Below are 57,671 nucleotides of genomic sequence, written 5' to 3' on the forward strand. Positions count from 1 at the left end.
CCCTGGCGGTGCTTGTGGGCGTAGTAGGTGGAGGGGGCGATGCTGCAGTCGTGCTCGGTGAGCGTTCTGCAGATCGGCTCGACACCGCCGAAGCGGGCCCGGTGCTCGTCGATGAACGCTACGAGCGCAGATGTGGCCGGTCGAGCTCGGCCGCGAAGAAACTCGCCGCGGCTTTGAGGATCTCGTTCGCCCGCTTCAGCTCCGCGTTTTCCTTCTTCAACGCCTTGACCTGCGCGGATTCCTCGGTTGTCGTTCCGGGCCGTGCCCCGTTGTCGATCTGGTCCTGGCGGACCCACGCGCGCAGCGTCTCGGTCGTCCCGATCCCCAGCTTGCCGGCGACCGCCGTCATCGCGGCCCACTCGGAGTCGTAGTCGGGTCGCACCTCGGCGACCATGCGGACCGCGCGATTACGCAGTTCAGCGGGATAACGGGAAGGACGTGCCATGACTCAATCCTCTCAGAGAATCGAGCCTCCATTCGACCCGGGGCGCTTCACTTGGCGCCGCACTGGCCAGGATGGAGGCCGAAGCCGCGCTGACCGCGATCGCCACACGGCTGAGCAACCCGCGCCTCGTCGCCGACCCGCCCCCCTACCGGCCGAATATGCTGCTGCGCGGACCTGAGGAACTCCGGGTCGCCTACGACCGCATCACCGGCCGGCCGCACCGTACTGGGAACTCGGGGGGCCAGTGAGGACCAGGCGATTCCCCCGAGGACGCCATCCGAAAACTCCCGTGCCCTGGCAATCAAATAGTCAATCGGGAGATCGAGGAAAAGTGCCGACTCTACTGGCCGGTGACCGCGGCGTTGCCGACGCCATCGACGTCCTGCGGTCGGGCGCTCCGGTCGTGCTGCCGCTCCCTTCGCCGCTGGCCTATGTGATCACGGGAACGGACGCCGCCGCGGTCAACACCGCGAAGCAACGTCCGGCGAGCCAGCCGGTGGGAGTCAGCGTGGCCGACTTCGATGTGCTCGCCGCGTATCTCGAGGTCGATGAGGATGTGTTGCCGCTGGCACGATGGCTGTGCGAATCCGAACTGGTCAGTCTGCTGGCTCCGATCCGGAGGAGCGCACCCGACTGGCTGGGGCCGGCGGCCTCGGACGGGATGGTGTTCTTCACGGCGGCGCCGTGGCTGCCCGAACTTCGCTCGATCTCCATCAACCAACCACCCTGTCCGTCATCGACCCGGTGTGATACCGCATGGGCCAGCCACCCGTGCTGAGCTACCTCAGTAGGTCGGCTGCACCCACAGTTCGAACTGCCCGTCGCCGAGCGGTTGGCAGTTCCACCCCACCCAGCGTCCCTCCGGGAAGCCCGCATTACCCGCATCGGCGCAGGCAGACAGTGACGGGTACACCCCGCCCGGAACGAAGTCCGCAGCGGACGCCGTGCCCGAGGCGAGAAGAACGGTACCCAGCATGCCTGCACCGACGACGGCCGATGCCACAACCCGACGTATCATCAACGACTCCTCTGCAGCTGCGCTGACAGGCCATTTCCTGCGAACGATGATTGTTCGCCAAGCGGAAACTATCACCTTCCCACTCGGCAATCGCTCACTGTGAACAGATAGGCAGACATGAGTGCCTCTGCGTTCAAAGCTGTTTCAAAGTTGGGTTGATCAAGCAGAATTACTGGCCACGGCGTGGCGACGCTCCTCGTAGCGGCCGCTACGAATGCAACGAGCCCTTTGCTGTGGACGGATGGCCTTGACCAGTCGCCGTTCAGAACCGGAGCCTGGATCCGCCGTCATCCAGCCATTACCTGCCTCTTCAAGTCGACTCCGCTGCCAGGGAATTGGGGGCTGAAACCGATAGAGGGGCTGGTTAGGCGCTCGACCGCCGTTCTCGCGGCGGCGGGTGGCCAGCAGCCCGAGCGCAAAGAAGACTGTGGGTGCCGATTAATCACCTGGCCTGGTCAAGCGGCACGTTGGTACTCGTGCTGAAGTTCCCCCTTGATCTTGGACAGCGTGTGCTTACGCTGCGGGGTGAAGTCGTGCTGCAGTCCGGCTCGGGATTCGAGTGGGGTGAGGTAGCCGAACTCGGGGTGCTTGCGGAGCCTGGTGCGGTTGTATTCGACCTCGATGAAGCGGAAGACGTCGGCTCGGGCGGCCTCGCGGCTCTCCCAGATAGTCGTGCCGATCTCCCTGCGCTTCTTGCTGCGTGACCGTGATGGCAAGTACGGCGAGATGTTCGACAGTGTCTTCCAGGCCGAGGACATGGAGATCCTCAAGAGTGCGCCGCGAGCTCCTCGGATGAACGCCCACTGCGAACGGATCATCGGCAGCATCCGGCGTGAGGTCCTCGACCACGTCCTCATCGCGAACGAGGCCCATGCTCGGAAGGTCCTTGCCGCCTACGATCGGCACCACAACGAGCACCGCCCCCACCAGGCCCGGCGCCAGCCACCACGCGCCAGCCACGACCTGAGGCTTACGAACAGCCCGCCACGGTGCATGACCTCGACACCCGCGAGGCGCTACGCACCCGGATCCTCGGTGGCCTGATCAACGAGTACCGATATGCGGCGTGACGTGCAGCGACGACTTTTCGAGCGGCACACGTTCCATGATCTTGACGACGCTCATGGCGTCATCCTGCCGTATCAGTCTTCGGCGGAGCGCCCGGGGCGGGCCGTGGCGTCGTCGAATGCCTGCCGGGCCAGCCGGACGGCGAACGGCAGGGCGAGCTGCACCAGCACCCCCGCGCCCACGGCGCTGGCCGCGCTGCCCACCACGGGCTGGGCGTAGGTGCTGACCCGCCGCGCCGCGGCGGGGGTCCACGCCCGCCGTACGTGGTGCAGCACGGGGCGGACCAGGCTGGCCACCGGGACGTCGGGTACGGGGACGGTCAGGGTGCGGTCGGCGGCGTCGGAACGCGGCCAGGTCAGTTCGATGCGCATGGCTGGTCTCCCTCGCGAGACGGGCCGGATCGCGTGCGGTGGCGCGCGCCGCCGCCGACGCACACGTCACGTTCGCCGCCACGGCGAGCGGGCAGGACGATGCGTGCGGTGCGGTTCAACGGGCGCGGAAGCCGCGATCGGACGGGAATGGGGGGTGCTGCCCCGGATCGGGCTCTGGACTGGGCCTGGGACTCATTTCCCCTCACCTCCTCACGGCCAGGACACGCGTGGGTGTCATCGAACGGGCCGAGGAGCCCCCCGTACAACGCGAGGGCACCTCTCTCGTCGGAGCTTCAGCACTGCGCGGCGTATTCCCGGCCCGTAGGCCCGGTAGCCACTTGGGCCCACCCCTTGTGCCGAGGCGGGCTGTCCTGACCTGGGGCGTCTCTCGACGTTCGAGGTCAGTGGCCTGTGTCCGCGCAGACGCCTCGCCTAACGAGGTGCTGTCATATGACGAGATTTGCGGTTATTGCCGTAAGTTGTCAAGGAGAGTTCTGGCAAACAAAAGGGGAGGGTCAGATGAACGCAGGTGGGCCGTCGGCCTAAGTACGGCGTGTCCTGCCCCGTAGCCGCGATCGGAGACACCATGAGTGAGCGCCCCGATACAACCTCGACGGTCATGTCGAAATTGTCACATCCGGTCCAAACGATGACGGAGGCGGTGAACCATGTGCCCGGCGCCCCCGCCGTCAAGGGCGCCGTGGACGGCGTGCTGGACACTGTCGGCGCCGTGTCTCCCCACGCCCGCAGGGTCGCCGCCTATGCCGGTGTCGGCCTGCTGGGCGTCGCGGGCCTGGTCGAGTGGCCGGTGGCAGCCGCTGGCGCCGCGGTCGTATGGCTGACCCAGTCGCGCCCCCAGCACAACGGCCATACCGCGGCGCAGCAGGCCGGTCAGCGGCCGAAGGCCCGGAAGGCTCAGGCGGACCGGCCCAGGACGAAGACGGCGGCCGAGCGGCCCACGGCCAAGAAGACCGCGTCGAAGAAGACGGCTTCCAAGCGGACGACCGCCCGGAAGCCGGCCAGGACGGCCGCGGCGGCGCGCTCCCGTACGTCCGCCCAGTCCGGCGCACCGCAACGCGCCCAAACCTCGCCATCCGCCACTAGCGGGCAAAAAACCTGACGCCGCGCGTCACAGCCCGTGCGATCGCTGGCTCTCCGCGAAGGTAAGGCATGGTTCTGCGTCTGCTGACCCGTCTGCCACTGATCGGGCTCGGCCTTGCCATGGCCGCTCCTGCCCAGGTCACACGACGTGTCGTAGCGCCCGCAGAGGCCGCCGCCCGGATCGCGGCCGATATCGCGGACGCCGGCGTGCACGCCACGACGAGCGGTGCGGCGGCGGTGTCGAGCACCGCCGTCCGCCTCGCACGGGTCGCGCGGCACGCCCTGACGCCGGGCACCGGGTACTGGTGTGCCGGATCCCGGCTGCACCTGGTCCTGCGACCGTCGCCGGAGGCCGGCATGCGCGGCGTGCACGACCTCGAAGCGGCGGCGAGGAAGGTCGCGGTGGCGCTGGCCGAGCACCCCGATGTGCTGGTCGCCTACTGGGACGGCGGACTGGCCCGGCTGGTGGTCCAGATGACCGAGGACGCGCCCGCCGACCGGATCGCCGAGAAGGTGTACCAACTGGCCGACAGGGAGGGACTCGCGCACCCCGGGGAGCGGGTGCTGGAGCGTGTTCACCCGGGCGACGTGGGGAGCGTGCGCACCGGGGCACTCGCGCTCGCCTGCGACCTGGCGGGCATCACCACCGCGGTCACCGCGCGGACCGTGGGCCTGAAGAGCTCCCCGCAGATGGTCACCGCGGTGGTAACGCTGCTGCGGGAGGACTCCCGGGTACGCCGCGCCCTGCGCCGCCGACTGGGCACCGCCCCGGCCGACCTCGCGCTGGCGGCGGCAAACGCCGCCGCCCACGGCTTCGGCCAGTCGCCGACCGCCCTGGTGCTGGACGCGGCACTGCGCGCCGCGCAGCTGGTGGAGTCGTTCGCCCGCGCCGCCGCGTTCGACGCCGCTCATGACAAGGTCTGCGCTCCCGGACGGCTGAGCCTGGCCGGGCTGGTGGAACGGCCCGCGATCCGGCCGTACCCGGGCGAGGAGTACGCGGACCAGGCGGTCACCGGAAGCGTGGTCGGCGCGGCCGCGACACTGTTGTTCACCCGCGACGTCCGGGAGGCGGCCGAAGCCGTGCTGGCCGGCTCGCCGAAGGCCGCCCGCTACGGACCGGCGGCCTTCTCCGCGGTGCTGGGCAGTGCCCTGGCGCGCGAGGACGTGCTGGTGCGCGACACCGAGCGGTTGCGGCAGCTGGAGATCGTGGACACCGTGGTCCTGCACCCCGAGGCGCTGCACGGCGACCGCCGCACGGTGCTCGAAGTGAACCCCAGCGCGCCCGGCTGGGACCATGACCGGCTGTGGCGTGCCGCGACCGTGGCGCTGCGCCCGCCCGACGAATGGGCGCCGCCGTCCGCCGAGTTGGGACTCCGCCTGCGTCCGGTGCCCGGCCAGGAGGCGGCTCGGACGGGGCTGATGATCGCTTCGGCGCGCGGCAAGGAGGTGGGCACCGTACTGGTCGGCTGGGAGGTCGACCCGCTTGCCGAGGCCGGGTTGGACGCGGCGCGCCGGGCCGGTCTGCGCGTCGTGGTGGTGGACGATGCGTCGCTCGGCGACTTCGCCGCCCTGGTCGACGAACTCGTCTCCGCTGACCGGCCGTTGGCCGATGTCGTACGCGGGCTGCAGGAGGACGGCCGGGTGGTGCTCACGGTGGCGCGCGTTCCGGCCGAAGGCGCCACCATGGAACGGGACTTGACGGAGGAGAGCCGCGAGGTACTCGCCGGACTGCTGCAGAGCGACCTGGCCGTCTCGGTCACCGACGAGCGCAGCGCGGTGGTCTGGGGCGCGGATGTCCTTCCGCTGCGGGGACTTGAGGGAGTGTGGCGGCTGCTGGCCGCGGTCCCCGCCGCGCGCACCGTCGGCCGGCACTCCAAGATCCTCGCCGAGGCGGGCGCGGCACTGTCCGGGCTGCTGGTGCTCACCCGGGGCAGACGGACCCAACGCGCCCCGTTCAGCCTGGGGTTCCGGCTCAGCCCGGTCAACGTCGCCGCCGCCTCGGCCCTGGTGTCGGGCTGGCGCGCCGCCGTCAGGGTCAGCGCCCGCTCGACGCCCCACCCCCGGCCACGGGTGCCCTGGCATGCCCTGCAGCCCGAGGAGGCGCTCGCCCGGCTGGCCAGCATGCCGCGTCCGAGGCCGTCCGCGCTGCATCTGCTGCGCACCCGGCTCGGCGCTGTGGCGCAGCTGCCGGTGTTCACCCCGGCCCGTCTGACGGTGCGTCTGGTGACTGCGGTACGGGCCGAACTGGATGATCCGCTCACTCCCGTGCTCGTGGTCGGCGCCGCCGCGTCGGCGCTGCTCGGGTCCACCGTGGACGCGCTGCTGGTCGCCTGCGCGATGGGGATGAACGCCCTGGTCGGCGGGGTGCAGCGACTACGCGCCGAGCGTGCGCTTTCGGCGCTCGCGGCGGGACAGCGGCGAACGGCCCGGCGGGTGGCCGACAAGGGCGGTGGTGCGACCACCACCGTCGAGGCCGGGCGACTGGCGCCGGGGGAGGTGATCGAGCTGCAGACCGGCGACGTGGTCCCCGCGGACGCTCGGCTGCTGGAGGCCGACGATCTGGAGGTGGACGAGTCCTCGCTCACCGGCGAGTCGCTGCCGACCCGCAAGGAGTTGACCGCCACACCGCAGGCGGCGGTCGCGGAGCGCAAGTCCATGCTGTTCGAAGGCACCACCGTGGTGGCCGGGCGGGCGCGGGCCGTGGTGGTCGGCACCGGCGACCAGACAGAGGCGGGCCGGGCGGAGCATCTCGCGTCGCATGTGGCGCCCGCGGCCGGGGTGCAGGCCCGGCTACACGAACTGACCAGCCGGGTACTGCCGCTCACGCTCGCCGGCGGTGCCGTCGTCACCGGACTGTCGCTGATCCGCGGGCGACCGGTCCGGGAGGCGGTCAGGGGCGGACTCGCGGTCGCCGTGGCCGCGGTACCGGAGGGGCTGCCGCTGGTGGCGACGGTCGCGCAGATGTCCGCCGCGCGCAGACTCAGCAGACACGGCGTACTGGTGCGCACCCCGCGCGCCCTGGAAGCACTGGGCCGGGTGGACACGGTCTGCTTCGACAAGACCGGCACCCTGACCGAGAACCGGCTGCATGTCGTCCGTACCGTCACCGTCGATGGCGCCACGCACCCGGCCGACGCTCCCGAGGCGGCGCCCGTGCTGCGGATCGCGGCCCGGGCCTGCCCGCGGGGCGCCGAGGACACCGGCGTGCACGCGCACGCCACCGACGAGGCGGTCCTCGTCGCGGCTCCGCCGGATCCGCAGTGGTCGCCCCTTGAAGTGCAGCCGTTCGAAGCCAGCCGTGGGTACGCGTCCGCCGTGGGCACCGACGCCGATGGAACGGACGTGCTGGTGGTCAAGGGCGCACCGGAAGTGGTGCTGCCGTGTTGCGTGGACGTCGGCGCCGATGCCGCCGCGAGGGCCCAGTCCCTCGCCGCCGAAGGACTGCGCGTACTGGCCGTCGCCCAGCGCCGGTTGGTCCCTGGCGAGGAGAGTGAGGCGCTCGGCAAGCCGCTTGAGTCGCTGGAAGTCGTCGGGTTCGTGGCCCTCGCCGACGCACCGCGCGCGAGTTCCGCCCCGCTGGTGGCCGGGCTCGGCCGGGCCGGCGTCCGCCCGGTCATGCTCACCGGCGACCATCCGCAGACCGCGCGTGCCGTGGCGATCGCACTGGGCTGGCCGAAGGACGTCACCGTGGTCACCGGTGGCGAACTCGCCGACCTGGACCGGGCCGGCCGGGCCCGGCTGCTGCGCGACTGCGGGGTGGTGGCCCGGGTGGCGCCGGAACAGAAGCTGCAGGTCGTCGAGGCGCTCCAGGAGGCCGGACGGGTGGTGGCAATGGTCGGGGACGGCGCGAACGACGCCGCCGCCATCCGCGCCGCCGACGCCGGCATCGGCATCGCCGTACGGGGCTCGGCGGCCGCCCGCAATGCCGCGGACCTGGTGATCACCACTGACGAACTGTCGGTCCTCATCGACATCATCGCCGAAGGCCGGGCGATGTGGAGCAGCGTGGCGGACGCTATCAGCATCCTGATCGGCGGCAACGCCGGAGAGGTCGGCTTCACCGTGCTCGGTACGCTGGTCTCGGGGACCTCGCCGTTGTCCACGCGTCAGCTTCTGCTGGTCAACCTGCTCACCGACATGTTCCCGGCGATGGCGGTCGCGGTCACTCCGCAGGACCCCCAGCGATCCCCGGACACCGCGAACGGGGAAACCGGCGAGGAGTCCGCCCCCGCTGGCACCGCCCCGGTGGGCATGGCCGTCCTCCGGGAGCCGCTCACCCGCCAGATCCGGCAACGCGGTGTGATCACCGGGCTTGGCGCGGGCACGGCGTGGCTGATCGGCACCCTCACCCCCGGATCCGCCCGACGCACCAGCACGATGGCCCTTTGCGGGGTGGTGGGCGCCCAGCTCACCCAGACGGTCATCGGCCGCCGCCACAGCCCGCTGGTACTGCTGACCGTGCTCGGCTCGGCCGCGGCACTGGTCGGCCTGGTACAGACGCCCGTGGTCAGCCACTTCTTCGACTGCACTCCGCTGGGGCCGGTGGCCTGGGCGGGCGTCACCACCGCCATCGGCGTCGCCGCGCTGGGCCCGCTGGTGCTGCCGACCGCCGAGCGGGCCCTGTCGCAGATCGAGTCGCGGCTGCGCCCGATGGTACGGGTGGTCCGCTGAACGCTGCGCGGCCCGCCGCCGCACGCCGAGCGCGGCACCGGGACGGGCGAGCGGCCGTGGCGGCGGCAGGAGTTCACCGCCGCCACGGCCACCGGGTCAGTTGCCCCGCAGCCCGGCGATCAACCACTCGACGGCAGGAGTGACGCTGGGCGCGGGCGGCCAGCCGTTGATCACCGCGAGCAGTTCCCAGTACCGGGTGTAACCCGAGTCATGACCGGTCTCCATGCGTGCCAACAGCCAGGTGCGGAACTCCGCTCCGTCCTCGCGCCCGCACAACCGCGCGCACTCGGCGGCGAGTTCGTCCAGCACCGGTCGGGCCGCCTGGGAAGTCGGCTCGATTCCGGCTTCACGTGCCGAGGCGGTGCGCGCCTGGATCAGCTCCGCGAGCCGACGGGCGGCGGCCTCGTCGGGCTGCCCGGCTTCCGCTCGGGCCCGGACCTGATCGGCGGCCGCCCGACGCATGCGAGCCCGGAAGCCGTCGTCCTGCACCAGCTCCGCCAGCTCCACCCAGGCGTTGAGCTGCTCCGCCGTCGGGTTGTCCGGCAGCTCCGGCATCGCGCCGTGCATCAAGGTGAGGAACGTGGCGTCGACGTCGAGGCCGCCGAAGGCCTGGTCGACGAAGTCGTGGATCATACGGCGGCGTTCCTGGTCGGAGAGTGTGGCGAGTTTGTGCATGAGTTGCATCTCCTCTGGTGTGGACCCGCGGTTGGCCACCGCGCGCAGCACGGCCCGGCGCAGCCGCAAGGTGCGGATCTGCACATCCAGGGCCTCGGCGTGCGCTGACGCGACGTCGGCGACGCTGACCTCGCGTTCCAGCACCCGCTGGATGGTGGCGAGGTCGATGCCGAGGTCGCGCAGCGTACGGACGAGACCGAGACGGGCCAGCGCGTCCCGGCCGTAGAGCCGGTAGCCGACGGGTGTGCGGTCGGTCGGCGGCACCACTCCCGCATCGGACCAGAACCGGATGGTCTTGACCGTGAGACCGGTCAGCCGGGCCAGTTCCCCGATGGTCCAGAGGGCGTCGTCGTCCATGTCCACCACCTTGGAGTCTCCCGTCGAGGGAGACTCAACCCTGGGAGCTCACCCTGGTGCCGGGAGGGCGGCCTCGCCGCGTAGCCGACGCAGGGCCGTGGCCGTGGGCTCGGCTCGGCGCCGGAAGCGGACGTTGTTTCGCTGCCAGTCCAGCATCAGCACCAGCTTGTCGGTCAGTGTGCCGACCAGCCGCGCGTACGCGGTCTGTTCGGCGGGGCCGGAGCTGAGGGTGCGGAACGGCGCTGGAGCGTAGGAGCGCGTCGCCGCGTCCTGGTCGAGTGATGCGAGGTCGTCGTGGGCGAGTGCCGCCAAGGCGGCGAGTTGCCAGATGCGGCGTACGAAGGGGTGGTCACGGACCGAGGCCGGAATGTCGTCGTCGAGCGTGAGCTCCAGCGTGTCCACGGCGAAGGGAACTGGCAACGGCCGCCGGTGTCACAGGCAAACTCCTTACAGCGCACGCGGGTTCGAAGGTGGACTGGCATTGCCGCCGGTGCGGCAGAATCAGATGGGCGGAGCTGACTGAGGTCGGCGAATGCGCGGGATGGGCAGTGTGCTCTCGGGGGCACCTGAAATACCCATGCTTATATGATGAGTCACGGGGTTGGGTAATCGACTGCCACCCTGGGTAGTGCTGATGCGACCGGGTCGCACGGCATGAGGAGGGGCGGTCCGCGGAAAGCCTTACGAATTCGGCACGCTCCGAAAAGCTCGTCCCCGGGTTCCTCTTTCCGGCGAATCGAACCGGCCTGGCAGGCAGTTGGCCTCCGGCCGCTCAATCCCATGTCCGTGGCGATAAAGTCAAGAGAGGCCGCCACCAGTGACGCAGACACAGCCTTTTGAACTGCCCGACTTTTACATGCCCTATCCGGCGCGGCTGAATCCCCACCTGGAGGAGGCGCGTTCGCACTGCAAGAAGTGGGCCCGTGACATGGGGATGCTGGAGGGTTCCGGCATCTGGGACGAGCATGACCTCGACGCGCATGACTATGCGCTGTTGTGCGCCTACACCCACCCGGACGCCTCCGGTCCCGAGCTCTCGCTGGTGACCGACTGGTATGTGTGGGTGTTCTTCTTCGACGACCATTTCCTGGAGGTCTTCAAGCGATCCGGGGACCGGGAGGGCGGCAAGGAGTACCTGGACCGGCTTTCGGCTTTCATGCCGATGGATCTGGCCACCGGAGTCCCCGAACCGACAAATCCGGTGGAGGCGGGCCTGATCGATCTCTGGGAACGCAGTGTCCCCGCCATGTCCCTGGACTGGCGAGCCCGGTTCGCCGAAAGCACCGAGAACCTGCTCAACGAGTCGCTCTGGGAACTCTCCAACATCAACGCAGGCCGGATCCCCAACCCCGTCGAGTACATCGAGATGCGCCGCAAGGTCGGCGGAGCGCCATGGTCGGCCGGTCTGATCGAACACGCGGTGGGTGCTGAGGTCCCCGCGGTGATCGCCGGCAGCCGGCCGATGCGGGTTCTCAAGGAAACCTTTTCGGACGGTGTTCACCTGCGTAACGACCTGTTCTCCTACCAGCGGGAGACCGAAGAGGAGGGCGAACTCAGCAACGGTGTCCTGGTGCTGGAGAAGTTCCTCGACTGCACCACCCAGCAGGCCGCGGACGCCGTCAACGACCTTCTCACCTCACGGCTGCAGCAGTTCGAGAACACCGCCCTGACGGAACTCGGCCCGCTCCTCGTGGAGAAGGGCGTGGGCGCACGGTCCGCCGCCGATGTCCTGGCATACGTCAAGGGCCTGCAGGACTGGCAGTCCGGCGGCCATGAATGGCATATGCGCTCCAGCCGGTACATGAACAATGCCACGCGGTCCGCCCCGTCCGTCGGCTGGTCCCCGTTCATCCCCAGCGGACTGGGCACCTCGGCGGCGGATCTGAAGCTGACCGGCGGACGGATCGGGGCCGACCGGGGACGACGCTTCACCCACGTTCCCCACCAGAGGGTCGGCCCGTCCCAACTGCCCGACTTCTACATGCCGTTCACCACCACCCTCAGCCCGCACCTGCACTCGGCGCGCCAGAACACGGTCGAGTGGGCGCACCGGATGGGGATGCTCAAGGCGCAGCCGGGCCTTCCCGGCTCCCACATCTGGGACGAGCACAAGCTCGTCGCCTTCGACTTCCCGCTGTGCGCGGCGGGGATCCACCCGGACGCCTCACCCGACGAACTCGACCTGTCGTCACAGTGGTTGACCTGGGGCACCTACGCGGACGACTACTACCCCGTGGTCTTCGGGCGAGCCCGGAACCTGGCCGGCGCGAAGGCATGCAACGAGCGACTCGCTGCCCTCATGCCGATCGACGCCGACACCGCTTCGGCCCCGGCGAACGCGCTGGAGCGGGGCTTGGCCGACCTGTGGACCCGCACCGCGGAGCCGATGACCGTGAGCGCACGCCGCAGGTTCCGCACGGCCATCGAGGACATGATCTCCAGCTGGCTGTGGGAGCTGGCCAACCAGGCGCAGAACCGCATCCCTGACCCGGTGGACTACATCGAGATGCGCCGGGCCACCTTCGGCTCCGAGCTCACGATGAGCCTGTGCCGACTGGCTCATGGCGAGGAGATCCCACCGGAGATCTACCGGACCGGGCCGCTGAGGTCCCTGGAGAACTCCGCGACCGACTACGCATGTTTGATCAACGATGTCTTCTCGTACCAGAAGGAGATCGAGTTCGAAGGAGAGGTCCACAACGGCATCCTCGTCGTCCAGAACTTCTTCGACTGCGACTATCCGACCGGGCTCGCCATCGTCCATGACCTGATGACCTCCCGGATGCGCGAGTTCGAGCATGTCGCCGCGCATGAACTGCCCGTGCTGTATGACGACTTCAAGCTGGGGGAGACCGCCCGCCGGATGCTGGACGGCTATGTGCGCGAACTGCAGAACTGGATGGCCGGAATCCTGACCTGGCATCGGGGCTGCCACCGCTACCAGGAGGCCGAACTGCGACGCCGCACCGGAGCTCAGTGGCCGCTCGGTGGACCCACGGGGCTGGGGACCTCAGCCGCGCGGAGCCCGGTGTCCACCCGTTTGGCGCAGCTCGCGCAGTAGCCCTGGGCCGAGGGGGTGATGGCGCGAGGCCTCAGGCCCTGCTGGTGGGGTGGGTGCTGGACGCGGTGTCGATGAACAGCCCGCCGAACGCGGCGAGGGCGGCGACCATCGCCGGTAGGGCGTCCACGTGTGTCGGGCGCAGCAGGGCCATGACCGCGGCCAGGACGCTGACCGCCAGGGACGTCGCCGCCATCACCGCCCACACCCACGTACGCCACAGGGCCTGCGGGTTGGTCACCAGGCCGAGCAGCCCGGAGACCAGGAACGACACCACCGGGGCCATGTTCGGCAGCCTGCGGTCGCTGTCCAGCGCCGCGATCGACAAGAACACCATCAGACCGAAGAAGGCCGTTGCCAGCAGCACGGGGGCCGCTCGCCTCGCGGGTTCCGACTCGTTCGCCGCCATCACTTCCTCGCCGTCTGGTGCCCGAGGAGCCGGATCACCCGTCCGTCTCGTTGCCTTCCCATGTGCCCGCCGCGGCTGGCGCCCCTCGAATGGACCGGACGGGGTGCGCGGGGTCGCCAGCGGCATGCATCGTGATCATGGCACGTGTCCGGTCGGGTGCAGCGCCTTGACGATCGCCCGGGACGTGTCCCCACGCGATCGCGCGTGTCCACGGCCACGCACCCGGCCGTGGCGGACCAGTCGAAGCGGTGAGGACCGCCGCGGACGCGGTGGCAGGCAGCACCCGGCGGGAGGAGGAATCGTGGCAGTCGTCGACCATGTGATCGTGCTGGCGCTGGAGAATCGTTCGTTCGACCATATGCTCGGTTTTGTCGAGCATCCGAACCCGAAGTTCGACGGACTCACCCGGGGCGGGCCACACACGAACCCCGGCTGGGACTCCGCCGCACCGGTGACGGCCGAGCCGCGCGCCAAGACCGCCTTGCCGATCGACCCCGACCATTCGCATGACGCGGTCATGGAGCAACTCGCGCTCAGGGGGACGGCAGGTGCCGCGTCCCCCACCAATCAGGGATTCGTCATGAGTCTCGAACGCAAAGGCCGCGGTCTGTCACCACCGACGTACGGTGGTGCACTCGGTCCGCTGCTCAACTGGTGGCACGCGCGCGGCGGACCAACACGCCCGGCGGCCGCCGGGCTGGGGCCGCTGGCCATGCTCTGCCAACCCCCCGCCCATGTCCCGGTGCTCAGCCGACTGGCACTCGAATTCGCCGTATGTACACGGTGGTTCTGCTCGCTGCCGGGTGAAACCTGGCCCAACCGCAACTTCCTGCATGCCGCGACATCCGACGGCGAGGTCGACATCGATCTGCGCGCGTACACCAACCGCACGATCTTCGAGCTACTGGAGGAAGAAGGGACCACCGACCACGCGAGGACCTGGCACATCTATCACGACGACACCCCGCAGGTATGGGCCTTCCGACGACTGTGGGACACCCCTGAGCGGCACGCCAACTGGTTTCCGGCCAGCGCCTTCGCGGACCATGTCGCGGCCGGGAAACTGCCTGCCTACTCCTTCATCGAGCCCAATCACCGGCCGCCGCTGCACACCCTGGACCACGACCCGATCATCGGCGCGCCCGATGTCAGCAACAACCAGCACCCGGGCAACAACCAGGTGGACGCAGGCGGATACCCGGCGTTCGCCGACGCCTCGCCCGACAGCGACTTCAGCCGCGGCGAGGCGCTCATCGCCGGCGTCTACCAGGCGCTACGCGCCAACCCGGCGCTCTTCGCGCGATCCGTACTGCTGATCACCTACGACGAACACGGCGGTCTGTACGACCATGTCCCTCCGCCCGTCGGCGTTCCCAGCCCCGCGGACGCCGGTACCCAAGGGCCTGGCTGGGCCGCCCGGCTACAGCACAGCCTGTGCCATCGCAAGGCCGAGACCTTCGACTTCACCCTGCTCGGCCCGAGAGTTCCGGCCGTCATCGTCTCGCCGCTGGTGGCCGCGGGCACCGTGGACGCGCGGGTGCGCGATCACGCAGCCGTCCCCGCCACCCTGCGCGCCCTCTTCGCCCCGCACGCCCGACCCCTCACCCGCCGAGACGAGTGGGCCACGCCGTTCCACTCGGTGCTGACCCTCGCCGAGCCCCGGACGGACCTGCCTGACCTCTCCGGGTACGTCGGCGCCACGCCCGGCGCGACCGGGCTGAACGTCACCGCACCTGACGCCCCCTACCCGGCCGAAGCGCCATCCCACTACCGGGATTTCGCACGTCAGGCGGAACTCGTGTGGCGACACCTCGCCCATGTCGGCGAACCAGAGGTGTCCCAGCCGCCGGCGTCCACCCAACCCCAACGAGCGGTGCAGATCACCGAGGCGTTCGCGGCCGCCGCCCACCGCCACCGCTCCGTCGCGGCCGGCGACCAGCCGTAGTGCCCCGCAGGGGCGTGGGCTCGGCGCTGCCTCGTCACGGCGTTGCCGCCGCTCGCCGGGTGGCGGGACGGTCCGCCTCCCCTTCGGTACGTTCCGTGGCAGAACATGCGATCCATCAGGCAATGGGTCGTAGTGTGACCGGGACACCGGCGTCGGCTGCCGCGCTGTGAGGCCCTTCCCCTTCCCCCTCCCGCAGTCTGTTGGAGGTGCGTGATGCCGGATGCCACTCGATTGAGCTTGATCGACCACATCGTGGTCCTGATGCTGGAAAACCGCTCCTTCGACCACATGCTCGGCTTCCTCTACACCCATCAGGGCAATCGCTCCGCGTCCGGGCAGCCCTTCGAAGGACCGACCTGGTGGCCCACAGACTCATCCCGGCCACATGACGATCCGGCTGATGGCAGCCGCCACACCAGTGGCCCAGTCCGTTCATTCACTCGACGCAATCTCGGCAACCCCAGGTAGCAGAGGCGCAAGGGCATTGCCAGCGTCGGGAGTGTGGCGAACCCGCACACCCACCCCACCAGACACGGCCGATGACACCGGCGGAACAAGGGAGTAACCGTGGCTATGGCCAACCAGAACGGCAACGGAATGCGCATCGGCAGGCTCGGCAAAATGCCGCCCAAGGTGGACGACCGCACTTTGAACCTCGCCGACTATCTGACGCCCGCGCTGCCACCCGCTCCGCCGATGAAGACCTGGACCGAAAAGGTTCAGGACTGGACCATGCTCGGGAACGACCGGTACGGCGACTGCGTGATCGCCGCCTCGCTGCACATGGAGCAGAACTGGACCGCCTATGAGGGTCCGCAGGAGATGGAGCCGACCGAGCAGCAGGCGTTGAACGTCTACTCCACGATTACCGGCTTCAACCCGAACGACCCCTCAACGGACCGTGGCACCAATATGCTTGATGCGCTCAACTACTGGCGCAAAACAGGCATCGGCAACGGCACGATCCTCGCCTACGCGGCGAGCGAGCCCGGAAACGTCGAGCACATCAAGGACATCGTCGAGTTGTTCGGGGCCGCCTATGTGGGTCTGCAACTGCCGGTCAGTGCTCAGAAGCAGAAGGTGTGGGCGGTGCCGCCCGGCGGGCCGGTGGGATCCGGTCAGCCGAGCAGCTGGGGCGGTCACTGCGTCCCGATGATCGGGTACACGCCCACCCAGGTCATGTGTGTCACGTGGGGCCAGCTCAAGTCCATGACCTGGGGATTCTTCGAGACGTACTGCGACGAGGCGTACGCGGTGCTCAGCTCGCAGTGGGCGGACGGCAACCGGCCGGACCCTGACGGCTTCAGTCTCGACGATCTGAAGCAGGACCTCAACGCGGTGGTCAGCCACTGATACGCGCACCGGACAGGGCGGGCGGCGCCGCGCAGGCGCCGCCCGGCTCGCGGTCGGGGCTGCGGCCGTGTTCAGCGGGCACGTGCCGGGGCGCGCTGGGTGCCGCCCGGCGGACCCCGTACGGGGGTATTGATCTTGCCGGGGGCTCTGGTCACCCCCGGCCGGGGCCTGCTCCACGAGCTGGCGACACCGGGGGGACGGCCACGAGGTGGCGGCCTTGCGCCTGGGTGAGTCCGGAGACGGCAACCGGTGGTCGAGGCCGACGAGTTGGGCGTGGCTGAGGCGTGCCACTGCTGCCGCCCTCGGTGGGCCGGGTGGCCTCGACTGTCTGCGGCCGTCTGATGCGGCGACCCGGCCAGGGCCGCGGCGGCGCCCCGCGCCGCGCCCACGCCGGGGGCCGCGGCCGGTGCGTCGGCGCTGGTCAGGCCGCCGCGCACGGCCGTCGAGGGGCCGGATACCGTCGCGCGGCCGGTCCCGGCAGGTCGCGGAGCGGCTTGCTGACCGGCCGGTAGCGGTGTGCGCTCGCCGTCCGGCAGGCGGCGTAGCACTCTGGAGGTGCGGCGGCGGGTATGTGAGCGTGCTGGACCGGGACGATGACGTCTGGTGGTTTCTTGGTCATGCACCGATACGAGCTGGATCCCGCGCGAGGAGCCCCCCAGGGCTCGGCGGGCGGCGCAGGGGCGCGGCTGGAGGGCCATCGGCTGATTCCCTTGGCGACCGCGCTGCTCGACGGCGACGGACGGATCCTGCACTGGAGCGAGGACGCCGAGGCGCTGCTGGGCTACTCGGCGAGCGAGGCCGTGGGCCAGTTCGCCGCTCAGCTGCTGCTGGCCGAGGACCAGTGGACGGAGGTGCTGTCCCTGTTCGACAGCATCGCCTCCGGCCGCGGCTGGTCCGGTGTGTTCCCGGTCAGGCACCAGGACGGCCACTACGTTGACCTGGAGTTCCGCACCTACCCGATCGTCGGCCCCGAGGGGCGGCGCTTCGTCCTCGCGACGGCCTCCGAGGTGCAGGCACTGCGCCGGGTCGAGCAGGACCTCGCCGTCCTGGACGGATTCTTCAACCAGTCCCCGATCGGCCTGGCCCTCTACGACACCGACCTGCGGTTCATCCGTATCAACGAGGCACTGGCTCGGATGAACGGCCTGACAGCGGAGCAGCACATCGGCGGACGGCTCAGCGAGGTGCTGCCGGACATCAACGCCAAGGAGATCGAGGAGGTGATGCGCCGGGTGCTCGCCACCGGCGAGCCGGTCGTCGATGCGCGGTCGCACGGCCGCACGCCAGGCGATCCCGACCACGACAGGGCCTGGTCGGCCGCGTACTTCCGGTTGGAGGCGCCGTCCGGCCAGATCCTCGGAGTCAGCTCCTCGATCATCGATGTGACCGAGCGGTTCCAGGCCGAGGCCCAGGCGGAGCAGGCCCAGCAGCGGCTCTCCCTGCTGGCCGAGGCCAGTGCCCGGATAGGCGCCACGCTGGATCTGCGCCGGGCCGCCCGAGAACTGTCCGAGGCGATGGTCCCCCAGCTCGCCGATGTGTGCTCGGTCCATGTACTTGAGCGGCTGGTCGGCGGTATGGACCCGGAACCGGCGGACGCGGCCGAGTCGCCCCTGGTCCGGCGCTTGGCGCTGGCCTCCTCGGAAGGTGACTTCCCCGCCGTCGACCTGCCGACGGAGGGCGTGTACCGCATCCCGCCCGGCTCACCGTACGAGCAGGCGATGGTGGGCCGGCGCACGGTGATCGTGCCCGCCGAGGAGCTGCCGCCGCTCACCGTGGCCAGCCCCGACCGGGTGCGTTCCTACCTCGCCCGCGAGTCCCAACCCGTGCGCGTGGTTCCGCTGGTCGCCCGCGCGACGGTGCTCGGCATAGTGATCTATGGCCGTCACAAGGACCGTGAGCCCTTCGACGCCCAGGACAGCACCTTCGGCGATGAGTTGATCTCGCGCGCCGCGGCCTCGATCGACAACGCCCGGCTGTATCTGCGTGAGCACGAGAACCTGATGGAGCGTCAGGCGGCGCTGCGTGAGGCCAACGCCGCCCGGGAGCAGCTCGCGCTGATCAACGAGGCCAGCAGCCGCATCGGCACCACACTGGACCTGCAGCGCACCGCGGAGGAACTGGTCGAGGTGGTCATACCGCGGTTCGCCGACTTCGTCACCGTCGACCTGCTGGACCCGGTGCTGCGTGGCGAGGAGCCCGACAAGCTGCGTGCCGACCAGCCCTTGGTGCTGCGCGCGGTCGCGGTCGGCGACGCGGCCGGATCGGGATTGCTGGACGTCGCCGACTCCGTGGGGGAGACCTCCGAGTTCGAGTCCCGCAAGGTCTACGCACAGAGCCTGCGCAGGGGACGCTCGATCCTGGTGCCGGAGGTGGACGAGGAGAGCCTCGCCGCCATCGTGAGCACGCCGGACCGGGTGGCGCCCGGCATCGCGGCGGGTGTCCACTCGTATCTGATGGTGCCCGTCCTGGCCCGCGGCGCGGTCCTCGGCGGGGCGGAGTTCATCCGTACCCGCAACCCCGCGCCGTTCACCGCCGCCGATGTGGCGCTCGCCGAGGAACTGGTCGCCCGCGCCGCGGTGTCCATCGACAACGCCCGGCTCTACCGGCGGGAGCGGGAGACCGCGCTCACCTTGCAGCGCAGCCTCCTGCCCCAGGAGATCCGCCACACGCTGGGCATGGAGATCGCCCACCGCTACATGCCGAGCAGCGTGGGCAGCGAGGTCGGCGGCGACTGGTTCGACGTCGTGCCGCTGTCCTGCGGGCGGGTCGCGCTCGTCGTGGGCGATGTGATGGGGCACGGCATCCGGGCCGCCGCCACGATGGGCCAACTGCGCACGGTGGCCCGTACGTTGGCGACCTTGGAGATGCTGCCCGACCAACTGCTGACCCGGCTCGACGAGACGGCCTCGGGTGTCGGGGAGGGGCAGTTCGCCACCTGTCTGTGCGCGGTGTACGACCCGGTCGACCGCAGTTGCACCATGGCGTCCGCCGGGCACCTGCCGCCTGTGGTGGTGGCCCGCGACGGCGGCCCCCGGCCGGTCGCCCTGCCCGCCGGGGTGCCGCTGGGCGTGGGAGGAGTGGACTTCGAGAGCGTGGAGATCACCATCCCGGAGGGCGGCATTCTGGCGCTGTACACCGACGGCCTGATCGAACGGCGCGGCCAGGACATCGACGAGGGGATGGACCTGCTGTGCCGGACTCTCGCCGACGGCGAACGCAGCCTGGAGGAGACCTGCGACGCCGTGCTCGCCGAACTGGTGCCGGAAGGCTCCGAGGACGACATCGCGGTGATCATGGCCCAGGCGCTTCCGGTGCCGGAGGACAAGATCGCCACGCTTCCGCTGGCCGAGGATGTGGCGCTCGCGGGAGAGGCGCGGCGCTTCACCCGCAGCACACTCAGGTCGTGGGGGCTGACGTCACTCGCCGAGATCACCGAACTGCTGGTCAGCGAGCTGGTCACCAACGCACTGCGGCATGCCGGCCCGCCACGTCAGCTCCGGCTCTTCCAGGACCGTACGCTGACGGTGGAGGTGGCCGACACCAGCCGCCAGATCCCTCTGCTGCGCCCGATCGACGAGGACGTGGAGAGCGGCCGCGGTATGCGGCTGGTCAACGAGCTGGCCCATCGCTGGGGCAGCCGCACCACGCGCCACGGCAAGGTGGTCTGGTTCGAGCTGGAGCTGCCGCCCGGCGCCGCGCCCTGACGCTCTGGGCCTGGCCGGCGGATCCTCGGCGCCGAGCCGCCGCCAGGTTGCGCCCGTCGCGGCACCACGGATCCGGACTGTTTCCGCCGGTTGGCGGACGGGCGCGGGGATTCGCGCCGTGCCACGGCCGCTTGGTCGATAGAGCCGCGATAGTGGGCAGGCTCCCATGCCGCCGCTCGATTCCCGGGACATCAACCGGCACATCTATCTGCGCCAACTCCAGGACAACAACGAGGTGTTGTTCTACTGCCTGGTGACCCGGTACCTGGAGGAGATGCTGCCCATCGTCCATACGCCGACGGTCGGCGAAGCCTGCCGCCGCTTCAGCGCGATCTACCGCCGTCCGCGCGGACTGTTCATGTCCTGGGAGGACCGCGACCGCTTCGGGCGGATCCTGCGCAACCGCCCGAACGAGGAGGTGGACGTCATCGTCGTCACCGACGGCCAGCGCATCCTCGGCCTCGGCGACCCCGGGCGAGCCGCGTCACCGACCGGATGATGGTCGCCGCGGCGCGGGCGGTGGGACGCTGCGCCACGCAGGCGGCTCCCGCCGACGGCCCGGCCCCGCTGCTGCCGCCGCTGGAGGGCATGCGCGCGGCGGCCCGGGAGATCGCCGTCGCGGCCGCACTGGCGGCGGTCGAGGACAAGGTGGCTCCGAAGATGACCGAACCGGAAGTGCGGACGGCGGTCACGGCGACCCAGTGGTCTCCGGCCCACGCTGACTGATCCATGGTGGTTTCCGCACCTATGGGGCGCTGTGTCGGGTGGCGCGCACCCGGAGTGTCGTGAAGTCGCCCTGTATGTAGGGGAATATCGGCCCACATTCCATGATGGTGCGTCAGATTAGCCGTTGCCTGTGTGATGTACGCGACACATGCTTGTGGGTCACGATCTCGGCTGCCTAGCGTGCGGGGTGTTCGCACACGCGTACCCCTGCAGCCGGGACGCCGAGTCCTGTCCACCGGCCTACGGGCAGCCGATCACCGTAACGGGCAGGAGCGGGGGAACCAGGTAAGTCGCCGTCTCACGCCCTGTCCGGCGCCCGGGCGCGCGTGAACACGGCTCGGGGTGAAGCCGATATCCGTGCGGCCGGGCTACCTCACCGCCCGAACCCGACAGCTCACCTCGCAGGCGTCGTGGAGGAAGCCTGCATGCTGATACCGGGTTCCGGCCGGCACCGCCGTCCGCACCAGAGCTCCGCTCGCCGCCTCGCCGCCACCGGGATAGCCGGTGCCGGGCTCATGCTGCCGCTGGTGGGCGCCAGCGGCGCCACCGCGGCTCCGAGCGGCCACCAGTCCGCGACGCACGACCAGTGGCATCCGCAGCGCGAGCGGCATGTGCACCACGAGCACGAACACCAGTGGCATCACGGCACGCACCACGCGCACCACGCCGCCACCCCGCGTCCGGTCACCTCGCCGGCCGGGTCCGCCACCCCGAAGCCCTCGACCGCACCCTCGCGGTCCGCGTCCCCCACGCCCTCGGCCACGCCTTCGCACTCCGCGCCCGCCACGCCGCCGCCGGCCCCGGTCACCAGCAGTACCCCGACCGCACCGACCGGCGAGAACGCGGACGCCGTCCAGCAGGTGCTGGCCCTGATCAACAAGGCGCGGGCCGCCCAGGGGCTGCCCGCCTACACCATCACCGCCGGACTGACGCGCAGCGCCGGAGCCCACAACCAGGTCATGGCGGGCGGATGCGGCCTGTCCCACCAGTGCTCGGGTGAGGCCTCGCTGGGCGACCGGGAGACGGCCGCGGGCGTGCAGTGGAACTCGGCCGGGGAGAACATAGGCGAGGGCGGCCCGGTCAGCACGGGTTCCCAGGACATAGCCTCCATGGCCGTGTCGCTGACCCAGGGCATGCTGGACGAGAAGCCGCCGAACGACGGCCACCGCCAGAACATCCTGAGCAGCAGTTTCACCCACATCGGCATAGCCGTCCACCGGGACGCACAGGGCACCGTCTGGCTGACGCAGGACTTCTCCAACTGACCCGGCCGCTCCGGCGATGAACCCGCAGTGCGGCCCGCCCATCACGCTCGTGGGCGGGCCGGGCTGCGGACCCGGACATTAGGCCGAATGCATTCTTTATGCCTTGTATTACGAAATAACCTACCTGGCTGGTCAATGAATACTTCCGTCGGCTAACCCAGCAGCGAGGAAGAGCACCTCATGGCCCACCAGGTTTCCGTGCGCCACCGACGGTCCCGGTCCAAGCGACTGGTGACGGTCGCGATCACCCTCAGCGCCCTCGGAGCCGTCGCACTCACGGCACCGGCCGCCTCGGGGCAGCCGTCGCACCGACGGGACCGCGGCTACCGGGAGTTCGACTTCGTGTCCAACGTGCCGGGCAGAGCGGCGGCCACGGATCCGAACCTGGTCAACCCCTGGGGCCTGTCGCAGCTCCACGGCGCGGTGTGGGTCTCGGACAACGGCAGTGACAAGGCGACGGCCTACACCGGAGCCAGGCCGGGCAAACCGGCCAGGGTGCTGCCCCGGGTGGTGTCGATCCCCGGCGCCGGTGCGCCGACCGGCAATGCGCGCAACGATACGAGCGGCTTCCGTTTCCATGCCTTCGGGCGGTCAGGTGCCGCACGGCTCGTCTTCTCCGGCGAGGAGGGAGACCTCTTCGCGTGGAGCCCACGTGTGTCGCGGCGGACGGCCGTGCGGGTCGCCCACACCGAGACGGGCGGCGTCAACGCCGTCTACAAGGGGCTGGCGCTGGTGCCGTTCCATTCGAAGTGGTCGGCGTCCCGACGCCACCGTCACCACCCGCGGCTGCTCGTCGCCGACTTCCGGGACGCCCGCATCGACGTGTTCGACGGGCGCTTCCACCGCCTGCCGTCCCACGGACGCTTTCGCGATCCCAGCATTCCCAGCGGCTTCGCACCGTTCAACGTCAGGGTCTTCGGCCCGCGGGTCTTCGTGACCTACGCCAAGCAGGACCCGGCCAAGCACGATGATGTCGCCGGTGCGGGCAACGGCTTCATCGACGTGTTCGACCTGCACGGCCGACTGCTGCGGCATTTCGCTCGTCGTGGCGTCCTCAACTCCCCCTGGGGAATGGAACTCGCGCCCCGCGACTTCGGAAGGTTCTCCGGCGACCTACTGGTCGGCAACTTCGGCGACGGCCATATCCACGCCTTCAACCCGCGCACCGGACGCCTGATGGGAACCCTGAAGGACGCCAAGGGAAAGCCGATCACCATCCCCGGACTGTGGGGCCTGCTACGCGGTACCCACAAGGCACGACAGGACGCGGTCTGGTTCGCCGCCGGAATCAACGGCGAGCAGGACGGGCTGCTGGGCATCGTGCGGGCGAACTACTGAGCCGTCCAGAGCCCGCGCGACCGCCTCGCTCCACAAGGAATCCACATGATTGCCCTCTACCGTGCCGCACGGATCGGGATTCGCCCGCCGTACGAGGAAGGCCGAAGCCGGAGCCGTGGACCCGTGCGGCTTCTGCCGGAGAAGGGCACGCGGAATGGAGCACGAACGTCCGCTCGGTGAGCGGTATGCGGTCGGCAGGCTGCTGGGCCGGGGAGGAATGGCACAGGTCTATCTGGCCGACGACCTCAAGCTGCACCGCCGGGTCGCGGTGAAGACCCTGCGGCCCGAATGCGCGGGCGATCCGTCCTACCGCCAGCGCTTCCTGCGCGAGGCGCGGTCGGCCGCACTGCTCAACAGCCCCGGCATCGTGGCCGTTTACGACACGGGTGAGCAGATCGTGCACGGGGCGAGCCTGCCGTACATCGTGATGGAGTACGTCGAGGGCCGCACGCTGGCCGAGCTGGCGCACGGCGATCCGGCGCCGACGCCCGAACAGGCGCTGCGCCTCACCGCGGGAGTGCTGGCAGCGCTGGCGCACGCGCACCACTGCGGCATCGTGCACCGCGACATCAAGCCCGCCAACGTCATGCTCGGCGCCGACGGCACGGTGAAGGTCATGGACTTCGGCATCGCCCGGCCGCTTGGCGCGCAGGGTGCGACGCTGACCCAGACCGCGATGGTCGTCGGCACGGCCGAGTACCTGTCACCGGAGCAGGCACGCGGGGAGGAGGTGGACACCCGCACCGATCTGTACTCCACCGGCTGCCTGTTGTACGAGCTGCTGACCGGACGCCCGCCGTTCACCGGAGAGAACCCGCTGGCCGTGGCCTACTCGCAGGTACGGGACGCGGCCGTGCCGCCCTCCGCCCGGGTGCCCGGACTGCCGCAGGCGTGTGACGAGGTCGTCCACCGGGCCTTGGCCAAGGACCGGGAGGAGCGCTATCAGAGCGCTGAGGAGATGCGCGCTGACATCGAGCTCGCTCTGCGCCGACTCGCCAGCCCCGCCACCGAGGCGCCGCCGACCCTGGTGAGCAGCCCGCCCACCGCCACGGCCGCGATCCCGAACGACGAGGACACCCCCGCGCCCGCGCCGTCCACGGCTCGGCAACCGGAGAAGCGCGATCGGCGGCCCGCCCGCAGGCTGTGGTCAGTGGCGGCGGCGGTCGGGGTGCTGCTGGCCGCGGGCGGAGCGTACGCCGCGTCCGGCCCGGATTCCGCTCCCGGCCAGGCCCGGGCGGACACCACGGTGCCGGTTCCCGATCTCGTCGGGAAGACCCTCACCCAGGCACGGACGGGGGCACAGACGGTCGGCCTGCACGTCGTCCGGGGCGGATCCGGCACCTGTGCGGCGCACACCGCCCGGCACGCCGGTGCGGCGGCGCACTACGTGTGCGGGCAGGTTCCCGCCTTCGGCACCCGCATGGCGCGAGGCGGCAGCATCCGGGTCCAGTTGTCCACCGGACCGGGGAACCCGTAGCCGGGGCACGCGGGTTGCCGTACCGCCTCCGGAGTAGCCCAGGGTGCGGCGGGTCCGGGGGTGCCCGAGCCTTGGGGGTATGGAACATCCACCCGTCGTTGTGCACCCGGTCGAGAACGGAGCCCGGCGGGTGACGGTTCAGGGTGAGGTGGTCGGCCAGGCCTACGGTCTGGCGGACGTCGAGGAGTTCCTACGCCGGGCCGGCTTGGATCCGGACGATGTGGCGTTGGACGATCCGGCGCTCATCGAATGGCAGGAGGGCGGCCCGGACGTGTGGTCTTGAGCGGCCTCACGCCGCGCCCGGTTCTTCTGCGATGACGGCCAGGAGTGCGGGAAGCGCCGTGCCGATGGGATCGCGGACGATCTCGTCGGCCACCGGGTCGTACGGCGTCGGCTCGGCGTTGACGATGATCAGGCGGGCGTTGTGCTGGGCCGCCAGCCCGGCCAGGGAAGCGGCGGGCTGTACCTGGAGGCTGGTGCCGACCGCGATGAAGATCTCGGCGGCCTTCGTGAAGGCCATCGCCTGTCCCAGCACCTCGGGGTCCAGCGCCTGACCGAACATCACCGTGGCGGACTTCAGGATCCCGCCGCACCGGTCGCACGCCGGATCCGGCTCGCCCGCTCGCACCCGCTCCAGCGCCTCCGCCATCGCGGAGCGCGCCGCACACCCCGTGCACACCACTTCGCGGGCGGTCCCGTGCAACTCCAGCACCTTCCTGGCGGGCATCCCCGCCTGCTGGTGCAAGCCGTCCACGTTCTGCGTGATCACCCGTACCGGCACGCCGGAGCGCTCCAGCCGGACCACTGCCCGATGCGCCTCGTTCGGCCGGGCCCGCAACGTCGGACTGTCGCACCGCATGCGCCACGCCCGGCGGCGGATCCGCGGATCCGCCATGTAGTGGTCGTAGGTGACCAGCTTCTCGGCCTCGGGATCGCGTCGCCACAGACCGTTCGGCCCACGGTAGTCCGGGATTCCGGAATCCGTGGAGATCCCCGCGCCGCTGAGGACGACGACAAGCGGCCTGTGCGTGCTCATGCGTCGAGGGTACGCAGCGGGGCAGGTGCGGGCGACTGAGATTCGGCGAAGCGCCGCGGCTCGGCCGGCCGGGTGGCCCGCAGCCACCGGGTGCGCGCCGCCAGGCAGCCGAGGGCAAGGGATATCAGGTGCCCGGCGTCCGCGAGTTGCTGGTCGTACAGCCACGCGGCGGTCAGGACCACGGTGAGCAGTGGCAGACCGTACCGTCGGAGTCTGCCTCCGGCGAGCGCGAGCAGACACGCCCCGGTGGTGACCAACCCGTAGCTGATGCCGACGTCACGGGCACGGGTCGTGATCCCGGGCATGTGGGCGATGCGCATCAGCCACAGCGCGCCCTCGGTGAGCAGCGTCGCGCTGAGGTGGCCGTAGACGAACACCCCGACGGCCCGTAGGGCGCCCCACCGCCATTCCGCGGCGCCCAGCACGGCGGCGACGGCCGCCACGCCGAGCAGTACCGGGACACCGTCGACCACCAGGCCGCTGGTGAACAGGGTCCACCACTTGCCGACCTCCATATGGTGCACGTTGCTGCTGTTGTGCCGCATGAAGCGGGCCTGCTCGGCCGCGGGTTGGCCGCCCAGCCACCAGGCGGTCAGCAGCAACGCCACCACGTAGACGGTGGTGGCCCGCAGCCGCTTCGCCCCGTATGCGATCTCGTTCCGAACGTCGTGCTTCGCCATCCCGCTCCATCAGCCGCTCCGCGCGCGCCGAGGTGGCGCCGCGGGTCCTTCATGGAGTACAGACCACGGCCGGCCGCTGGCGGTTGCACGCCCGGTGTGCCGGTTCCCCGGGTTCGGCGGCGGATGCCCCCTTCGGATCGGCGGCGCCTGCTCGGCGGTACGCGGCGGCTGGCCGCTGGACCGCCAACGAGGCGCCGCCGCCGTCGACTTGCTCGGGTCGTGCGGGCTTCTCGTGCCGGTTCGTACCGCTCAGGTGTTGCGGCGCCGGGCCAGGAAGGCGGCCCGCCGTTCGTCGAACCGCTGGGCCTGATCGGCCAGTTCGCCCATGAACAGGCCGATCTCCTCCTGTGCCCGCAGCCCCTCGGCGCCGAGCCCGGAGATCTCCAGGACCTTCAGATGGCGCAGCACCGGCAGCAGTACGTCGTCGTGGTGGATCCGCAGGTTGTAGATCCCGCCGATGGCGATCCTGACCGCCGCCCGTTCGAAGCCGGGCATGCCGTGCCCGGGCATCCGGAAGCCGGTGACCACGTCCGCCACGGCCCGCATCGCCTGGTCGGGCGCGAGCTGGAGGGCCGCCGCCAGCAGGTTGCGGTAGAAGACCATGTGCAGGTTCTCGTCCGTGGCGATCCGGGCGAGCATCCGGTCGCACACCGGATCACCGGCGTGCAGTCCGGTGTTGCGGTGCGAGATACGGGTGGCCAGTTCCTGGAAGGCCACATAGGCCACCGAGTGCAGCATGCTGTGGCTGTTGTCGGCCTCGAAACCGGCCGACATGTGCTGCATGCGCAGACGTTCCAGCTCCACCGGGTCGGCCGCACGGGAGGTGAGCAGGTAGTCCCGCATCACGATGGCGTGCCTGCCCTCCTCGGCGGTCCACCGGTGCACCCAGGTGCCCCAGGCGCCGTCCCGTCCGAAGAGGGTGGCGATCTCGTGGTGGTAGCTGGGCAGGTTGTCCTCGGTCAGCAGGTTGAGCACCAGCGAGATCCGGCCGATGTCCGACACCTTGGACTGCTCGGGGGCCCAGGCCTCTCCGCCGAGCACACCGTCGAAGTTCCGGCCGTCGCTCCACGGCACGTACTCGTGCGGCATCCACTCCTTGGCCACCTTGAGGTGGCGGTTGAGCTCGGTTTCCACCACCTCCTCCAGAGCGTGCAGCAGCTGGGCGTCGCTCCACCCTTCCGAGGTGCGGGGACGGACGATGGCAGTGGTCACAGCGGCTCCAGGTGAAACGGGGGTGATGCAGCATACCTACGGCGCCGTAGGTTACGTCACCGTAGGTTCGATCCGGGTAAAGGGGGGTTCAAGCCGGGGTCCGAAGCCTCCGAGGCCGCTGCCCGCGGCAGAGCCCGAGTGGCTCACCTCACCCGCGCATCTGGCGGGCGGATCTTGTCCGGATACCACGGCCGCCAGTAGAACAGGGGTTCTTCGACTGGCCTGTGGGGGGCTCCTCAACACGTGGTGTCACGTGCGGTGGTGACCGCTGTCGCCAGTACACCGCCCGCGTACGAGAGCAAGGCAGCACCATGACCGCTGAACCGCCGTCCATCGGCGAGCCGCCCAGACCGCCGGAGGGGGACTCCCCGGTACTCGACGAGGTGTGGGAGAAGTTCCTGCAGGACGATGAGCGCGCGATCCGTGATTCGGCGCCGAAGGAACCGTCCGCGCGGGCGCGCATCGTCACCGAGCGGTTGCGGCGCGAGGACGCGGCCGCCGGGGCGCGGAAGGGAAAGGGCGAGGGCAAGGGCAGGAAGCGGGCCGAGCCGTGGCGGGCGGCGCCCAACGTGATCCCGCTCCGGCGCCGCCGGAAGGTGCCGAACTGGGCGCGCAACGCGCTGGCCGCCCTGCTGGCCGCCGGGCTGGCCGCGATCGCGCTCAATCCGTCCGCGGCGCTGTCGTGGGTGCGCGGTGGATCGGGCGGTAGCTCCACCGCGCCGACGGCGCCCGCGACCGCCGCGCCGACCACGGGCGCGCCGACGCCGAGCGCCGATGCCGCCCCGTTCGCCGGTTCTCCCGCCGAGAAGTGGGCCGACGGGGCCGACGGCATCGCGCTGCCGGAGGCCAAGCCGGTGGGCGCGCTGACCCGAACTCAGGTCGCCCAGGCCCTCGGTGACATCAAGAACTACCTCGTGGCGACCGACCTCGACCAGAACACGCTGCGCGGACAGCGGCCGCAGACGGCGTTCGACCTTCTCGACCCGTTGGAGACGAAGACCCTTGACCAGATGAACGCCTCACTCAAGGCGCCGGCCAAGGGGCGGGACCCGCTGGGGTTCATCAGCCGCTACAACCCGAAGGAACTGCGCTTCATCGGCCAAGTGGTCAAGACGCACGGGCTGATGACCTTCAAGGAGGGCCAGCACGGCTCACTCGAGGTGCACACCGACTACACCTTCGTCTATCCCTTCAGCAAGGCGGACGGCACCACCCAGGAGGTCGTCCGCAGCATCATCCGGCGGACCATGGACATCCGTGTGGTCGCCGACGCCTCCCAGTGGAACATGACCCCGGGCAAGCTCTGGATCCTCTCGCAGGCGACCAACACCACCAACGTCGGCTGCAACGGGGTCTACGACGGTTACCCGCACCCCCAGTTCACCGAGGACCTGCCGTCCCAACTGCCCACCGGCCCGGCCCACGATCCGTACGACGCGAGCCAGCCGATCGACATCAGCCACCCGGACGTCTGCGGCATCGCGACCCGTACCTGAGCGCGGGCACTGCCCGGATCACCCGGCCAGAGACGGACATTGATCCCGTATGACGATTTCTGTGATCTTGCTGTGAATCCCGATGTCCGTCTGAACAGAGGTTGTTCCACCTGAAGTTGCACCGGTTCGCGGCGGCCGTGGCTGCCGCCGCGATAGCCCCGGCCGCTTTCCAGGGGCGGCAACCCCGACGGCGGCACCGGCGCGTCGGACCTCGGCACTTCCGGCGCGGCGCCGACCCCCTCCGGTGACGGCGCCCAACTCGCCGAGACCGGCGCAAACCCCGCCACACCGTGGGCGGTCGGCGGCAGCGCCGTCGCGCTGACCTGGCGCGGGTCTGGTCCTGGCGGCCCGTCGCCGCTCGGCCGCGGACAGCTGACACACCTCGCGGCCGTCTCCCGCCCGGTTGCCCCTTCGCCGGGGTCAGCCGGGTATGCCCGCCAGGGTCCGGTGGGCGGAAGACGGTACGCGATCGGCCGCGGTCAGCCGCAGCGGGAGCCTGCGCAGGCCGTTGACCACGATGGAGTCCAGGTACTCGGGTTCGCCGTCGACGGCCACCTGCCCCACCTGCGCGAAGAACTCCCCGAGCACCGCCCGGATTTCCAGCTTCGCCAGCTGTGTCCCCACGCAGTAGTGTGGGCCCGCGCCCAGCGCCAGATGACGGTTCGGGGTGCGGCGGACGTCGAGGACATCGGGGTCGGCGAACTGCGCCGGGTCGCGGTTGGCCGAGGTCAGCCAGCACACCACCAGGTCCCCCCGCCGGATCCGCTGTCCGCCGAGCACCACATCCCGCTGCGCACGCCGCAGGATGTGCGTGGCGCTCGATGTCCAACGCAGGATCTCCTCGACCGCGCTGTCCACCACGTCGTCGAAGCCGTCGCGCAGCAGCGCCCACTGCTCCGGCCGTTCCAGCAGTGCGAGCATGCCGCCGGACATCGCGAGACGTACGTTCTCCGTCCCCCCGACCAGCAGGTTGTCGCAGTTGAGCACCACCTCGTCGAGGGGCAGGTGCTCGCCCTCGAACCGCACGCCCGCCAGGACGCTCACCAGGTCCTCGCCGGGCTCGACGCGCCGCCGTTCCACCAGGTCGCCGAAGTAGTCCAGGATCTGCAGATGGGCGATGCTGCGCTCCTCGGCCGTGCCGGCGCAGAACGCGTCCGTCGACCACTCCACGATGGACGGACGGTCCTCGTCGGGGATGCCGAGGAAGGTGCAGACCACCTCCAGCGGCAGCTTCGCGGCGACATCGGTGACGAAGTCGATCCGCGAGGCCCGCACGGCTTCCCGCACGATGGAGTGCGCCGCGGAGTTCAGGGACTGCGCCAGCAGCCGCAGGTTACGCGGCGCGAACCAGCCCGCGATCGCCCCTCGCAGCACGTTGTGCCGCGGCGGGTCGGACAGCGCGAGGGTACGGTTGCTGCCGGGGTCCTCGCCCTGTGCCAGCGGCCGCAGCAGGATGCCCGATGACGAACTGAAGGTCGTCGCGTCCCGCAGCACTTCCCTCACCTCGTCGAACCGGGTCAGCGACCAGAACCCGGGAAAGATCCCGGGTTCGTGCCAGACCACCGGCTCGTTCTCCCGCATCCACCGCCACAGCGCGAACGGGTTGCCGTACCGATATGTCGCGCCGTCGACGAGGTGGCTGATGTCGTGCCTCATATCGCTTCCCATCCAGAACTGGTACCGACCGTGGCGAGGCACCGAGCGAGCTCGGCGAGGATCAGCGGGGCCGGAGGATCGGTGCGTAGGTAGAAGTGCCCGCCCGGGGTCACCATCGGGACGAACTCGGCTTCGGTGTGGCCCCGCCACGGTGTGAACCGGGAGCGGATCTCCGGGACGTCGTCCGCGCCGACCACGGCCACCAGCCGGGCGTCGATCCGCTTTCCGGTGTGTTCCCGGTACTCGGCGACCAGGCGGAGGTCGCCCTTGATGTAGTCGAGGATCAGGTCGAGCAGTTCCGGGTCCTCGCGGATCTCCGCGCTCACCGGTTCATAGCGTTCGAGGTAGGCCAGCACCTCCGCGGAGCTCTCGAACGGGACCGGCGGACGCAGGGCGGGCGCCGCGGCGGAGGACACCACCAGCGTCGGCACGGCCGCTCCGGCCCGCTGCAGACAGTGGGCGACCTCGAAGGCGACGTATGCGCCCATGCTGTGACCGAACAGCACGGACAAGCGCGTCGGCTCGGCGAGGATCTCCTCGGCCACCGACTCGGCGAGCTCCAGCAGACTGGCCGCCGTCGGCTCCGCGATCCGGTCCTCCCGCCCGGGGTACTGCACCGCGCACACCTGCGCCGACGGCAGCAGCGACGACCAGGAACGGAAGAAGGACGCGCACCCGCCAGCGTGCGGAAAGCACAACACGGCCTGGTCGGCGCCGGGTTGGGGGGCGAAGCGCCTGATGGAGGTCAGTGCGGACATGGCAAGTACCCATCGGTGCGGCGGCGTTGTGGGCCGGAACGATTCAGAGACTGGACAGCAGCTCCACCTGCTGGGGGATCGTGCCGCAGCGGTACACCTGCTTGACCGCGACCGGCCGACCGGCGATCCTGCCCAGCGCACGGGAGAGTCGGAGCACGGTCAGGGAGTTCCCGCCGAGCTCGAAGAAGGTGCTTGCTTCGGCTCCGTTCACCGACACGCCCAGGACCTCCTCCCATGCCCGGGTGATCTGTGTCGCGAGAGCGTCGTCCGCGACCGCCTGGGCCGCGTCGGCCGGCTCGGCCGCCGGGGTCGGCGCGGCCGGGCGGACCGAGGCCAGCAGCGCGGACCGGTCGATCTTGTCGTGTGCGGTCCTCGGCAGTGTGTCGACGAACACGACCCGGTCCGGGACAACGGCGGCGCCGAGTGCCGCGGCCGCCTGCCGGCGCACCGAGGCCGCGTCGAGACGCGCGCCGGCGACCTTGACGACGAAGGCGTAGCACGTCGAGGTGTCACCGTCGTGCGCCACCGCGGCGGCCTGCACATCCGGATGCGCCACCAAAGACTCCTCGATCGCCTCGATGTTGACCCGTACGCCGCGGATCTTCACCTCGTTGTCCAGCCGTCCCGCGAACTCCAGTCCGTTCACCGCCGACCAGCGGCCGAGGTCGCCGGTCAGATAGACCTTCACGGTCCGCCCGGGTGCCAACTCGATGTCGACGAACCTGACTTGGGTCTCCCGCTCGGCGCCGACATACCCCTGGGTCACCCCGCTGCCGGAGATGGCGATCTGCCCCACCTCGCCCATCGGCACTTCGCGCAGCCGGTCGTCGAGCAGGTGGATCGAGGTGCCGGGGATCGGGAACCCGATGCTGGAGCCGTCGGCCTTCTCGTAGAGCCGGTAGGTGGCCCAGACGGTGCACTCGGTCGGGCCGTACTCGTTGCCGAGGGTGACATCCGGCAGCAGCGAGAAGTGCTGCTCGATGACCCCCTGGGCGAGCGACTCGCCGGCGCAGATCACCAACCGCAGTGACGCGAGGTCGGCGACGAGCCGCTCGTTCTGCCGAGCGGTGTGCAGCAGCTCCGCGTAGAAGCTGGGTACGGTCAGGGTGTGTGTGACCCGGTGCCGTGCGATGAGCCCGACGAGCGCCGCCGGATCACGCCGCTCGTCCTCGCGCGCGATCACCAGCGTGCCGCCCGCGGCGAGGGTGCCCCAGACACCGGCCACCGACGAGTCGAAGTAGAACGGCGACAGCAGCAGGAAGGTGGGGGTGCCGAACCCCTCGTACACCGCGAGCCGTGCGGCGTTGGAGTTCGCCAGGTTGCGCTGGGAGACCGACACGCCCTTCGGCTTGCCGCTGCTCCCGGACGTGTAGAGGACATAGGCCTCGTCCTCCGGGCTCGGCCGGGTAGCCGCGGGCCCGACGTCCGCGCCGCCCCCGGAAAGCTCCCGCAGTTCGCCGCTGCGGGGATCGGCGACCACCGACACCCCGGCCGAGGAGCGGATATGCCGGACGGCGCTTTCCGGGGATTCCGGATTGAGGAAGACGAATGACCGGCCGGACAGCGCGACGCCAAGCGGATAGGCCGGCGCACCGGCCGTACGGTACGCCTGGATCCCGATTCTGCGTGAACTGGCGTACGTCTGGTCGGCGTTCAGTCGGCGGGAGACGTCCAGTGCCATGGCGGCGAGTTCCCGGTACGAAACGGTGTCGTCCCCGCATATCACGGCGGTACGGTCCGGGTGCAGCCGGGGGCGTGTCAGGACCGTGTCGCAGACGCGTTGATCGGGTTCGGGCAGGTGCGGTCCGGTCCCAATTTCGTGGGCGTGAGGTTCTGGGCGGTAAGTATGAGATGTAGGCAGGCTTCCCATGGCGGTCCATCCTTTGCGGCACCGTCAACTCTGTCCACGCGGCACCCGGAACCTTGTCAGGTTCAACATTCCAACCACCGACTTGACATGACTTCTTGACGGCGGCGGCGAGCCGCTCCTAGGTTCTCGGCCGTACCTCGGGCGCCACGCGTCTGCCGGGCCTGACGGCACTCCGAGTTCCTCGAATTACCGCGGGCACAGCTGAACGCGACTCATCCGGAAAGGATTTCGAAGTGTACAGAACGTTCGCGGAGAAACTGGCCGAACCGGACCTGATCGAGTTGGACGACAGGATCTACGTTCTTCGTTTCGAAGTAATGAAGGTTACTTCGGTCTATGCGGCGGTAAAGGACCTGCTGGCCCGCGGAGTGATCCACCGCGGGCAGACGCTGGTCGACAGCTCCAGCGGCATCTACGGTCATGCGCTGGCCCTGGTCTGCCGTGAACTCGGCCTGAAGTGCCATATCTTCGCCTCCGTCGCGGTGGACGCGGCGATCAGGACCCAGTTGAAGTACCTCGGCGCGACCTACGACCAGGTTCCGTCGTCGGAGAGCCTCAAGCACGACCAGGAGACCCGCGTCCGGCTCGTCCACGCGTACCTGAACGAGCACCCGGACGCCTACTGGATGCGGCAGTACCACGACGACGTGCACTACATCGGCTACGAGAGCGTGGCCAAATCGCTGGTCAGCGAGCTGGGTTCGCACGAGATCACGCTGGTCGGCGGGGTCGGCACCGGCGCGTCGACCGGCGCGATGAGCCGCTATCTGCGGGCCTCGTGCACCGAGGTGCGGGTGGCCGGCATCCAGCCGTTCGGTAGCCGTTCGTTCGGCTCGGAATCCGTTCCCCTCGACGGGTTCATCATCGCGGGCATCGGCAGCGGAATCCGGTTCGACAACATCGACTACCGCGCCTACGACGACATCCACTGGCTGGACTTCGACGTCGCCGCCGCCGGTTGCCGTCATCTGCTCTCCACCACCGGTGTTTTCGCCGGGCTTTCCGCGGGAGCGGGCTGGCAGGTGGCGCGCCACCTGCGTTCCACCGAGCCCACGGGCGGACCGATCGTGTTCATGGCGGCCGATCCCGGACACCGCTACGTGGACAAGGTGTTCCCCGCGGACGGGCCGCTCCTCGAAGACCCGGAGTACCGCCCGATCGTCATTTCCGACCTGGCCGACATCACCGGTCCGTGGTGCACGGCGAACTGGTCCAGGAGGCCGTTCAGCGTGCAGGACAACCTGCCGGAACTGGTGCTCCAGGCCTCATAGCGTGAAGGAAAGAATTCAAATGGCCAACGTCGCGGTCATCAACTACGGTCCGCTGAACGACTATGCCGCCATGCTCCCGGAACTCGTCGACGGACTGCATGTCCTCAGCCACAACGACCTGGCGAACACGGCGGACTTCGCGCTTTACGAGTACGTGCCGGACTGCGAATTCGTACCGTATCCGGAACTGAAGATCCGGCAGCTGGCGCGGGAGCGGCGGTTCACCCACCTGATCACGGACAACGAATACGACCTCGAACGTGCCGCCAGAATCCGGGAGGACCTCGGCATCCCCGGCCAGTCCTCGGCCAGCGCGCTGTCGTTCCGCGACAAGGTGGTCATGAAGGAGGTCGCCCAACGCGCCGTCGCCACACCGCGTTTCGCCCGGCTCCAGGCGATCAACGACCTGACCGACTTCATCGCCGAGAACGCCTACCCCGTCGTCGTCAAGCCGGTGAAGCAGGGCGGTTCGCGCGACATCGTGGTGCTGCGCGACGAAAACGAACTGGTCGAGTTCAGCCGTCGCCACTGGCGTGACGACCTCATGGTCGAGGGCTATGTCGAGGGCGACATCTACCACGTCGACGCGGTGCTGGCCGACGACTACCGGTTCGTGGCGTCCTCGCGGTACCTGCGCAACTGCCTTGGCGTTCTGTCCGGGCAGAACAACGGTTCGCTGCAACTGCACCCTCAGGACAAACTCGCCAAACGGCTTGAGGAGTTCCTCGACACCACGCTCGGGGCCTTCGACACCCCGTCGACCGGCGCCTACCACCTTGAGGTGTTCCACACCCCCGAGGACGAACTGGTGCTGTGCGAGATCGCCTCACGCGTCGGCGGATCCCGCATTCCCGCGCTGACCCGCGCCACCTACGGCCTGGACCTGCTCACCACCTGGCTGCGGCTGTCGTGCGGGCTGCCCGTCGACCCGCCGCCGAGCGCACCGCCGGCCGAGTTGCACGGCTCGGTCGCCATCGTGCCGCAGGGCCGCCCGGTACGGGCACCGGACAGCCCGCCTTTCGAATGGGTACGGCACTACCAGGTGAACAAGCAACTCGCGCCGGGCGCCACGCCCCAGAACAGCACATCCAACCTGTGCTTCGCGATCGTACGGGGCGCCGACACCCAGGAGGTCGAGCGGCGGCTGCTGGAAGTCGAGGACTGGCTCCTGGCGCACCTGCGCGAACGGCCGAGCCACGAAGGGCCGAACCCGTGAAGACGTGGCGGCAGACGTCACCGACCGGACGCACCCTGCTGATCGCGGTGCTCTTCACCGGCCTGACGACGTTCATGTTCCTGCCGCTGCTGGCCATCCAGCTCACCGCGCAGGGCATCCCGGCCAGCCGGACGGGATTCCTCGTGGGCCTGCTCGCCTTCTCCAGCCAGGGCTTCTCGCTCCTGTGCGGGCTGCTGGTGGACCGGATGGGCGCGCGGCGGGTGATGATGGCGGGGTTCGCGTTGCGGATCGTCGGCTATCTGCTGCTCAGCCTCGGCGGCGGCACGCGGTTGACGCCGATCCTGGCCGGCATCGTGACCATCGGCGTCGGCGGGTCGATGCTCGGGCTGTCGATCAAGACGCTGCTGGTGTCGGAGGACAGCGTCGAGCCGCGCACCATGCTGGCGCTGCGCGCCACGTTCGTGAACATCGGCGTGGTGCTCGGCCCGGCGTTGGGCGCGGCGGTCTATCCGCTCGGTTTCCCGTTCATCCTCGGCGCCTGCGTGCTCTCGCACCTGGTCCTCGGCCTGCGCCTGGTGTTCCGGCCGGTCGCGGCGGGGCCCCGGCCGCGACCGGTCGCGGGCGCCGCGGCACATGACTGCGCACCGGAAGCGCCACGTTGGGCGCGCTGGCAGTGGGCGCCGCTGTGCCTGATCGGCGTCGCCTACTGGGCGATCTACAGCCAGCTGAACGTCGTCATGCCGATCACCGCGCGTGCGATGACCGGCAGCACCGCCGCGATCTCGGTCGTCTTCACGGTCAACGGCGCGCTCGTCGTGCTGTGCCAGTACACACTGCTGCGCCATGTGTTCCGCCGGACCGCCACCCGTACGCTCCTCGTCCTCGGGTTCCTCGCGTTCGGCTGTGCGTACGCGGCGCTCATCCCGCGCGCCGGCTGGTTCTCGCTGCTGGTCTTCGTGCTGCCGGTCACGGCCGCGGAGATGCTGGTCGGGCCCAGCCTCGACGAGCAGGCGATCAAGGCGAGTTCGAAGCGTGGCACCGGGCGCGCGCTCGGCACGATGAGCGCGGCCGGTGCCTGCGGGAGCCTGCTCGGCGCCAGCATGGGCGGCTACCTGCTGCAGACGCTGCGCGGTGGCAGCGGGGTCTGGCTGGTGATCACCGGGCTGTCCGTCATCGCGGCGGCGCTCTGCCTCCTCCTACCGAAAGATCGTGCCCACCATGCCTCCAGCAACGTCCCAGGGGGAGCGCCCCGTGCCGCCAGCCGAGACCCCAGGCCTGCCGCCCCGCCCGGAGCGGAACCCAGCGGCGCGGCCCGATGACACCCAGCACACCGCCGTGTTGCTCAACCCGCGCGACCTCGTCATCGGCGCCGCGCGCAAGCTCGGCGTCACCATGGTCGTCGCGGCCCTGCCCGGCACACCCGAACCCGAAGGCGTGCCCGGGCCGGTCTTCCGTACCCCGTGGGACACCGACCCCGACGAACTCATCGCGCACCTAACGGCGTTGGGCCTGTCGGGCTCGGTCAGCTGCTTCGGCTTCGGTGAACTCGGCAGCGGGGTGTCCGCCGTGGTCAACCGCCGGATGGGATGGCCCGGCAACCCGCCGGAGGCGCTCGAAGCCTTCAAGGACAAGGCGAAGCTGCGGGCCGCGGTAGGCGACCGGGCCGGGGTGCCGGTGGCCCACGTGACGTGCCGGGCGAAGGAGGAGATCCGCCCGGCGATCGAACGGATCGGTCTCCCCTGCGTGGTCAAACCGGTGGACGGCACCGGGAGTTCCGGCGTGCGCTACCTGACCCACCGGGTCGAGGCCGAGCGCTATCTGACCGCGCTCGACTTCGAAACCCCCCATCTGGTGGAGGAGTTCCTGACCGGTACCGAGTACAGCGTGGAGGCGATGAGCTCGCCCGCCGGTCACCGCATCCTGGCCATCACGGAGAAGATGACCACGGGCGCACCGCACTTCGTCGAGACCGGCCACACACTGCCCGTCCGCCTGCGCCCGGCCGAGGAGGCCGCCATCGCCGAGGTCGTCGCCGCCACGCTGGACGCGGCGGGTTACCGCTACGGCCCTTCGCACACCGAGATCATGCTGACCGAGGCCGGGCCCCGGCTCATCGAGTCGCACGGCCGCCCCGGCGGCGATCGGATCAGCGACATGCTGGAACTCGCTCTCGGCGAGGATGTCTTCGAGCAGGCGATGTCCGCTGTCTTCGGCCTCCCGGTGCCCACCGAGCCCACCCGTACCCGCGTCGCCGGGATCCGGTACGTCACCTTCGACCGGACGGTGCCCATGCCCGGCATCGACACCGGGCCGGTCGGCTCGCTGCCCGGGGTCACCGAGGTCGGCATCGCCGTACCGGCGGGGCAGCTCCCGCCGGAGGTCCGCAAGTCCGGCAACCGGCACGGCTTCGTCGTCGCCACCGGCGACACCCGCGACGAGCTGGAGAGCAACCTCGCCCGCGCGGTACGCACGCTGACCGCAGGCGCCTGAGCCGGCAACTTCCTGCCCTGACAGACCCGTTCAACCCGAGAGGCGCTTCCCGTGTCGTACAAGATCCTGGTCCTGGTCTCCGAGGCGGCCACCTTCCGGCTCGACAACCACTCGATCATCCCCAGCGCGCTGCACCGCGAAGGCCACGAGGTCTACATCGGCGACATCGACACGCTCTGCGTGCACGACTCCGTCGTGGTCTGCGACCGGGTGAAGCTGACCGAGGAGTACCTCGTCGGCAGCGACTTCCCGGCACTGAGCGAGACCTACGCAAGCGCCGAGGAGTTCGACCTGGTGTGGGTGCTCGCGGGCACCCACCCCGATGCGCTCACCGACCACTTCCAGCTGCTGTGGCTGCTCAACCGGCGGGTGCCGTTCGTCAACGAAGCGTCGGCGCTGTTCTACATGAACTCCAAGACCACCCTCGGCGCCGCGGTGCCGAACGAGAACCTCCCCGCGTCGTACGTGTCGAACGACTTCGACTTCCTGACCAGCCTCGTCGAATCCGACAGCGAGCGGACCTGGGTGGTCAAGCCGACGAACGACGGTATCGGCGCCGACGTCTACTTCCTCAGCAAGAACGAGCGCAACCGCTCCGCGCTGCTGCAGTCTGCCACCGGCAACGCCGCACCGCGCTACGGCAGGTACGGCCGCGACATCATCGGCATGGCCAAGCGCTACACCGCCGTGCAGGAGTACATACCGAACGTGCGCAGCAACGAGAAACGGGTGATCATCGCCGGGGACGTGCCGGTGAGCGGCTTCCGGCGCTTCCACCCCGACCACGACGACCGGGCCAACGTCACACTCGGCGCCAGGTTCGAGGCCCTCACGCTGACCCCGGAGGAGGACGACTTCGTGCGCCGGCTCGGCAAGCGGATGATGGAGCTGGGCATCTTCTACTCCGGCATCGACCTGGCGTACCCGTACGTCATGGAGTTCAACCTGGTGAACCCGGGCGGGCTGAGCTACGCCTACCGCGCCACCGGAGTCGACCGGTCCTCCGAGGCCGTCAACACCGTGCTGGCCGCGCTGCGCGCCTCGGGGAAGCTGTCATGAGCCCGTGGAACTGGCTGGAGCCGCGGGCCGTTGAGGCGTGGACGGACTTCGCGGCCACCACGGACGCCGAGCCCGACCGGGCGCGCTTCCTGGCGAGCATCCACCGTCCCAACTGGCGCCATATGTACCCGCCGCAGTTCTTCACCACCGCCGCGGCCGACCGGACCGCGACGACCGGGGTACGCCTCGCCGAGCTGGTCGCCGGCTTCCCGCGACGGGTCTTCGGCGACGACCTCGCGGCGTGGGCCGAGTACCTCGGTGTGCCGGGCGAGGACGCCGACCTGATGTGCGCTGCACTGCGCAGCCCCCGGCTGCGCCGCGCCGCCACCTCGTTCATGCGCCCCGACCTGCTGGTGACCGACGACGGCCTGAAGCTGGTCGAGATGAACGTGGCCACCTCGCTCGGCGGGCTGAGCACCCTCGCCCCGTACACCGCCGCAGCCCGGGACTCGGCCTACAACCGCTTCCTGCGGCAGCGCGGACTGGGTCTGCACGGGCCGGACACCTCGAAGGTGTGGCTGGAGATGTTCGCCGGGCTGGTGCGGCGACGCGGCGACCAACCACCGCACGTCTTCGAGGCGATCGCCAATCCGGCGGACATCGACTCGGGCCGCCGCTTCTTCGTCGACATGGTCCGCTCCGCGGGCTACGAGATCAGTTGCGGACTGGTGTCCGACCTGGAACTGACCGACGAGGGCGGGCACTTCGAGGGCAGACGGGTGGACGTCGTGGTGACGATGTACACCTGGCACGAGGCGAGGCACTTCGTACCGCCCGCGCGAACCCGGGCACTGATGGATCTCGACATCGCGGGCAAGCTGGACTTCATCGGCTCCCCGGCCGCCGCGCTCTTCGACAACAAGGCGAACCTGGAACTGCTCACCGCCCCGGAGTTCGCCACCCATCTGCGCGCGGACGAGCGGGAGTTGGTACGGGCACACGTACCGACGACCTTCCGGCTGCGGCCGGAGACCGCCGACCGCGCGGTCACCGATCGCGAACGGCTGATCTGCAAACCGGCGTCGGCGTACGGCGGCAAGAACGTGGCGTTCGGCTGCACCATGGACGACGCGCAATGGCGGGCGCTGGTTCGGGAACGACTGGCCGATCAGCGGGAACGCCATGTGTTGCAGGAGCGGCTGCGTCCGGCGGTGGTCGAGCTGCCCGGCACGACTCCGCCAGAGCGCGAGGTGGTGCTGGCGCCGCTGGTGTTCGGCGGCCGGTTCGCCGGGGTGTTCCTGCGCCAGTCTCCGCCGCAGGCCCAGTCGACGATCAACGCGTCGAACGGCGCGGAGTCCGCGGCGGTCCTGACGTTCCGGGACCAGGCTTAAAACGCGTTGCCGCCGGTCGCCCTTGAATGCTGAAGTGAGCCGGATGAACAGCGAAGAGGCGGTGCTGGCGGCGTTCGACCAGCAGATGAGGCAGGGCGCCCGGGTCGACGGCCCAGGCGCCCGGGTCGAGCGGGTCGGGGACGTGGTGCGTCAGGTCGGCACCGACCAGGACTGGAACGGGGTTCTTTGGTCAGCCCTGACCGAGGACACCGCGGATGCCGCGATCGCCGCACAGGTAGGCCATTTCACCTCGCTCGGGCTTCGTGAGTTGGAGTGGAAGCTCTACTCCCATGACCGCCCGGCCGACCTCCCGGGGCGGCTCCGCGCGGCCGGGTTCACCCCAGGCCCCGAGGAGACGCTGATGGTCGCCGAGGTGAGCGACCTGCCCACCGAGGTGGCCCTACCCGAGGGCATCCACCTGCGCCCCGTCACCGACCCCTCCGGGGTGGACCTCGTGGTGGACGTCCACGAGCGGGTGTTCGGCACCGACGGCTCCCGCCTCAGGCACCGGCTGCTGGCCCAACTCGCCGAGGACTCGGACACGGTCACCGCCACCGTCGCCATGTCCGGCGACCAGCCGGTCTGCGCGGCCCGGATGGAACTCCACCCGGGCACCGATTTCGCCAGCCTGTGGGGCGGCGGCACCCTCGTGCCTTGGCGAGGCAAGGGCATCTACCGTGCCCTGATCGCCCACCGAGCCGCCCTCGCCGCCGAACGCGGCTACCGGTACTTGCAGGTCGACGCCTCCGACCAGAGCCAGCCGATCCTGGGGCGGTTGGGGTTTGTCGGGTTGAGCACCACCACTCCGTGCGTATACCGGCGCTAGGTTCTGCCAGCGGCCGTCGTGTCACGGCCGCCTCACCGAGACTTGTCTGACTACCGCTCCGCATAAGGGACCAGCCCGCCTCTACGAGTTCAATCGGGGCAACAGGCGCTCCCGTATGAGAAGCGGTATGCACTGTTCCCTGTCGGCGTCTTCGGGCGTTTAATGGCATGTGGTGTGCAGTACAGCGTCGCCGAGAGATCAGAAGATGCGTTCGCGCTTGTGCGGTCCGACAGGGGCGGATAGTTCACATGCCTTATGGGGGGGCGGTTTGATCATGGCCGGAGAGGTTCATGTCGCACCACCAGCGAAAGACGTCTCTACCTCCGGAGACCTTTCGGTCCCTTTACTCGAAAGTATGTTTTCCACGAGTTCGGGAACCGTACTGGGTCAATAGTCCTTGATTTCTCTCTTCGTCCAGGAATGACCGGCGGTCTCGCAAGGGCCAGACCACGTCCTTCAGCCTCAACCTGCCTGGTCGGGGAGCATCCTGGCTCGACTCGACCGAAGTGCGCAGTGCTCATGGGGTTCCAGTGGTTTTCGCCGAAAAGGCAGCGGAACAGCCTCTCGGTCTGCGAGGCTCTCGGCGCCGGGGTCACTCCCCGTGTGCCGCTCGCCTGGGGCAATTCGACGGTTCCGGCCGCCGTCTCAGCGAGGACGCGTCGGGTGCCCTGTAATTCGTGCACGTACTCGTAGCTGGTGTTGCGCGAGACGCCGAAAATCTTGGCGATCGTGGCGACGATGTTCTCCGGCCGGATGAGCAGGTCGCGGCGTGGTGTACCTACTGACCCGTCATGGGTGATGGGCGGCCGCGCCACCAGTAAGCCATCCGCGGGGACAGGCCGCTATGAGATGAGAACCCCAGAAAGGACGCTTGATGTCGGCTGCATTCCCCTCAGCCAACGAATACCCCATCCGAGAGGTCGTCCTGTCCTACCCCGCGAGCTGGTCACGGCCGCCTAGTACCACCCTCCAAGGCGACCCGGAGGTTCCGTGGCTCAAACGCCTCGGTTACCTCGAAACGGCGGAAGACCACACATTCGTCAGGGATCTGCAATCCAAGATCTTCGCGGTCCACTGCTACCCCGACGCCCGGCCCGGCGCTCTCGACGTGATCACGCGGTTCCTGGCGCTTTGGACCAGGCACGATGACCGGCTTGAGAACGAAGGAGGCATCGACAAGGAGCGGGCGGACCTCATCCGATGCGCCCTCACCGGCACACTGCCCGAGCCGCCCCTCACGCCCGACCGGGAGATCCGTGCCTGGTGGGAGATCGGCCGGGACTTCGCGGAACTGGCCAGCCCCAACTGGTGTCGGCGTTTCGGGGAACGCTACGGCGACTGGCAGGACGCTGTCCGATCCGAAGCGCAGATGGTTGCCAGCTGGGGCCGGTACCCGGAAGTCGGGATCTACTCCGGGATTCGCGTCCGCGCCGCCGGCATGGGCCCGTGGGTGGAGTTGATCGAGTTCGCCCTCGGACGGGAGCTTCCTTCTGCCGCACTGGACGTCGATCACGAGCGCATTCACGAACTCGTCGGCAGTGTGCACCTCGTTGACAACGACCTGCACGGCGTCACCATGGACGCGAAGGCCGACTGGCCCAACCTCGTCTCCTCCATAGCCCACCACAACGGCATCACCTGGGCCGAGGCGAGTGAGGATGCCGCCCGACTGCACGCCCAACACCTGTGCCAGTTGCGCACGGTCGACTACCACCTGCGCAACCGCAGCCCGGAGATCGCCTGGTGGCTGGACGCAGTCCACCACCTTCTGGCCGGCCTGGTCACTGGCCACCAGCTCTCACCGCGCTACTCGCCTGTGCACCACCTGGAGGACGGCACGACCCTGCGCATCACGGTTAGTTGGCGGGACATGACGTCCTGACTTCAAGGCGGCTGCGGGATCGTCCGCACGTTGCCTGTCGGCGCGGGTATGCGATGCGGGATGCACGTCGAGCACGTGCATCCCGCATCGTCATGACCCCACTGGTTCACCGTGCTCGCAACCACCGGGTCAGGGAACGCCACCAGGCCCTGACCCGATCGGAGGCGGGCACGGGAGCGGCCGGGGCTTCCTGCGGTGGCGGCGCCGGCGCCGGGAACTTCGGGCTCTCGGGCGGCATTGGCATTACGGGAGACCCCGTGACCTGCGCGGCTTCGGGCTCTCGTGGCGTGAACCGCACCGGCACGGCCATCAGGCGCCGCGACAACAGCGAGGATTCCCAGTCAAGTTGGTCCTCTAGTACCGCCAACTCGATGTCGGGTAGCCGAACCAGGAGGGCGTCGATGCCGGTGTCGGCGATGGCTCGGCCGATGTCCTGGCCGGGGCACTCGTGTGGGCCACTGCTGAATGAGAGATGGGACCGGTTCCCGTGGACCGGGACAGAGAGGTCGGGACGGATCGCCGGGTCGATATTCCCCGCGGCCAGGCCGAGGACAAGCAGGTCACCGGATTTGATCTTCTGATCGGCGAACTCGGTGTCCCCGGTGGCCCAGCGGCCGTAGACGCGCCCGAATGGCGGTGCGTCCCAGAGCACTTGTTCCACCGCATCGGGAAGGGTCATGTGCCCACCCGCCAGCGAGGCGCGGAAGCGGGGGTCGGTCAGTACCATCCGCAAGGTGTTCGCGATGAGATTGGCGGTTGTTTCGTACGCGGTGATGAGGACGAGACGTAGGTGTTCCGCTGCCTCGTCGTCAGCCAGATCGGCGCGGTGTTCCAGCAGCCACGATGCGAAGTCCTTGCCGGGCAGAGCACGTTTGGCCGCGACGAGCTGACGCAGCGTTTTCATCACGTACTCGTTGCTCGCGATGGCCGTCTCGGTCCCCTTGAGCATGTCCCGGGCAGCGTCGACAAGGCGTGGGCCGTACTCGTCGGGCATGCCGAGGAGCTGCGTCAGGGTCAGCATGGGTAGGTGCTCGGCGAACTGTTCCACCAACTCGGCCTTGCCATCAGCGGCAAAGCTGTCGACGAGCTGATTGGCGAATCGAACGACGTAGCGTCGGATTCCTCGCCGATCGAAGCGGTTCATGCTCTCGGTCACCGCCGCACGCAGCCGCTCGTGCTCCTCGCCGTCGGCGAAAACGCAGAGTGGCTGCCAAGCGACCACCGGCAGCAGTGGCGAGTCCGCCGGCACTCTCCCGTTCTGCAGTTCCCGCCACCGTCGTGAATCCCGGGAGAACCGTGATGGCGTGCGCATGACCTCCAGGTTCTCGGCGTACCCCAGGATCAGCCACGCCGGTAGGTCGCCGTGTACCAACACCGGTGCGACCGCACCATGTTCGGTGCGGAGTTCGTTGTACAGGCCCACCGGATCGGCCTCGGCCTCCGGGCCGTAGAGCCGCCGTACGCCGCCGGGGCCGATGGGACCGATGGAGTGGGCGGGGCACCCCGGCGGCGGGGTGAGGGGGGAGTCGGTGCGGGGGTGGTCGGGGGGAGTTGTGGTCACGAGGGCTCCGGGGTCACGGCGAGGGAGTGCAGGTAGCGCATCAGCGTCATCAGGACGTCGCGGCTAGAGGCCCGCTTGCGGGCGTCGCAGTCGACGATGGGGACGTGGGCGGGCAGGTCCAGGGCGGTCCGCAGCTCATCGATGGGGTAGCTGGGCGCGTCAGGGAAGGTGTTCATGGCGACGACGAAGGGGACGTCCCGCTCCTCCAGTCGCCCGATCACATCGAAACTCACTTCCAGGCGGCGGGTGTCGACCAGCACCACGGCACCCAGCGCGCCGCGGAACAAGCCGTTCCAGAGGAACCAGAAGCGCTGTTGGCCCGGTGTGCCGAACAGATACAGCACCAGCTCGTCGTTGATGCTGATCCGGCCGAAGTCCATGGCCACGGTGGTCGCGGTCTTGCGCTCCACCCCGGCGACATCGTCCACGCCCACACCGGCCTGGGTCATCGTCTCCTCGGTGGTCAGCGGGCGGATCTCGCTCACCGAACCGACCAGGGTGGTCTTGCCGACCCCGAAACCCCCTACGATCACGATCTTCACCGCGGCCGTGGCCGACGACGGCAACGTGTCCTCTACCCGCGGTCCGACGACAGTGTCGGCGTCGACCAGTTCAGAGCTTTTGAAGTCCATGCATCACCGCCTCAATGAGCGCCGCATCCGGAAGTTGGGCGGGCGGTACCAGCGCACGCGCCTCCACCCGTTCACCGGCCAGCAGGTCCGCGACCAGCACGGTGACCACGCTGACCGGCAAATGTAAGTACGCCGAGATCTCGGCCACGGAAAGCGGGGACTGGCACAGCCGCAAGATCGCCGCGTGCTCCGGCTGCATCCCCGGCATCGGCCCCGACCGGGACACGACCAGTGTGACCAGATCGATGGCGGCCTTCTCGGTCGAACCGCTGCGCCCACGGGTGATCACGTAGAGGCGTTCCGGATCACCTTCATCCCACTCCTGTGCATCCGACTTCTGGTCTGATTCGCTCATGTGGCCTGCCCGTCGTTGCGCGGCGGGCTGCTCAGGTGCTCACCGATACGGGCCACCAGGTCCCGCATACGCTGTCCCATCAGGCCCGCGTCGACTCCTTCGTCGGCGAGTACCGCCAGATACGCTCCGGCTCCCGCCGCCATCAGATAGAAGAAGCCGCCGTTGATCTCGATCACGACCAACCGCATCGTGCCGTTGCTGTGCGGGAATTCGGCGGCCACCGCGGCCGCCAGGCTCTGCAGCCCCGCGCAGGCCGCGGCCAGGCGGTCGGCGGCGTCGGTGTCCGCGCCGTACTGCGCCATCCGCAAGCCGTCCGAGGACAGCACCACCACCTGACGGGTGTACGGGACGCTCGACGCCAGATCCTTGAGCATCCAGTCCATGTTGGCTCGCAACTGCATCATGGCTATTCACCCTTATCCGACGACTCTTCACTGTTCTCGTGGACTGGAGCGGCTTCCGATGGCTCGCCGGACACAGCGCTCTGGAAGGCGGCCAACCACATACCGGGCTGCACTGGCTCCTTGGCCTGCCCCGCGTCGTCGGGGGCGGTGACAGGAGTGGGCGCGGCCGACGCGGAGGCCGTACGGGGCGGCGGAAACGGGCGCCGTCGGCGCCGCTGGGGCAGCCCGTTCGCGGTGCGCTCGGTCACCACCGGCGTGTCGTCGTCCATCGCGGTGACCGGCATCGTGCGGCGGGGGCCGGTCACCGGCCGCGGAATCGAGATCCGCGGATGCGAAGTGTCCTGCCGGGTCACCGAGACCGCACCGATACCGTGCGCCCGTCCCACCGCGGAGGCCGTGGTGAGGTGCTCCTGAGGCACGATCAGAACCGCGCGCACCCCGCCGTACGCCGACGACCGTAGCGAGACCTGGAAGCCGTAGGCCTGGGACAGCCGTCCCACCACCGCCAGTCCGAGTCGCGGTGTCTCGCCCAGGTCGTTCAGGTCGATGCCCGCCTGCGCCTGCGCCAGCATCCGCTCGGCTCGGGTCCGGGCCTCCTCGCTGAGGCTGACGCCACCGTCCTCGATCTCCACGGCGATGCCGGCCTGCACCTCGACCGCGGTCAGATGCACCCGGGTCTCCGGTGGCGAATACCGGGTGGCGTTGTCCAGCAGTTCGGACAGCGCGTGGATCAACGGCTCGACGGTGGGACCGACGATGGCGATCTCCGACACCGAGTGCAGTTCCACCCGCTGGTAGTCCAGGATCCGCGACATCGCACCGCGCAGACAGCTGAACAGCGGTACGGCCCTGCTCCACTGCCTGCCCGGCCGGGCCCCGCCCAGTACCGCGATGCTGTCGGCGAGCCGACCGATCAGCGCGGTGCCGTGGTCCAGTCGCAGCAGGTCACCGAAGACCTCGGGGTCGTTGCCGTGCCGGTCCTCCATCTCCCGCAGGCCACGGGCCTGTTGGTGGACGATGGCCTGCACGCGCCGGGCGATGTTCACGAAGGCGCGTTGCGCGGAGTCACGCATGTCCTCCTCCGCGGACACGGCCTCCAGCACCGTACGGACCACCTTCAGGTGCACGGCCGCGGAGTCCGGATCGCGGCCGGTCCGGGTGGCGGCGATCGCCGCCAGCACGTCCTCGGGGAACTCGCCCTTCTGGATTCGGGCCACGGCGTCGGGGAGCAGTACGTCCGCCAGCCACAGCGTCTCGGCTCGTTGCTGAGCCAGACGACTGTTGAGGGCGTTCTCCTGCGCGGCGAGCCGGTCCCGCAGCACCGCGAGCTTGCGCCCGCGTCGTGCCGCCTCGGCCGCGACCAGGGCCACCGCCACCGTCGCGACGACGCCGCACCAGGCGACGGGTACCCGCGCCTGGGCGGATGCGACCGACATGGTGACGGCCGCGCACACAGCGATCCCGCCGGCAGGCAGTAACCACGGGACAACCGAGGCAGGCCGCGAGACTCCGGATGACGATCCAGCACGAACCATCAGCATCCTCAAACCGTCAGCAGACTAGGGAAACGACGACAAGCTGATACGACATCAGCGGCAACTCAGCACACAGGGCTGACTTGACGTAACTGCCGCATCACGCTGAGCCGCAAAGCAGCATAGTCATGCTCCGGTTGTGCCTGACGCATAATCATTCTCTTTGGGACAACTGCAAGTTGGTGCTCGTGATTGCCGTATGCTGCCTCTCCCCGGGCGGTGTCGGAGCCCGGCTGTCGGCGTGCGCCGGCGGCGTTGCGTCAGGGGACCTCGACCCAGTTCAGGGTGCGCTGAACGGCCTTCTTCCAGCCCGCGTAGCCGTCGGCTCGCTGCTGTTCGCTCCACTGCGGCTGCCAGCGCTTGGACTCGTGCCAGTGCTCGCGCAGTTCGTCGGTGTCGCGCCAGAAGCCGGTGGCGAGTCCGGCCGCGTAGGCGGCGCCGAGCGCGGTGGTCTCGGCCACGACCGGGCGGCTGACCGGTACGCCGAGGATGTCGGCCTGGATCTGCATGCACAGGTCGTTGGCGGTGACACCGCCGTCGACCTTGAGCACGTCCAGATGCACCCCGGAGTCCTGGAACATCGCCTCGACCACATCCCGGCTCTGGTAGCAGATGGCTTCCAGAGTGGCCCGGGCCAGGTGCCCGTTGGTGTGGTAGCGCGCCAGGCCCACGATCGCGCCGCGGGCGTCGGAACGCCAGTACGGCGCGAACAGTCCGGAGAAGGCGGGCACGAAGTAGATGCCGCCGCTGTCCTCGACGGTGCGGGCCAGCGTCTCGCTCTCCGCGGCGTCCCGGATGGTCCGCATCTGGTCGCGCAGCCACTGCACCGCGGATCCGGTCACGGCGATCGAGCCTTCGAGCGCGTAGATCGCGGGGGAGTCGCCGAACCGGTAGCAGACCGTGGTGATCAGACCGTTCTCCGAACGCACCGGCTCGGTACCGGTGTTGAGCAGCAGGAAGTTGCCGGTGCCATAGGTGTTCTTCGCCTCCCCCGGGGCGAAGCACACCTGTCCGACGGTGGCGGCCTGCTGGTCGCCCAGTACCCCTGTGATGGGTACCGCGGTGCGCAGCGGCCGGGTGGTGCGGGCCTGGCCGTACGCCTCGGGGTGGGACGAGGGATTGATCTTCGGCAGCATGGCGCGGGGTACGCCGAACAGACCGAGCAACTCGTCGTCCCAGTCCAGGGTTTCGAGGTCCATCAGCATGGTGCGGCTGGCATTGGTGACATCGGTCGCGTGGATGCCGCCGCCGGGGCCGCCGGTGAGGTTCCACAGCACCCAGCAGTCGGTGGTGCCGAACACCGCCTCGCCGCGTTCGGCGGCCTCGCGCACGCCGGCCACGTTCTCCAGAATCCACTGGATCTTGCCCGCGGAGAAGTAGGTGGCCGGGGGCAGTCCCGCCCGTTGGCGGATCAGGTCCCCGTGGCCGTCCCGCTCCAGTGCCGCGGCGATGGCGTCGGTACGGGTGTCCTGCCAGACGATGGCGTTGCAGTACGGCTGGCCGGTGCGCGGGTCCCACACCACGGTGGTCTCGCGCTGGTTGGTGATGCCGATGGCAGCCAGGTCGGACGGCGAGATCCCGGCGTTGCGGGTGGCGGTCTGGATGGCGACGTTGGTCCGTTCCCAGATCTCCACCGGATCGTGCTCGACCCATCCCGGCCGCGGCAGGATCTGGGTGTGCTCCAACTGGTGTTTGGCCACCTCGTTGCCGTCGTGGTCGAAGATCATGAAGCGGCTGCTGGTGGTCCCCTGGTCGACCGCACCGACGAAGTCCGCCATGGCTCGCTGCCTCTCGCGGGTGGGTGGGTGCGGCGCGGGGCCGGTCAGCCGCCTGGAGGCGTCGGGATCTCGCCGGGCTCCTGAGGCGCGGGGACCGGCAGATAACGGCTGATCAGGACCTTGTAGAGGGCCGCCCCGACCAGGCCGCCGATCAGTGGCGCGACGATCGGCACCCAGAAGTAGAGGTTCCCGAACTGATCGCGCCAGGCTCCGTGGTAGCCGGTGATGAAGCTGGCCAGCCGCGGCCCGAAGTCACGTGCCGGGTTGATCGCGTATCCGGCGTCGGCGCCGTACGCCATGCCGATGGCCACCACGATGAGGCCGACGACGAACGGTCCGAGGTTCGCGCCGGGAGGCGTGTTCAGCAGGTCGGTGACCGCGAGGATCAGCATCACCAGTATTGCCGTGCCGATGACTTGGTCGCGGAACGCACCCCACTCGTGGACGCCCGCGGTCAGCGAGCCGTTGCCGGGCAGGGTGGAGAAGACGATCTGGGTCTTGGTGCTGTGCGTGGGGTCGGCCCGCGCCAGCACCTCGGTGAAGTTCCAGCGCACCAGTAGGGCCGCCGCGAAGGCACCGGCCGTCTGTGCCAGCGCGTAGGGCACGACCTTGGGCCAGGGGAAGCCTTTGAACGCCGCGAGTGCCAGCGTGACCGCGGGGTTGAGGTGGGCGCCGCTGATCCGCGCGGCGATGTAGACACCGAGCATCACACCGAGACCCCAGGCCCAGGCGATGCTGTCGTGGTTGCCCAGTCCGCCCTTGGGGTTCGTGAGGGCGCCGCCTGCCACCACTTGGGCCACTACACCGCAGCCGAAGAGGATGAGGATCATCGTTCCGGCGAACTCCGCGGAAAGTTCGCCGATCAGCTGCGGTCTGCGTGTGGGTTCACTCATGGGTGCCCGCCTCCTCACGGCTGCGGCTTCCGCCACGCAAGGAACCGTGCTCCATCTTCCGGCACCGGGCGGGAGTCGGCCACTCGGGAGAGTGCGGCTGACGTGCGATCAGCTGGCGGGTCGATGGCGGTCCCGGTCAGTCCTGCAGGCTCTCGGCGGCCGAGTCCAGCGCGTCCGTCAGGCGGTTGAGGGTGGTGCGGAGCTGGATCAGTTCCTCGGGCTCAAGGCCGGTGGCGGCCAGGATCTTCAACGGGATCTGCTCGGCCTGCGCCCGTAGCTCCCGGCCGGCCGCGGTGAGGCCGACGATCACCGAGCGCTCGTCGTGCGGGCTGCGGTCCCGCTTGACGAGACCGGCGGTGTCCAGCCGCTTCAGCAGCGGGGAGAGCGTTCCGGTGTCCAGCCGCAGCAGTTCGCCGAGACGCTTGACCGGCATCTCGCCGTGCTCCCAGAGCGCCATCATCGCCAGGTACTGGGGGTACGTCAGCCCGGTGTCGCGCAGGACCTGCCGGTAGACGCCGCCGAAGGACCGGGAGGTGGCGTGCAGGGCGAAGCAGATCTGGGTGTCGAGCTGGAGCAGATCTTCCCCGTGCTCGTTCGTCGTGGACTTGACCATGACTTCAGCGTACTATTTAGTTGTGTGCAATCGAGTTGTGCACAACTCTCTTCTGAGAAGGACGGTTTTCCCATGGACGCGCTTTACACCGCCGCTGCCACCGCCAACGGCCGCGAGGGCCGCTCGGTGAGCTCGGACGGCAGGCTTGACCTGCAGCTCGCCTTCCCGCCCGCGCTCGGCGGCAACGGAGACGGCACCAACCCCGAGCAGCTGTTCGCCGCCGGATACGCGGCCTGCTTCGCCAGCGCCCTGGGCGCCGTCGGCCGTGAGGCGAAGATCGACACCAAGGACGCCTCGGTGACCGCCGAGGTGGGCATCGGCAAGGACACCGACGGCGGCTTCGCGCTGGCGGTCACGCTCCGCGTGGAGCTGCCCGAGTCGCTTCAGGGTGAGGCGGGCCGCAAGCTGGTCGAGCAGGCGCACGCGTTCTGCCCGTACTCCAAGGCCACCCGGGGCAACATCCCGGTCGAGCTGGTGGTGGAGTAGTAGGCGGTCGGCGCCCAGCGGATCAGTCCGCTGAGCGTCGCGGCTAGAGGCGCTCGGTCGGCTGGTCCCCTACCGGACCGGGCGCCTCGGGGGGCGGCCCGGGCCGCGGCTCGCGCACGCGGGCGAGGACCAGGACCGTGTCGTCGGTCGGTGGGGTGGGGAGCAGCCGGGTCAGGACGCGGTCCGCGGTGGCGTCCAGTGGCTCCGGTGTACGGCCCAGTTCTGCGCGGAGCGCGGCCAGGCCGTCCTCGATGTCCCGACCGGGCGCCTCGATCAGGCCGTCGGTGTACAGGGCGAGCGTGGCGCCCCGCGGCAGCTTGATGTCGGTCGACCGGAAGCGGCAGCCGCCGACGCCCAGCGGAACCCCCAGGACGTCGCCGATGGTCTCGACGTGGCCCTCCGGGTGCAGAACGAGCGGCGGAGGGTGGCCCGCACTCGCGATGCGGGTGTGTCCGGTGGCGGGGTCGTACACGGCGTAGAGGCAGGTGGCCAGATCGACGCCCGCTTCCTGGGCGATCTGGTCGAGTTCGGTGAGCAGGTCCTCCGGTTCCGGGTCGCGGCGGGAGAGCACCCGAAGGGTGACGCGTAGCTTGCCCATGCTCGCCGCCGCCGGCACGCCGTGTCCCATCACGTCGCCGACTACCAGGGCGACGCGGTCGCCGGGCAGGTTGATCACGTCGTACCAGTCGCCACCGACTTCGGTGACACGGCTGCCGGGCCGGTACCGGTGGACCACGTCCAGGTAGGGGCTGGTCGCCGGGGAACGGGGGAGCAGAGCGCGTTGCAGAGTGAGCGCGATGTCCCGCTCACGGCTGTACAGGCGGGCGTTGTCCAGGCAGAGCGCGGCTCGGGAGGCGAGCTCGCCGGCCAGGTTGAGATCCTCCTCGCTGAACATCGGCCGTGTCGCGGATCGGCCGAACACGGCGAACCCCTGGGCCGATCCGCGGGCGATGAGCGGGGCGAGCAGCAGCCAGCCCAGATCGCTCTCGGCCAGTACTCGGGCGCACCCCTGGTCCAGCACGGTACGGGCCAGGAATTCCTCGTTCGCCGGGGCGCAGACCGGACGGCCGGTGCCGAGTACCTGGTGGACCGCGGAGCCCGGCGGGTAGCGCACGTGCTCCGCCCGGCCGACGGGTTCGGTCCCGCGCGGTGACCGCGCGGTGCCGGAGGCGATCCGCAGGGTGGTCACCGGGAGGCCGGGATCGAACGGCCGACCCTCGTCCATCCACTGCACGAGTTCGACGACGGCGCAGTCGGAGAAGTCCGGCACCGCGGCTTCGACCAGTTCCTGGGCGGTGACCCGCACATCCAAGGTGGTGCCGATCCGGGCGCTGGCCCGGTCCAGCAGCGCCAACCGCTGGCGGGTGGCGGACGCCTCCACGATGGCCTGCTCCCGGTCGGTCACATCCACCAGCAGCCCGCCCAGTCCGGGACGGGTGCCGCTGGCCTGGCTGAGCGGGAAGAAGCTCACCGACCGCACCTGGTCGCGATCGGGGTGACCGCGGGTGCGCATGCCGACCAGCATTCCCACGATGGGGCGCCCCTCGGTGGCGACGGCGCGCAGTCTGCGCTCGTACTCGCCTCCGTCAGAGGTGATCGCGATCTCGGTGAAACGCCGCCCGAGATGCTCCGCGATGGGCAGCCCGTCCATGTCGGCCAGCGCTTGGTTGAGGTGGACGTAACGCAGATCCTCGTCGAGCATCACCAGCCCGATCGGGCAGGTTGCGAAGAGGGCGTCGAGGAAGGCGAGGTTGGTCTTCACCCGATCAAGCTCGTCGCCCCGGCTGGCCAGGGCCATGACCACCGAGCGGCCCCCGGCGCCGGTCACCGGGAAGACCCGGAACCCGCAGTCGAAGACCGCGCCGTCCCGGTGCCTGATCGGCAGCCGCCCGCGCCAGTACCCCCGGGCTCGGCTCTCCGCGGTCATACGGGCGTAGCCGTCCGGGCCATCGAGCGCGGTGCCGGGAAAGCCCTCCGCCGGAGAACCGGGAAAGAGGATGGCGGCCGGTTTCGACAGCACCTCCGCGGAGGGGTAACCGAAAAGGTGCCCGGCGCCGGGCCCCCAGTAGCAGATGCGGTCGTCCTCGTCCACGCCGAACATCGCCACCGCCACATGCTGCAGCAGCGTCCCGGGCTCGGACCAGAACGGGCCGTGCCCCTCGTCGTCCGGCCGATCCGAAGGCACCAGCTCTTCCCTTCCACCCGCCGTGCGCAGTGCCTGTCCGCCCTCCGGACGACGGACGGGCTTCCTCAATTATCCCCGCTGCCCTTCCCCGGGGCGCGGGCGATAGCCGGCGTACAACCCGAGTCATGCCATGCAGTTGATCGCCAAAGGGGACATAATTGACGAGTGCGGCGAGGGGTTATGAACATGCCCGAGGCGTCCGGCGGCGATACTCGACGCTGCCCGTTCGACGTCATCGATGCCGCCGTGGCAGTGGTGGATCCGCAGGGCCTGATCGAGGGATGGAGCCGAGGCGCGGAGGCGCTGCTCGGCTACCGGGCCCAGGACGTGATCGGGCAACCCGCCACGGACCTGTTGGCGACCCAGGGCGACGACACGGCCTCGGCGATGACGCAGCGCCACCGGGTCGGCGGCGGATGGCACGCGTCGCTCGCGGTGCACCACCGGGACGGCCGTCGTCTGGAGCTCAGCGCGCAGGCCTGCCCGCTCGGCGCGGACCGGCGCGGTGCGAGTTGGCTCGTGGTGGCCTGCGACCTGGCCACGGTGCAGGGGTGGGACCGCGAGCAGGCGGTGCTGCGGGGGTTGTTCACCCAGTCCCCGTTCGGTATGGCCGTGGTGGACCCGCAGCTGAGGTTCCTGATGATCAACCCCGCGCTGGAACGGATGGACGGCGTCCCGGCACGGCTGCGGCTGGGCCGCCGACTGCGTGACACGGTGCCCGGGGCCGCGGGGCCGATGGCCGAAGCGCGGGCCCGGGAGGTGCTGGAGACCGGTGAGCCACTGGTCACCATCGAGCACGTCGACTCCGCGGTCGATCCGCACCGGCAGCACGTCCGCTCCAGTTCCTCCTTCCGACTGCAGGACTCCGCCGGTCGCACCGTGGGCGTGGGGCACGCGGTGCTCGATGTCACCAGTCACCACCGTGCCCGGCAGCGGCTGGCGCTGGTGAACGAGGCCAGCGTCCTCATCGGCAGCACGCTGGACCTGGACCGCACGGTCGAGGAGCTGGCCGAGGTCATGGTCCCACCGGTCGCCGACTTCGTCGCCGTGGACCTGCTGGCCGCCGTCGTGGGCGAGCAGGACCCGGAACCGGTCCTCGTCGAGGACCCCGCCGAGCTACGGCGGAGCGCCCACCGGTCGATCCAGCCGAATCTCCCGGAAGCGCTGGCGGCTCTCGGTGAGACGGTCGCGTACCCGGAGGTGTCGCCGCAGGCCCGCTGCATGGCCACCGGCCGGCCGGTGCTGGACGCCGTCCTGGACCTGTCCACACCGTGGTTGCGCAAGGACCCACTGCGCGCGGCGAAGATGCGGGAGCTGGGTATCCACTCCCACTTGGTGGTCCCCTTGCGGGCCCGGGGCATCACCGTGGGCGTGGCCACCTTGATGCGCTGGAAGAACTCCGAGTCCTTCGACGCCGACGACCTGCTGCTGGTGGAGGAGTTGGCCGCCCGCGCCGCCGTCTGCATCGACAACGCCCGGCGCTTCACCCGTGAACACCGCGCCGCCCTCACCCTCCAGCGCAGCCTGCTTCCGCAGGACCTGCCCGCCCATACCGCGGTGGAGGCCGCCTACCGCTACCTGCCGGCGGACACCCAGGCGGGCGTCGGCGGAGACTGGTTCGATGTGCTGTCGTTGTCCGGCAGCCGGGTGGGACTGGTCGTCGGTGACGTCGTCGGCCACGGTATGCACGCCGCGGCCACCATGGGACGGCTGCGTACCGCCGTGCACACCCTGGCCGATCTCGAGCTGCCGCCCGATGAACTCCTCTCCCACCTCGACGATCTGGTGGTCCGCCTCGCCGTGGAGGACGAGGCGGCGGACCGGCCCAGCACCGGGGTGGTCGGGGCCACCTGCCTGTACTGCGTGTACGACCCGATCTCCCGCTCCGCCACCTTCGCCCGCGCGGGTCACCCCCCACCCGCCATCGCCCATCTGCACAAGGCCGTCGAGTTCCCCGAGATCCCGGCCGGACCCCCGCTCGGCCTGGGCGGCCTGCCGTTCGAGTCCGCCGAGGTGCAGATACCTGACGGCTGTGTCCTCGCCTTCTACACCGACGGTCTGATCACCGCGTCCGCCGACCGCGACGTCGAGACCGGCCTCGAGCGGCTGTGCTTCGCCCTGGCCCACCCCGACCGCCCGTTGGAAGAGATATGCGACGGCATGGTCCGCACCCTGCTGCCGGACCGCCCCCACGACGACGTGGCCTTTCTCGTCGCCCGCACCCACGCGCTGCACAGCGACAACTTCGCCACCTGGGACCTGAGCTGTGAGCCCGCCGCCGTCGGCCACGCCCGGATGATCACCGGCCAGCAGTTGGCGGACTGGGACCTGGACGATCTGGCGTTCACCACCGAACTGATCGTCAGCGAGCTGGTCACCAACGCCATCCGCTACGCCTCCGAGCCGATCAGACTGCGCCTGATCCGGGATGTGCACCTGATCTGCGAGGTCTCCGACGGCAGCAACACATCCCCGCACCTACGGCGCGCCCGCTCCAACGACGAAGGAGGGCGAGGCCTGTTCCTGGTGGCCCAGTTCGCCCAGCGCTGGGGCACCCGCTACACCACCGACGGCAAGACCATCTGGGCCGAGCAACTCCTGCCGCAGAGCGCGCCGAACCCCGACATCGCCGAGTCGCGGCTGGACGTGTGCGGTTAGCGCCCGCTGGATCAGTTGCCGTCCGGTCGCGGCCTGTTCCGGTGGGGAACAACGAAGTCCCAGGCGGGCACCGCCCGTTGGCCGGGTCGTGTTGTCAAATCCCTTACGACCGCTTTTGGTTCCCAGATGTGTTCATTCTGTGAGCTTCATCGCACAAGACCTTCATATCGGCAGGTCAGGGCCTTTCGGCGCGATCGTCATCGGCCCGTGCGCGCTAGTGTGGGAGGTGTCAGCGCCCCGGGGGAGGGCGGCTGACTTCTCTCTTCGCTTCCGCCGCATTCGGGACGGTGTGGAGCGGGTGCCCCGACCGGGCACCCCGCACCCGCTCGCGTAAATGGCCTCACTTGTGCACCCGCGTCGATCCGCCGGTGCGCCATGTCCGTGTGGAGGTACCTTGGCCCTCGATTTTCGCGCCGCGAGTCTGGATGACATCGACGGGTTACTCCGGCTCTACCAGCAGGTCTACGGGCGCGACTACGCGCTGCCGCTCGGCACCGACCCGGAGGTGATGGCCCGGGAGATCTCCTCGCCGCACACCACCTGGCTGGCCGCCCGGGACCCGGGAACCGGGCGGATGGTGGGCTCGATCGTGGGGAACCATGATCCGTCCGACGGCCTGGGCAAACTCCAGGGGCTGGTGGTCCACCCGGACGTCCGGGGCTCGGGAGCCGCCCGCCAGGCCGTCCGGCAGCTCAGTGACAGTCTGCTCAGCGGGGACCGACCCGCCGACTCCGTGTACGCCACCGCGCGCACCAACTCCACGGCGCCACAACGGATCTGCCTGCGCAGCGGCTTCCAGGCCCTGGGCATCTTCCCCAACCTCCGCAAGGCCGCCCGGCACGAGAC

48 protein-coding genes, 2 pseudogenes and 2 riboswitches (1 of these 52 running past the window's edge) are annotated in these 57,671 nt (G+C 69.7%); of the genes and pseudogenes, 28 read left to right on the forward strand and 22 right to left on the reverse strand.

All coding sequences use genetic code 11. The features are described from left to right. A pseudogene (locus tag P2L57_RS12715) lies at nucleotides 1–445 on the reverse strand (transposase); the annotation flags it as partial. A gap of 71 nt (nucleotides 446–516) precedes the next feature. Here P2L57_RS12715 and P2L57_RS12720 point away from each other — a divergent pair. Both P2L57_RS12720 and P2L57_RS12725 read left to right on the forward strand, forming a co-directional pair. Continuing rightward, a complete protein-coding gene (locus P2L57_RS12720; RefSeq protein ID WP_308292463.1) occupies nucleotides 517–693 on the forward strand; it encodes a hypothetical protein in 177 nt (58 codons plus the stop codon). Nucleotides 694–734: 41 nt separating this feature from the next. Beyond that, nucleotides 735–1,223: a hypothetical protein gene (locus P2L57_RS12725; protein ID WP_275812974.1), complete on the forward strand. Its 489-nt coding sequence runs from the start codon at nucleotides 735–737 to the stop codon at nucleotides 1,221–1,223. A gap of 6 nt (nucleotides 1,224–1,229) precedes the next feature. Here P2L57_RS12725 and P2L57_RS12730 read toward each other — a convergent pair whose 3' ends face one another. Together P2L57_RS12730 and P2L57_RS12735 are read right to left on the reverse strand one after the other, a co-directional pair. Beyond that, complete coding sequence (locus P2L57_RS12730) at nucleotides 1,230–1,463, reverse strand: hypothetical protein (RefSeq protein WP_275812977.1); 234 nt, start codon at nucleotides 1,461–1,463, stop codon at nucleotides 1,230–1,232. 455 nt (nucleotides 1,464–1,918) lie between these two features. After that, nucleotides 1,919–2,179, reverse strand: a complete 261-nt coding sequence (locus tag P2L57_RS12735; RefSeq protein WP_275812980.1) for a hypothetical protein — start codon at nucleotides 2,177–2,179, stop codon at nucleotides 1,919–1,921. A gap of 10 nt (nucleotides 2,180–2,189) precedes the next feature. Between P2L57_RS12735 and P2L57_RS12740 the strand changes: the two genes are divergently transcribed. Further along, nucleotides 2,190–2,507 carry an integrase core domain-containing protein gene (locus P2L57_RS12740; RefSeq protein ID WP_308292464.1) on the forward strand — a complete coding sequence of 106 codons (318 nt, stop codon included), beginning with the start codon at nucleotides 2,190–2,192 and terminating at the stop codon, nucleotides 2,505–2,507. Between the two features lie 98 nt (nucleotides 2,508–2,605). Here P2L57_RS12740 and P2L57_RS12745 read toward each other — a convergent pair whose 3' ends face one another. Next, nucleotides 2,606–2,902 carry a hypothetical protein gene (locus tag P2L57_RS12745; protein ID WP_275812984.1) on the reverse strand — a complete coding sequence of 99 codons (297 nt, stop codon included), beginning with the start codon at nucleotides 2,900–2,902 and terminating at the stop codon, nucleotides 2,606–2,608. Nucleotides 2,903–3,172: 270 nt separating this feature from the next. Further along, a riboswitch (M-box (ykoK) riboswitch) is annotated at nucleotides 3,173–3,349 on the reverse strand. Between the two features lie 202 nt (nucleotides 3,350–3,551). Between P2L57_RS12745 and P2L57_RS12750 the strand changes: the two genes are divergently transcribed. Both P2L57_RS12750 and P2L57_RS12755 read left to right on the forward strand, forming a co-directional pair. Further along, on the forward strand, nucleotides 3,552–4,022 hold the full coding sequence (locus P2L57_RS12750; protein WP_275812987.1) for a hypothetical protein: 471 nt from the start codon (nucleotides 3,552–3,554) through the stop codon (nucleotides 4,020–4,022). A gap of 50 nt (nucleotides 4,023–4,072) precedes the next feature. After that, nucleotides 4,073–8,674: a cation-translocating P-type ATPase gene (locus P2L57_RS12755; RefSeq protein WP_275812990.1), complete on the forward strand. Its 4,602-nt coding sequence runs from the start codon at nucleotides 4,073–4,075 to the stop codon at nucleotides 8,672–8,674. Between the two features lie 96 nt (nucleotides 8,675–8,770). Here P2L57_RS12755 and P2L57_RS12760 read toward each other — a convergent pair whose 3' ends face one another. Next, nucleotides 8,771–9,706, reverse strand: a complete 936-nt coding sequence (locus tag P2L57_RS12760; RefSeq protein ID WP_275812993.1) for a helix-turn-helix domain-containing protein — start codon at nucleotides 9,704–9,706, stop codon at nucleotides 8,771–8,773. 48 nt (nucleotides 9,707–9,754) lie between these two features. Next, nucleotides 9,755–10,126: a terpene synthase family protein gene (locus tag P2L57_RS12765; protein ID WP_275812995.1), complete on the reverse strand. Its 372-nt coding sequence runs from the start codon at nucleotides 10,124–10,126 to the stop codon at nucleotides 9,755–9,757. A gap of 397 nt (nucleotides 10,127–10,523) precedes the next feature. Here P2L57_RS12765 and P2L57_RS12770 point away from each other — a divergent pair, with 397 nt between their 5' ends. Next, entirely contained in the window at nucleotides 10,524–12,767 is a 2,244-nt protein-coding gene (locus P2L57_RS12770; RefSeq protein WP_275812998.1) for a family 2 encapsulin nanocompartment cargo protein terpene cyclase, read from the forward strand. Nucleotides 12,768–12,798: 31 nt separating this feature from the next. Here the strand turns inward: P2L57_RS12770 and P2L57_RS12775 are convergent, their stop codons facing one another. After that, nucleotides 12,799–13,131, reverse strand: a complete 333-nt coding sequence (locus P2L57_RS12775; RefSeq protein WP_275813003.1) for a hypothetical protein — start codon at nucleotides 13,129–13,131, stop codon at nucleotides 12,799–12,801. 343 nt (nucleotides 13,132–13,474) lie between these two features. On the opposite strand from P2L57_RS12775, the gene P2L57_RS12780 reads away from it, so the two are divergent. The 10 genes and pseudogenes from P2L57_RS12780 (at nucleotide 13,475) to P2L57_RS12825 (ending at nucleotide 25,264) form a co-directional block, all read left to right on the forward strand. Continuing rightward, entirely contained in the window at nucleotides 13,475–15,118 is a 1,644-nt protein-coding gene (locus P2L57_RS12780; protein ID WP_275813006.1) for an alkaline phosphatase family protein, read from the forward strand. A 213-nt stretch (nucleotides 15,119–15,331) separates the two neighbouring features. Further along, nucleotides 15,332–15,586 (forward strand): alkaline phosphatase family protein, encoded by a 255-nt coding sequence (locus tag P2L57_RS12785; RefSeq protein WP_275813010.1) that lies wholly within the window; start codon nucleotides 15,332–15,334, stop codon nucleotides 15,584–15,586. A 99-nt stretch (nucleotides 15,587–15,685) separates the two neighbouring features. Then, nucleotides 15,686–16,471: a hypothetical protein gene (locus P2L57_RS12790; protein ID WP_275813013.1), complete on the forward strand. Its 786-nt coding sequence runs from the start codon at nucleotides 15,686–15,688 to the stop codon at nucleotides 16,469–16,471. A 617-nt stretch (nucleotides 16,472–17,088) separates the two neighbouring features. Beyond that, nucleotides 17,089–20,175 carry a SpoIIE family protein phosphatase gene (locus P2L57_RS12795; RefSeq protein WP_275813016.1) on the forward strand — a complete coding sequence of 1,029 codons (3,087 nt, stop codon included), beginning with the start codon at nucleotides 17,089–17,091 and terminating at the stop codon, nucleotides 20,173–20,175. Nucleotides 20,176–20,359: 184 nt separating this feature from the next. Further along, nucleotides 20,360–20,650, forward strand: a pseudogene (locus P2L57_RS12800) (NAD-dependent malic enzyme); the annotation flags it as partial. A gap of 20 nt (nucleotides 20,651–20,670) precedes the next feature. Further along, on the forward strand, nucleotides 20,671–20,901 hold the full coding sequence (locus tag P2L57_RS12805; protein WP_275813022.1) for a hypothetical protein: 231 nt from the start codon (nucleotides 20,671–20,673) through the stop codon (nucleotides 20,899–20,901). Nucleotides 20,902–21,139: 238 nt separating this feature from the next. Continuing rightward, a riboswitch (cyclic di-AMP (ydaO/yuaA leader) is annotated at nucleotides 21,140–21,324 on the forward strand. Nucleotides 21,325–21,326: 2 nt separating this feature from the next. Beyond that, nucleotides 21,327–22,166 carry a CAP domain-containing protein gene (locus P2L57_RS12810; protein WP_275813025.1) on the forward strand — a complete coding sequence of 280 codons (840 nt, stop codon included), beginning with the start codon at nucleotides 21,327–21,329 and terminating at the stop codon, nucleotides 22,164–22,166. Between the two features lie 180 nt (nucleotides 22,167–22,346). Then, nucleotides 22,347–23,504: a TIGR03118 family protein gene (locus P2L57_RS12815; protein ID WP_275813028.1), complete on the forward strand. Its 1,158-nt coding sequence runs from the start codon at nucleotides 22,347–22,349 to the stop codon at nucleotides 23,502–23,504. Between the two features lie 154 nt (nucleotides 23,505–23,658). Continuing rightward, nucleotides 23,659–24,981: a protein kinase domain-containing protein gene (locus P2L57_RS12820; RefSeq protein WP_275813032.1), complete on the forward strand. Its 1,323-nt coding sequence runs from the start codon at nucleotides 23,659–23,661 to the stop codon at nucleotides 24,979–24,981. A gap of 79 nt (nucleotides 24,982–25,060) precedes the next feature. Further along, the gene (locus P2L57_RS12825; protein ID WP_275813035.1) at nucleotides 25,061–25,264 is read left to right on the forward strand and encodes a hypothetical protein; all 204 of its coding nucleotides are present in this window, start codon (nucleotides 25,061–25,063) and stop codon (nucleotides 25,262–25,264) included. A gap of 6 nt (nucleotides 25,265–25,270) precedes the next feature. On the opposite strand, the gene P2L57_RS12830 is transcribed toward P2L57_RS12825, so the two are convergent. The 3 genes from P2L57_RS12830 to P2L57_RS12840 all read right to left on the reverse strand — a co-directional run bounded on the left by P2L57_RS12830 (nucleotide 25,271) and on the right by P2L57_RS12840 (nucleotide 27,909). Further along, nucleotides 25,271–26,017, reverse strand: coding sequence for an SIR2 family NAD-dependent protein deacylase (locus tag P2L57_RS12830; protein ID WP_275813038.1), 747 nt, complete (start codon nucleotides 26,015–26,017; stop codon nucleotides 25,271–25,273). Continuing rightward, on the reverse strand, nucleotides 26,014–26,697 hold the full coding sequence (locus P2L57_RS12835) for a rhomboid-like protein (protein WP_275813041.1): 684 nt from the start codon (nucleotides 26,695–26,697) through the stop codon (nucleotides 26,014–26,016). The genes P2L57_RS12830 and P2L57_RS12835 overlap by 4 nt, the downstream gene beginning before the upstream one ends. 249 nt (nucleotides 26,698–26,946) lie before the next feature. Then, nucleotides 26,947–27,909: an acyl-ACP desaturase gene (locus P2L57_RS12840; RefSeq protein ID WP_275813044.1), complete on the reverse strand. Its 963-nt coding sequence runs from the start codon at nucleotides 27,907–27,909 to the stop codon at nucleotides 26,947–26,949. A gap of 311 nt (nucleotides 27,910–28,220) precedes the next feature. On the opposite strand from P2L57_RS12840, the gene P2L57_RS12845 reads away from it, so the two are divergent. Continuing rightward, on the forward strand, nucleotides 28,221–29,405 hold the full coding sequence (locus P2L57_RS12845) for a hypothetical protein (RefSeq protein ID WP_275813047.1): 1,185 nt from the start codon (nucleotides 28,221–28,223) through the stop codon (nucleotides 29,403–29,405). Between the two features lie 420 nt (nucleotides 29,406–29,825). On the opposite strand, the gene P2L57_RS12850 is transcribed toward P2L57_RS12845, so the two are convergent. Genes P2L57_RS12850 through P2L57_RS12860 form a run of 3 tightly spaced genes read right to left on the reverse strand, consistent with a single transcriptional unit; the run spans nucleotide 29,826 to nucleotide 33,689 of the window. After that, entirely contained in the window at nucleotides 29,826–31,061 is a 1,236-nt protein-coding gene (locus P2L57_RS12850) for a cytochrome P450 (protein ID WP_275813050.1), read from the reverse strand. Continuing rightward, on the reverse strand, nucleotides 31,058–31,819 hold the full coding sequence (locus P2L57_RS12855) for a thioesterase II family protein (RefSeq protein ID WP_275813053.1): 762 nt from the start codon (nucleotides 31,817–31,819) through the stop codon (nucleotides 31,058–31,060). The genes P2L57_RS12850 and P2L57_RS12855 overlap by 4 nt, the downstream gene beginning before the upstream one ends. A 43-nt stretch (nucleotides 31,820–31,862) precedes the next feature. Then, on the reverse strand, nucleotides 31,863–33,689 hold the full coding sequence (locus tag P2L57_RS12860; RefSeq protein ID WP_275813056.1) for a non-ribosomal peptide synthetase: 1,827 nt from the start codon (nucleotides 33,687–33,689) through the stop codon (nucleotides 31,863–31,865). Between the two features lie 233 nt (nucleotides 33,690–33,922). On the opposite strand from P2L57_RS12860, the gene P2L57_RS12865 reads away from it, so the two are divergent. The 8 genes from P2L57_RS12865 to P2L57_RS12900 all read left to right on the forward strand — a co-directional run bounded on the left by P2L57_RS12865 (nucleotide 33,923) and on the right by P2L57_RS12900 (nucleotide 43,725). After that, nucleotides 33,923–34,960, forward strand: coding sequence for a pyridoxal-phosphate dependent enzyme (locus P2L57_RS12865; RefSeq protein WP_275813059.1), 1,038 nt, complete (start codon nucleotides 33,923–33,925; stop codon nucleotides 34,958–34,960). Nucleotides 34,961–34,979: 19 nt separating this feature from the next. Beyond that, entirely contained in the window at nucleotides 34,980–36,176 is a 1,197-nt protein-coding gene (locus tag P2L57_RS12870) for an ATP-grasp domain-containing protein (protein ID WP_275813062.1), read from the forward strand. Continuing rightward, nucleotides 36,173–37,456: an MFS transporter gene (locus tag P2L57_RS12875; protein ID WP_275813065.1), complete on the forward strand. Its 1,284-nt coding sequence runs from the start codon at nucleotides 36,173–36,175 to the stop codon at nucleotides 37,454–37,456. Before P2L57_RS12870 ends, P2L57_RS12875 begins: the two co-directional genes overlap by 4 nt. After that, a complete protein-coding gene (locus P2L57_RS12880) occupies nucleotides 37,389–38,627 on the forward strand; it encodes an ATP-grasp domain-containing protein (protein ID WP_275813068.1) in 1,239 nt (412 codons plus the stop codon). The genes P2L57_RS12875 and P2L57_RS12880 overlap by 68 nt, the downstream gene beginning before the upstream one ends. 51 nt (nucleotides 38,628–38,678) lie before the next feature. Next, nucleotides 38,679–39,686, forward strand: a complete 1,008-nt coding sequence (locus P2L57_RS12885; RefSeq protein WP_275813071.1) for an ATP-grasp domain-containing protein — start codon at nucleotides 38,679–38,681, stop codon at nucleotides 39,684–39,686. Then, complete coding sequence (locus tag P2L57_RS12890) at nucleotides 39,683–41,017, forward strand: hypothetical protein (RefSeq protein WP_275813074.1); 1,335 nt, start codon at nucleotides 39,683–39,685, stop codon at nucleotides 41,015–41,017. The genes P2L57_RS12885 and P2L57_RS12890 overlap by 4 nt, the downstream gene beginning before the upstream one ends. A 43-nt stretch (nucleotides 41,018–41,060) precedes the next feature. Beyond that, nucleotides 41,061–41,843: a GNAT family N-acetyltransferase gene (locus tag P2L57_RS12895; RefSeq protein ID WP_275813077.1), complete on the forward strand. Its 783-nt coding sequence runs from the start codon at nucleotides 41,061–41,063 to the stop codon at nucleotides 41,841–41,843. Between the two features lie 874 nt (nucleotides 41,844–42,717). Then, nucleotides 42,718–43,725 (forward strand): bifunctional terpene synthase/polyprenyl synthetase family protein, encoded by a 1,008-nt coding sequence (locus P2L57_RS12900; RefSeq protein WP_275813079.1) that lies wholly within the window; start codon nucleotides 42,718–42,720, stop codon nucleotides 43,723–43,725. Nucleotides 43,726–43,831: 106 nt separating this feature from the next. Here P2L57_RS12900 and P2L57_RS12905 read toward each other — a convergent pair whose 3' ends face one another. The 8 genes from P2L57_RS12905 to P2L57_RS12940 form a co-directional block, all read right to left on the reverse strand. After that, complete coding sequence (locus P2L57_RS12905) at nucleotides 43,832–44,947, reverse strand: cytochrome P450 family protein (RefSeq protein ID WP_372515693.1); 1,116 nt, start codon at nucleotides 44,945–44,947, stop codon at nucleotides 43,832–43,834. 335 nt (nucleotides 44,948–45,282) lie between these two features. Beyond that, nucleotides 45,283–45,918 (reverse strand): GTP-binding protein, encoded by a 636-nt coding sequence (locus tag P2L57_RS12910; protein WP_275813084.1) that lies wholly within the window; start codon nucleotides 45,916–45,918, stop codon nucleotides 45,283–45,285. Beyond that, on the reverse strand, nucleotides 45,899–46,273 hold the full coding sequence (locus tag P2L57_RS12915; RefSeq protein ID WP_275813088.1) for a DUF742 domain-containing protein: 375 nt from the start codon (nucleotides 46,271–46,273) through the stop codon (nucleotides 45,899–45,901). The genes P2L57_RS12910 and P2L57_RS12915 overlap by 20 nt, the downstream gene beginning before the upstream one ends. Beyond that, a complete protein-coding gene (locus P2L57_RS12920; RefSeq protein ID WP_275813090.1) occupies nucleotides 46,270–46,677 on the reverse strand; it encodes a roadblock/LC7 domain-containing protein in 408 nt (135 codons plus the stop codon). The genes P2L57_RS12915 and P2L57_RS12920 overlap by 4 nt, the downstream gene beginning before the upstream one ends. Nucleotides 46,678–46,679: 2 nt before the next feature. After that, a complete protein-coding gene (locus P2L57_RS12925; RefSeq protein ID WP_275813745.1) occupies nucleotides 46,680–48,212 on the reverse strand; it encodes a sensor histidine kinase in 1,533 nt (510 codons plus the stop codon). 260 nt (nucleotides 48,213–48,472) lie between these two features. Then, a complete protein-coding gene (glpK, locus tag P2L57_RS12930) occupies nucleotides 48,473–49,990 on the reverse strand; it encodes a glycerol kinase GlpK (protein ID WP_275813092.1) in 1,518 nt (505 codons plus the stop codon). A gap of 44 nt (nucleotides 49,991–50,034) precedes the next feature. Continuing rightward, nucleotides 50,035–50,883 (reverse strand): MIP/aquaporin family protein, encoded by an 849-nt coding sequence (locus P2L57_RS12935; RefSeq protein WP_275813094.1) that lies wholly within the window; start codon nucleotides 50,881–50,883, stop codon nucleotides 50,035–50,037. Between the two features lie 136 nt (nucleotides 50,884–51,019). Next, a complete protein-coding gene (locus tag P2L57_RS12940; protein ID WP_275813096.1) occupies nucleotides 51,020–51,496 on the reverse strand; it encodes a MarR family winged helix-turn-helix transcriptional regulator in 477 nt (158 codons plus the stop codon). A 72-nt stretch (nucleotides 51,497–51,568) separates the two neighbouring features. On the opposite strand from P2L57_RS12940, the gene P2L57_RS12945 reads away from it, so the two are divergent. Then, complete coding sequence (locus P2L57_RS12945; protein ID WP_275813098.1) at nucleotides 51,569–51,982, forward strand: organic hydroperoxide resistance protein; 414 nt, start codon at nucleotides 51,569–51,571, stop codon at nucleotides 51,980–51,982. Nucleotides 51,983–52,025: 43 nt separating this feature from the next. Here the strand turns inward: P2L57_RS12945 and P2L57_RS12950 are convergent, their stop codons facing one another. After that, nucleotides 52,026–54,167: a SpoIIE family protein phosphatase gene (locus P2L57_RS12950; RefSeq protein ID WP_275813100.1), complete on the reverse strand. Its 2,142-nt coding sequence runs from the start codon at nucleotides 54,165–54,167 to the stop codon at nucleotides 52,026–52,028. A gap of 186 nt (nucleotides 54,168–54,353) precedes the next feature. Between P2L57_RS12950 and P2L57_RS12955 the strand changes: the two genes are divergently transcribed. Next, nucleotides 54,354–56,825, forward strand: a complete 2,472-nt coding sequence (locus P2L57_RS12955) for a SpoIIE family protein phosphatase (RefSeq protein WP_275813102.1) — start codon at nucleotides 54,354–54,356, stop codon at nucleotides 56,823–56,825. Between the two features lie 394 nt (nucleotides 56,826–57,219). After that, nucleotides 57,220–57,671 carry the 5' portion of a GNAT family N-acetyltransferase gene (locus P2L57_RS12960; RefSeq protein WP_275813104.1) on the forward strand. The gene runs 691 nt beyond the window's last position, so the window shows 452 of its 1,143 coding nt (coding positions 1–452); it begins with the start codon at nucleotides 57,220–57,222; its stop codon lies off the right edge, out of view.

It is taken from the genome of Streptantibioticus ferralitis (genome assembly GCF_029223525.1).
In the GTDB taxonomy this organism is placed as follows: Bacteria; Actinomycetota; Actinomycetes; order Streptomycetales; family Streptomycetaceae; genus Streptantibioticus_A; species Streptantibioticus_A ferralitis.

Bases quoted from the DNA above. Each gene is read 5' to 3' on its own strand.
- P2L57_RS12785 (WP_275813010.1), top strand. From the start codon at position 15,332: ATGCCGGATGCCACTCGATTGAGCTTGATCGACCACATCGTGGTCCTG.
- P2L57_RS12860 (WP_275813056.1), bottom strand. From the start codon at position 33,689: ATGGGAAGCCTGCCTACATCTCATACTTACCGCCCAGAACCTCACGCC.
- P2L57_RS12825 (WP_275813035.1), top strand. From the start codon at position 25,061: ATGGAACATCCACCCGTCGTTGTGCACCCGGTCGAGAACGGAGCCCGG.
- P2L57_RS12760 (WP_275812993.1), bottom strand. From the start codon at position 9,706: ATGGACGACGACGCCCTCTGGACCATCGGGGAACTGGCCCGGCTGACC.
- P2L57_RS12815 (WP_275813028.1), top strand. From the start codon at position 22,347: ATGGCCCACCAGGTTTCCGTGCGCCACCGACGGTCCCGGTCCAAGCGA.
- glpK (WP_275813092.1), bottom strand. From the start codon at position 49,990: ATGGCGGACTTCGTCGGTGCGGTCGACCAGGGGACCACCAGCAGCCGC.
- P2L57_RS12915 (WP_275813088.1), bottom strand. From the start codon at position 46,273: ATGAGCGAATCAGACCAGAAGTCGGATGCACAGGAGTGGGATGAAGGT.
- P2L57_RS12740 (WP_308292464.1), top strand. From the start codon at position 2,190: ATGTTCGACAGTGTCTTCCAGGCCGAGGACATGGAGATCCTCAAGAGT.
- P2L57_RS12745 (WP_275812984.1), bottom strand. From the start codon at position 2,902: ATGCGCATCGAACTGACCTGGCCGCGTTCCGACGCCGCCGACCGCACC.
- P2L57_RS12855 (WP_275813053.1), bottom strand. From the start codon at position 31,819: ATGTCCGCACTGACCTCCATCAGGCGCTTCGCCCCCCAACCCGGCGCC.
- P2L57_RS12750 (WP_275812987.1), top strand. From the start codon at position 3,552: ATGACGGAGGCGGTGAACCATGTGCCCGGCGCCCCCGCCGTCAAGGGC.
- P2L57_RS12895 (WP_275813077.1), top strand. From the start codon at position 41,061: ATGAACAGCGAAGAGGCGGTGCTGGCGGCGTTCGACCAGCAGATGAGG.
- P2L57_RS12835 (WP_275813041.1), bottom strand. From the start codon at position 26,697: ATGGCGAAGCACGACGTTCGGAACGAGATCGCATACGGGGCGAAGCGG.
- P2L57_RS12890 (WP_275813074.1), top strand. From the start codon at position 39,683: ATGAGCCCGTGGAACTGGCTGGAGCCGCGGGCCGTTGAGGCGTGGACG.
- P2L57_RS12845 (WP_275813047.1), top strand. From the start codon at position 28,221: ATGACCGCTGAACCGCCGTCCATCGGCGAGCCGCCCAGACCGCCGGAG.
- P2L57_RS12820 (WP_275813032.1), top strand. From the start codon at position 23,659: ATGGAGCACGAACGTCCGCTCGGTGAGCGGTATGCGGTCGGCAGGCTG.
- P2L57_RS12810 (WP_275813025.1), top strand. From the start codon at position 21,327: ATGCTGATACCGGGTTCCGGCCGGCACCGCCGTCCGCACCAGAGCTCC.
- P2L57_RS12925 (WP_275813745.1), bottom strand. From the start codon at position 48,212: ATGGTTCGTGCTGGATCGTCATCCGGAGTCTCGCGGCCTGCCTCGGTT.
- P2L57_RS12945 (WP_275813098.1), top strand. From the start codon at position 51,569: ATGGACGCGCTTTACACCGCCGCTGCCACCGCCAACGGCCGCGAGGGC.
- P2L57_RS12870 (WP_275813062.1), top strand. From the start codon at position 34,980: ATGGCCAACGTCGCGGTCATCAACTACGGTCCGCTGAACGACTATGCC.
- P2L57_RS12850 (WP_275813050.1), bottom strand. From the start codon at position 31,061: ATGAGGCACGACATCAGCCACCTCGTCGACGGCGCGACATATCGGTAC.
- P2L57_RS12795 (WP_275813016.1), top strand. From the start codon at position 17,089: ATGCACCGATACGAGCTGGATCCCGCGCGAGGAGCCCCCCAGGGCTCG.
- P2L57_RS12830 (WP_275813038.1), bottom strand. From the start codon at position 26,017: ATGAGCACGCACAGGCCGCTTGTCGTCGTCCTCAGCGGCGCGGGGATC.
- P2L57_RS12900 (WP_275813079.1), top strand. From the start codon at position 42,718: ATGTCGGCTGCATTCCCCTCAGCCAACGAATACCCCATCCGAGAGGTC.
- P2L57_RS12720 (WP_308292463.1), top strand. From the start codon at position 517: ATGGAGGCCGAAGCCGCGCTGACCGCGATCGCCACACGGCTGAGCAAC.
- P2L57_RS12910 (WP_275813084.1), bottom strand. From the start codon at position 45,918: ATGGACTTCAAAAGCTCTGAACTGGTCGACGCCGACACTGTCGTCGGA.
- P2L57_RS12935 (WP_275813094.1), bottom strand. From the start codon at position 50,883: ATGAGTGAACCCACACGCAGACCGCAGCTGATCGGCGAACTTTCCGCG.
- P2L57_RS12920 (WP_275813090.1), bottom strand. From the start codon at position 46,677: ATGATGCAGTTGCGAGCCAACATGGACTGGATGCTCAAGGATCTGGCG.
- P2L57_RS12730 (WP_275812977.1), bottom strand. From the start codon at position 1,463: ATGATACGTCGGGTTGTGGCATCGGCCGTCGTCGGTGCAGGCATGCTG.
- P2L57_RS12755 (WP_275812990.1), top strand. From the start codon at position 4,073: ATGGTTCTGCGTCTGCTGACCCGTCTGCCACTGATCGGGCTCGGCCTT.
- P2L57_RS12940 (WP_275813096.1), bottom strand. From the start codon at position 51,496: ATGGTCAAGTCCACGACGAACGAGCACGGGGAAGATCTGCTCCAGCTC.
- P2L57_RS12805 (WP_275813022.1), top strand. From the start codon at position 20,671: ATGATGGTCGCCGCGGCGCGGGCGGTGGGACGCTGCGCCACGCAGGCG.
- P2L57_RS12955 (WP_275813102.1), top strand. From the start codon at position 54,354: ATGCCCGAGGCGTCCGGCGGCGATACTCGACGCTGCCCGTTCGACGTC.